Genomic DNA, 57,671 nt, shown 5'->3' with positions numbered 1-57,671 from the left:
TTCGGCATTAAGATGAAACTCTCGTTCACCCTTGTAAACCATTGGTGAAATGAACTTGACCTGGAACGATTTTTTTGGAAATTTACGGGTATGTGAGCCCCGATAGGCCAGCTTTATTTGATATTCATCTTGATTAAGGCGAAGGACTGCCGGGATCCATAGCTCTAAGTAGATGTTCTTGTTTAATTTTTCGAGCTGCTCGGGAATTGCAGTAATGTGAAAATGTGGGATAGAAAGATTATCAGTAGTGCTCATTCTGCCACCTCTTGTAAGTTGTATTTTACATAATATAGTATTAAGATTTCATGCAATATGTCACTCTAGTAGGGAAATGCTTGTTTTCTTTTCTAGCCCTCGCAATATATGTTCTAGCTCATAAACTAGTAGGACAAAGAAAAGAGGTGGTGGAATAATTGGAGCGATTAAATAAAGAGGAACTTAAACATGTTCTCGATTCGATTGAACCAGAGTTACAAATTTATATGAGTAATAATCCGAAAAAATCGAAATCAGATTGTTGTTGTACGACAACGTCCACGACAACGTCCACATCATCAAAGTGTTGTAAGAGAGGGCCTAGAGGGAAGAAGGGGCATAAAGGAAAGAGAGGAGCAACCGGAGCAACAGGAGTAGCAGGAGCAGCTGGAGCAACGGGAGCAGCAGGAGCAACAGGGGCAACCGGAGCAGCTGGAGCAACAGGTGTTGCAGGAGCAGCAGGAGCAACGGGAGCAGCTGGAGCAACGGGAGCAGCAGGAGCAACAGGGGCAATAGGAGTAACTGGAGCAACAGGTGTTGCAGGAGCAGCAGGAGCAACAGGTGTTGCAGGAGCAGCAGGAGCAACCGGAGTAACTGGACCGACTGGAGCAACTGGTGCAGCTGGAGCAACGGGAGCTACAGGAGTAACTGGAGCAGCAGGAGCAACGGGAGTAGCAGGAGCAGCAGGAGCAACAGGAGCAACCGGAGCAACAGGTGACACAGGAGCGACCGGAGCGACGGGGCCAGCAGGTGGACCACAGGGACCAACTGGAGCAACCGGACCAACCGGAGCAGCAGGAGCAACCGGAGCTGTTGGAGGAACCGGAGCAGCAGGAGCAACCGGAGCAACAGGAGCAGCAGGAGCGACTGGAGGAACCGGAGCAACTGGAGCAACGGGTGCAACCGGAGCAGCAGGAGCGACTGGAGGAACCGGAGCAGCAGGAGGAACCGGAGCAACTGGAGCAACTGGTGCAATAGGGGTAACTGGAGCGACTGGAGGAACAGGAGCAGTTGGAGCAACCGGAGTAACAGGAGTAGCCGGAGCAACCGGTGCAACTGGTGCAATAGGAGTAACTGGAGCGACTGGAGCGACTGGAGTAACAGGAGCAACTGGAGCAGCAGGAGCGACTGGAGGAACAGGAGCAACTGGTTGGAGCAACCGGAGCAACCGGAGCGACTGGAGCAAGAGGAGCAACCGGAGCGACACCGACTAATTTTACAAAAATTCTTAATTTTGGTGGAAATAATGCAGGATTTCAACGTTTAGCAGGGTCGCCTGGAGCGCTTTCCAATATGGTGCCTTATGTCGATGCTGCGAATGGAAGCGTAGTTGCTTTTTCTGGAGCAATAGCTGTAAACAACTTACCTGCTGGAGTGTATCTTTTCCAAGTATGTTTTGATGTTATTAATACTGCAGGGGCACCGTTAGCAGCTAACATCATATCTACAATTACTCTTACAACTACGGCTTCGCTTACTGGAACCATAGTCTTCTCAATTAGACCTACAGATGTAGGAGCTCAACCCGTGCGTCTTTCCAATGGTGCTGCCTATGCAGTCACACCAAATGCCACAGTAACATGGACTAGTAATATAGCTGGTAACCCTGTCATAAGAAATGATGCAATTTCAGTATACCTAAATATGAACGTTACACAAAATGCCGTTTACTCTGTGTATATTTCTTCTGCTGTTTAAATAGAGAAGGACTGTCCTAGGCGGTCTGGATCGGGTATTATCACTTATGGTCAACAACCTAAAAAAGGTTATCTGTGTAGATTACCTTGCGTTGTTGACCATGAGTGATTTTCATGTCAGAAAACATATGAATATTACTCTCCGGTCAATCTCATTTCTCCAACCCCACAGTAAATCCAATAGTTGCCCACAAGGGGCAGATTTGAGATAATGCTCATATTGAAATTAGATGAGAATGGGAGTGACATCTTTGGACAAGCAACAACAAACGAAACAAACTTTAGCCTTTATTGGATCTTACGCCGATGCGAAGAATCCGGGGGTTTATACGGCACAATTTGATGCAAAAACAGGTAGCTTAGCGCTTACCCATAACGTAACGGGTCTCCAAAATCCAACCTTTCTAGCTGTCGATGCTGCAAATTGGCGATTATACGTACTAGGTGAAGGTGTTGGTACGGAAGGTCAGAAATGTGGAGCAGCTAGTGCCTACACCATACAGTCAGAAACGGGTGAATTAACACTACTTAATCAAGAAAACACGCTGCCTGCGACAACATGCCACATCCAGCTAGACAACATGAATCAAGTTGTAATGGTTACGAGCTATCATGGTGGCATGGTTGGCTTATCTCCAATTTTAGCCAATGGCCAGCTTGGGACTTCCGCGGACATTCAACAGCATCATGGTGCGAGCCTACTTCCCGTACAGGATCGGCCGCGAGCGCATTCCGTTTTCGTTGATCGTGCAAATCGTTTCATAGGTGCATGTGATTTAGGCCTTGATAAAATTATCCTATACAAACTCGATCTCGCCGCTAAGCGTCTCATTCCACATGGCGAAGTGTCTGTCACGCCTGGTTCGGGGCCGCGCCATTTTGCCTTCCACCCGTCCTACAAGTACGGGTATGTGATTAATGAGCTCGGTTCCACGGTTACAGCATTCAGCTATGATGAGGAACAAGGTAAACTAACAGAAATCCAGACGATTCCAACCCTACCAGCCTCCTACGATGGCGAAAATGGGTGCGCAGACATCCACGTCTCACCTGACGGACGCTACCTTTATGGTTCCAATCGCGGACACGATAGCATCGTAGTTTATGCCATTGACAATCAAACAGGAAAGCTCTCCGTTGTGGAACATGCACCAACCCTAGGGAAGCACCCACGAAATTTTGGGATTTCGCCTGATGGACGTTTTGTCCTAGTCGCGAATAAAGATTCTGACAATATCGTTAGCTTTGCGCGCGATGAGACGACTGGGAAACTAGTCCCAACTGGCAGTGTACTTGAGATGTCTCAGCCTGTATGCATCAAGTTCCTACCGGTACAATGACACCTTTTACAGAGAGAGTTCTCGAAATCATTCGATCCATTCCCGAAGGAAGAGTGATGACGTATGGCCAAATTGCGCGGCAAGCCGGAAGTCCAAGAGCAGCTCGGCAAGTTGTGCGGATTCTGCATGCCATGAGCAAAAAGTTCCGTCTCCCCTGGCACAGAGTCCTCAATGTTCGTGGAGAAATCGCGATCCAAGATGATGAGGGTGCGCAGCTGCAGCGGTTTTTGCTAGTATCTGAGGGTATCCATGTTACGGACGAGTTGACAGTATCTCTTGCGGAATATCAAGTTCAATCGGAAGCAGAATGAAGTAGCATGATCTAGGCTTCGTCTAGTATACTTTAAAACAAATAATATGACATTGGTCGTGAAGCACACGCCGTTTTTATCATGGTAACTGAGGAATAGGTCCTTTCAGTTATAGTGATGAGAGCGGCGTTTTGTTTTGGGTCCACTTAAGGAGAGATGGCTAATGAAATTTGAACAAGCATTCGCAGCATTTATGGCACAACAAATTGCAGATGACACAAACCCCCGTAGAAGGGAACGATTAGAACGAGGTTTAGGCCATGCGGAGATGGAGTTTCTTCGGTCCATTTGGTATCCAAAGGTCGGCAACTTCAACGATCTGTATCCCCAATGGGAGGTTCGTGACTTCGCGAACGGCTATCGTTATTTGGATTTTGCCTATATGCCTAGAGATGTAAAAGCCGCAATTGAAATTCAAGGTTACAGTTCACATGCGCGAGATCTTGAAGTTTGGCGATTCAAAGATTTGTGCATCCGTCATGCACACCTCGCATTAGATGGGTGGTTAGTTCTCCCTCTTGCCTACCCTTCGATAGTTGAAGCACCGAAACAATGCCAACAGTTGATTCTTTCTCTTATTGGCAAGTTTATGGCCACCGATGTTCTACCGACACTCTCTTGGCTGGAAAGTGAAATCATTCGTTTCGCTCGCAGAACAATCCGTCCATTTACAGCTCCAGAACTATCTGTGCATCTCAAAGTAAGTAAAAGACACGCTAGAACTTTGTTGCATGTGTTATGTGATAAGCAACTTTTGGTTGTAGCGAGTGGTAATGAACGTGCACGCAGCTATCAACTCCACTTATAGCGTATGAGAGGGAACGTAGATTCACTATATGACGCATTAGCTGCTAAAAGTGATCCCAAGGGGAACGAGGAAGCCCTATTCTAGTGGAATATGGCCAAATCCAGACGAAAATGTAGAAATAGCGCACCCACGTTCCTCTCACGTCTGGAATCAACCCCCAAATGCACAATTAACGCACCCACGTTCCCTCCCCGAGAGAGGGGAGGGATGTCGGGGGCAGTCGCTCTCTCCACCACACAGGAAAATTCTATATCCTCCCTGAAAGCGTTTGCGATACAATGTGAGCATGGAGGTGTACGTTCATGAAAACCATGCTATACAAACTTACGCTGAAGAAGCGCATGTGGGTGTCGTTCGTTCTGCTGATTGCCATCTCGATCGCGGCGACAGGGGGACTGTCTTACTATATAAGTGCGCGCGTCATAGAGCGGAACACGTTCCAGCTCAGCCAGGATAATCTAAACACCTCTGCACGTGTGTTGGATGAGAAAGCAAAGCAGATTCTCGTGTCGGTGTTGAATATTATGATTTCGCAGCCATTTGTCCAGATGTCGAAGGATTCTGCCGCTGGCAAGAAAGATGGCTACTACGGTCACATGACAGCGATGAACTCGGCGTTCACGCAAGCGAAGCTGGCAGAGCCGTCGATCGAATCGATTTTTATTGCGACGCCGATTGGAGAATTCTATTCTGCCAGTTACTATCGGAATCAAGGCTACTCTTTCTATGATTCGCCGCTGTACGAGAAGGCGCAACTAACCAAAGAGCCATTCTGGGTCGAAGGGCATGAAGATCTTCTTTTTCAAGGGAAAGATCGCGTTATTTCGTTAGTTATGAAATCGATCAGTGATAGTCCAAACATGTATTTTGTTGTGAATTTGAACGAGAAGGCGATCCAAGGCATACTGTCCGACCGGCACACCGAGAAGGAAGATCAGAATTTGTTCCTTGTGAATCGGAATGCTGCAAGCGTGCTATTGAATCAGCCGAATTTACCCAAGAGCTATGACAAATATTTCCTTGAGAAACATATTGGGACGAGCTTGAGGGGCCATTTCGAGGTTGGGATTACGGAGCAATACGACCTAATTAACTATGCGACCCTGCAATTCAATCCGGACTGGCTGCTGCTCAGCGTCCAATCGAGATCTGATCTGCTCAAGGATTTGAGCTGGATTCAATGGGCGACCGGCATCATTATGCTCGTCTGCATCATTATGGCGGTACTGGTGTCGAATGTGCTTTCGGCGATTTTGCTGAAGCCGCTGTATCATCTGCAAATGCTGATGAGTAAGGTAGGACGCAATGATCTGTCAGTTCGATTCCAGAGCCATTATCAAGATGAGGTCAGTCAGGTTGGTCATAAATTTAACAGCATGCTGCTGGAAATCAATGAACTCATCGACGAAGTGAAGGACGCTGAACGAGAGAAACGAAAGTCCGAAGCCAAGGCGTTGCAGGCACAGATTTCACCGCATTTTTTATATAACACACTTAATACGATCATTTGGAAAATGGAAACGGGCGAATTGGATAACTCCAAGTCGATGGTCATCGCCTTATCACAGCTCTTTCAATTAGGCCTCAATCATGGCGAAGAATGGACGACGGTGGAGAAAGAACTACTTCATGTGCGGCAGTATTTGACGATACAACAGCTTTGCTATGAGGAGCTTTTTGACTTTGAAATTGTGGTAAGCAGTGATACCAGCCAAACACTTCCCATTATGAAAATCATGCTCCAACCCTTGGTTGAGAATAGTTTACTTCACGGGTTTGAGCATATGGAATCTGGCGGCAAGATTCGTATTGAACTTACATCCGATCATCTACAAATGCATATTGTTGTTGAAGATAACGGTTCCGGCATGGATGCAGATAAGCTGCAACTGAGCCTGAATCATCCTAACACAGAGAAGAAAGGCTATGCGCTGCGGAATGTCTTCAACCGCTTGCAGCTGTACTATGGTGGCGAGGCAACGATGGTTCTCACGAGTGAGCCTTTTGAAGCGACAAAGGTGTATATAACGATTCCGATCAAGGGGGAAGTCTAACATGAGTAGGTCTGATATAACACTTTGTGTCATTGATGATATAAGAAGTGTCGTTCGAGGGATCGCTGATTTGATCCAAATCGACACACATGGTGTGCAGGTAGTAGGGACAGCAGGCAATGGAGAGGACGGCTTGCAGATGGTCTTAGAGCTCAGGCCAGATATCGTCTTAACGGATATTCGAATGCCGCGAATGGATGGTTTGGAGATGACGAAGGCAATCACAGCGGTGATGCCCAATTGCAAAGTAATCCTGCTCAGCGGCTATACCGATTTCGAATATGCGCAGCAGGCGCTTCGTTTAGGTGCGTTCGATTTTATAGCGAAGCCGTTCTTGAAAACAGCGATTGAAGCGGTTGTGCAGAAAGCGAAAGAGCAAATTGAGCTGGATCGTGTCCATTTTGCCAAACAAAGCGAAATGGAACGTCAAATTAAGGAAAGCATGCCGCTGCTGCGCCAAGAATATTTGCATCTGTTGCTGCGTTACAACGCCAATGAAGCGAGGCTGAAGGAACGTTGGGACTATTTGAAGCTCGATCTAAATCGGGAGCGCCTCGTCATTATGTGTATTGAAATCGATGGTTTTGCGAAGCAAGTGGATACCCATGGCATTCATGACGTTGAACTGGCTCGTTTCGCAGTCAAAAACATCCTCGAAGAAACACTCGCTTCTGCCACGAAATCCATTGTATTCCGGGAGCAATTGAGCGGCTTCATTTGTCTGCTGAATGTGCCAACTCACATGGATATCGTTACGCTGGCTGAACAGTGTCGCGAGCATATGCTGAACTACTCACGCTACACGATCTCTATCGGTGTCGGACTTGAGGCCAGAACGATTCACGAGCTGCCCCAATCTTATCAGCAGGCAACGGAAGCCTTGTCCCACAATTTCTATACAGGCGGGAATAGTGTTTTCTTCTATGAAGACATTCAGCATCATGCTGCTACACGTTCTAGACATAGTGCCGAGCAAGAAAAAGAATTGTTCAATTACTTACGTATGGGCAATAAAGAGAGAGCGCTGCCTCTTCTGCAGAGCATTGTACATAGCTATTCGGGGGTACAACCTAGCGATGTGATGAATGTGTGCTATGAGCTAGGGCTGCTTATGTATCGCATTTTCGCTGAGAAGATTACGATGCCAAGTGGGATGGATGAGCTGACAGCGAAGCTGGATCTTCTGAAAAAGGGAGAGCGCTTGACGCTGCGCGAGTTAAATGAATTGCTCAATCAATTGGTTTCAGCAGGTTGCGACGCTTTGCACAAGCAGCGTGAGCTGGAAGCGGATTCGGTCATCGCCCAGGCGATTCAGTATATGAGAGAGAATTTGGACAAGAATGTAACGGTCACTGATTTAGCGAAGCATGTGTATTTGAGCGGCAGTTATTTTGCGAATCTGTTCAAAAAGGTGACAGGGACGACGCTCATCAACTACATGAACGGACTGCGAATCGAGAAGGCGAAGGAGATGCTCCTTGAGGATAAGCAGGTGCAAGAAGTTGCGATTCATCTGGGTTACGAGGATCGATCCTACTTCACAGACGTGTTCAAGAGACATGTCGGGATGACACCGACGGAGTTCAAGCAAATCTATAAACCGTCCTAATACAATCATATTTTCCTAGTGAATAGTGGTTTTACCCTCCTCACAGCTAGAGTGAATTCGCTTACACTTTAGAAGTAAACACATGGGAAAAGAAAAGGGAGGCCAACCATTTATGCGTAAGAAACCGTTTCATCTCGCTGCATCCGCAGCTCTGCTAGTCACCTTATCTGCTTGCGGGAGCGGCCATACAGCGGATACATCTGCAAGCCCAGCAGCTACAGCTGCAGCAACAGCAGCGGCAAGTTCCGCAGCGCCAGCAGCAGCCACCGGCCCCAAAACAAAGCTAACTTACTGGACGAACGACCGTGGTGCATCGGATCATATCAAAGCGGAGATCGCGAAGTATAATGCCGAGAATAAGGACAATATCGAAGTCGAAGTCACGATTATGGCTGACAACTATGAGCAATCTTTAGATGTCGCTTTCGCTAGTAATCAAGCACCGGACATTATCAAGACATCAGGCTCTAATTTTGCCCCGTTCATCAAGAAAGGCTACCTAGAACCATTAGACACCTACATGACCCCTGAATTCAAAACCCGTTTCAAGAACCTCATCATCGACGACGGGAACCGTGTGGAGAATAAAATTTACTCTTTGCCGAACTATGGTATCACTTGGCGCCTTATCTATAACGTCGATCTTTTCCAAAAAGCGGGTATTACTGCACCGCCGAAAACGATCAATGAAATGGTCGAGACAGCCAAGAAGCTTACCGTTGCTGGGAAGGATATTGGTGCGTATGGCTTCGCAGGTAACTTCAAAAATAACGGCGGCTTTGGCCGTTCCGCTTCTCCGATTGTCGCGCTAAGTACAGGGATCTTGGATGGCTTTAACTTCAAAACAGGCAAGTTCGACTTTGCCAGTCAAATCCCAATGCTCGAGGCTCTGCGCAAAATGAAGCAGGATGGCAGTATGATTCCTGGCTTTGAATTACTTGATATCGACCCGCTCCGTGCACAATTTGCGGAAGGTAAAATCGGCATGTACATCAATCATGCGAGTGAGCCAGGTGTATACAAGAACCAATTTCCTGCCAAAATCAAATGGAGTGCGGCCCCGCTTCCTACGGTAGATGGCACAATCAATGGCGCTTCGCCATTCTCAAATGCGACGGTATGGCTCGCGATGAGTGCGAAATCGGCGAACAAAGCGAAGGCGTGGAAATTCATCGAAACGATGTACGGTCCGGAAGTGTTGAAAACATACCAAGAGGATAGTGTAGGGATCTCCGCTGTACCAGATGTGCTGGCTGTTGCGAAAAAACCAGGATTCGCCAATATGGACTTGTTCCTACCTAACAAATATGACGCCTTATTCCCAGTTGTCCCAGCAGTGACGCCAGAAGGTAAAAATTTGGGCGATGAAGCCTTGCGATACATCCTAGAGGGCGGCGATGTGAATAAAATAACGACAGATTTGTCAACACGCTATAACACCGCTCTAGATAAAGCGAGACAAACAGGTACGACCAAGAATCAACCCATGCCCGACTTTGATGCCAAAAATCTACAAGGCAGTCTAGTTAAATAAGATCACGCTAGGAGAGGAAGCTATCCGCCTGAAACCGTGTGTTTGAAGCGGGTAGCTCTTTTTCTCAAGTAGAAAGGAGCCTTGCAATGATGAAACGTAAGCATGCGCTTGCCCCTTATATCCTTACATTTCCGAGTCTTTTTCTGACTTTGGTGCTTAGCATTTACCCGTTAGGGTGGGCCATGCGCTATATGTTTTACAGCTATCCTGGCTATGGGGCTAAGACCTTCAATGGCTTAGATAATTTCAGAAGACTGTATGAGGACGAGACTTATTGGCAATCGGTTATCAATACCTTGGTGTATGCTGGGGGCAAAATCATTCTAACCTTACCCATCGCCTTAGTGCTCGCCGTGATACTTAACGGGGCATTGCGTGGACGACATCTGTTTCGTGCGATTTATTTTCTACCAACGGTCATTAGTACAGCTGTCATGTCTGTCGTCTTCTACGTTATTTTCAATTCGTATAATGGGATTCTCAATCAATATCTTGTGAAATACGGTATTATCCATTCGAATATCGATTGGCTGGGAACGAAGTTCGCCATGCTCACGATGATCATCATCGCCGTTTGGGGTGCCATCGGGAATTACATGCTGCTGTTCCTCGCCGGATTGCAAAATATACCGCAGGACGTCTACGAAAGTGCCGCCATTGACGGGGCAAATGGTTGGAAGAAATTTATTTACATCACTGTCCCTATGTTAGGCCCTGTGCTGCAAATGATCGTACTACTCGCCATAACAGCAGCCTTAAAAGGCTATGAGAGCATCATGGTGTTGACTGAAGGCGGGCCTATTGGCAAAACAGAAGTCATGTATCTTTACGTGTATAAGCTCTTCTTCCCCGTATCGTCGGCAGGCGGTGCTGTTCAGCAGCAAATCGGTTACGGCAGTGCAGTTGGTTTCGTATCCGCGCTGATTGTTGGCGTTGTAACGTTAGGTTATTTCTACTTATCTAAACGTTTGAATCAGATTAACGAATAGGAGATGAGGCTTACATGCAGACGGTTCCAACTCGTATAACGAATAACAAAACAACCTCGCTACCCTCCTATATCTCACTGTTCATTGCGAAACTAACGGGTAAGCTCATTCTATGGGCATTTCTGATTCTAATCGTGGTGTTCACCTTATTTCCGGTCATCATGGCTGTGCTTGGTTCTTTCAAAACAAATGCAGAAGTAACCACAGGTGCAACGTTCTGGCCATCCGTCTGGCAATTTTCCAACTATGCGAAAGCCTGGAAGGGTGCGAATTTCGCCCATTTTACGATGAATAGTTTGTTCGTTAGTATTGCAACCACGATAGGTAGTCTACTTGTAGCTTCGTTAGCTGCTTATGCCGTGGATCGACAGGAATTTACGGGTAAAAAAGTCTATGTGGCGCTGCTCGCGTCCACGATGTTCATCTCGATCGGCGCTGTTGTACTGCGCCCGCAATTCGAATTGATGGTGCATTTGAATCTGCACAAGTCCTTATGGGGCGTTGTGATCATCTTGATCAGTGGTCATGCAGCAACCTTCTTTACGCTCATTGGTTTCTTTAAAGGGATCCCGCGAGATCTAGATGAGGCAGCGAAGATTGACGGCTGCAGCGTTTATGGCATTTACTGGCGGATTATCCTGCCGCTATTGGCGCCTGGGCTAGGCGTTGCCGGGTTATTCGTTTTCCGCAATGCGTGGAACGAATACATTTTGCCTTTGGTATTCACGATGACGAAACCAGCGCTTCAAACGTTGACTGTAGGGTTAGCCAGCTTGCGCTATGGCACCTCAGCCGCTGCGGAGACGCACATTATGCTCGCTGGCGCCTGTATGTCGATTTTGCCGATACTCATCGTGTATATCCTTGCGAACAAATCATTCATTAGTGTCACAGCGGGTTCTGTCAAAGGATAATTCGTGTGAGTAAAGGAGATCATGATGCAATTTTATCTGACCAATGCGGAGCTGCGTGAAGCGGCAGGGACGTTTAAAGCGTATTTTCCTCTACGTGTGGAACACATTTTGGAGCAAGCCGACCATTCTTGTGCGGGACAGTTCAAGCTTCCTTATACGATGGCTGCAGGGGAGTGGATCGATCACGGTTTGCGTCCGGATTGGTTGTACAATCCTACGGAGGACCTGGAGTATACATGGATTCTTAATCGACATTGGCATCTGCGCGACTTGGGAATTGCGTATATATTAACAGGGGATGAACGGTATGTGGAGGCTTATAAGCGGCATATCACGAGTTGGATCGAGCAGAATCCCAAGCCAACCTCGCTAACATACGAGAAGATGGTGTATTTCCAACGGCCTGGTCCATGGCGGTTACTCGAAGTGGGATTGCGTGTGCAATCCTGGGTCTGGGGATATATGTTGATGAGCCATAGTGCGCTGCTGGATGGAGATTTTGAAAGAAAGTGGAGAGACAGCTTGGCCGAACAAGCGACGTTTCTGTCGAGGTATCTGGGAGAAACCTCGATCAATCATGCCACCATGCATATGCAAGGGTTGTTCATGGTTGGCACGTTCCTTGCCGATCATGCGGAGGCGCCATATTTCCGCCAGCTTGCCCAAGAGCGGCTTATGCTTTGTCTGCACGATCAGATTCGTGCGGATGGGATTCAAAATGAGCTGACACCGCATTATCATACGGCCAGCTTGGATATGTTTGGAACGCCATTTCTACTGGCGAAGCAGACGGGGCATCCTTTTCCAAACAGCTATCTGGAAAAGTTGAAATCGATGGTGGCTTTTAGCGTAGCGACGATACGGCCAGATGGTAAGGCTGTCGCGCTATCTGATTCGGATAGCGGTGCGCATGTGCGAGCGAAAGTCGGCTTTATAGGCGCAATTTGTGAGGATGAAGCCATCTGCCAGCAAGGCGAGATCAGTGAGGGGCTGCTCTGGCTGTTAGGAAGCGAGAAGTTCGTGTATTGGACGGAGCGGATGGGAGGAATGGAGAAGGAAATTCGGTCAACCGTTGCCTTCCCTGATTCGGGCTATTATGTGATGCAAGATGCGCAGCAGTATGTGTTCTTTGACGCAGCACCGCTAGGCGGAGCACATGGTCATGCGGATGCTTTGCATTTTGAATGGATGCATGGAGGGCGCTTAATCTTTGGAGATTCAGGCAGATACACGTACCAAGAAGGCGAATGGCGGCGGTATTTCAAAGGAACTTCGGCACACAACACGATTACGGTCGATGGACAGGATCAAACGCCGTACCTATCGACGCAGCAATGGGGAGAGCCGGAAGCGACTGTTGAGCTACATCGTTGGTTGTCTTGCGAGGCCTATGATTTCATTGATGCTTCGCATCATGGCTATGCGCGATTGAGCGAGCCAGTTGCGCATCGAAGATGGCTATTGATGGGGAAATCGCTGCCATTCCTCCTTGTCGTGGATGAGTTGGATGGCGTAGGTACGCATGTGATCGAGCAAATGTTTCATTTGTCCGATGAAGCTAGGGTGATGGATTGGAGCTATGGGATTGATGAGGGGGTGGAAGCGTCGATTTCATACGGTGAGGAGCTTGGGAAGACATCGGGTTGCCGGATGTACTGGGCTGGGAGTGCAGGGGCTCAGGCGTCTCTTGCGACGAAAGAGGGGTGGAGATCCGACCATTATGGCTCAAAGAAAGTAATCCCGGTCTTAGCGTACCGTCAATCTTTTACGCAAAGAGCGGTTATCGCTACGTTATGTTTACCTGAGTGTGAGTCGAATGAAAGTGAGGCGTGGCAGTTAGCGCTTTTGAAGGTTAATGAGGTGGCAGGTTCTACGGAGATTCAGATTCTGTTAAAAGGATCCGTCGATAGTCAGGTAGCCATAATGGTGAATCAGCGAGGTGTTTCGATAGAGGAGAATTGAGAAATAAGGGATGTGAATGAGAGGAGGGGATGAATAGCGAAAGTGTTGTAAGCGCTTACGATTTATTATGGCTCGCTCATTTGAAGGAGGACGTTAGATGCGAATACCGTGGAGTTTAGGCAAAATGAATCTAAGGATCGTCTTGATGTTATTCACTTCGTTAGTGATAAGTACACTGTTTGCAGTGACAAACAACGCACAGGCAGACACGAGTCGGGAGCAGATTTCATTGAATGGGGTGTGGGACTTTTATCCGAATGGCGGAGCAACCCGCTACGATATTACGGTCCCTTCCTATTGGGATACATCTGCTGGCTTTGGGTACCCAACATCATGGAATACACTGAACTATGGGGTATATAAAAGGAATTTCACGGTGCCCTCATCAATGACAGGGAAGGAAATCTTCCTAGACCTCGAGAATATCGGCCCGCTGTCCAAAGTGTTCGTTAACGGCACACAACTAGCGACAGAAACAGACGGTTACTTGATGACGAGATTGCCGTATAAGCTGGATATCACACCTCTCGCTATTGTTGGGGGGACGAATACGTTAGAAGTACGTGTGTGGGGTTACTATGCGCTGCCAGCCGATGCCAAGGATGCAAGTGGAAAATCCCTATATCCCATTGGTGTGGACAATCAGAGTTGGGGTCAAGGTCGCGGAATCAACGATGACGTAGCGTTAGTGGCGTATCCCAAAGTATTTGTTTCAGATACATTCGTCATCACCGATTTGAAAAATAACACGTCACCTTCCGACGACGAAATAACGGTGAAAACGACGGTGACGAACGCGACAGCGATCAGCCAAACGGTCACGGTCACAAATAGCGCTCAGCTCGTTGGCGGTAGTACAGAGAAAACTTTCTCTGACCAAACCGTGACGGTGGCAGCCAATAGTTCGCAAACCGTGACATGGTCCGCTGTACCTTGGACGAATGCGAAATATTGGTGGACGCACGACCCTAAGCTGTACAATTTGAACACGAGTCTTACTCAAAGTGCGGTCACGATCGACAGCTTAGTAACACGATTTGGATTTAGACAATTTGCTGTAAACACGAATTACTATCAGCTCAATGGTATTAAAACGAATCTCCGCGGAGATGCGCTGCAGTTCAACTGGGCAACGGGTAGTGGACACGGGGCAGCATATAGCTCATCGCAATCGTATGCGAATGCGAGCATTGCCGAGGTTAAACTAACCATGGATGAATGGAAAACCACCTACAATGTTGCGCGAACGCACATTCACGGAGGGATCAAGCAAGTATACGACTATGCGGATGAAATCGGCTTACTTCTCATTGATGAGACGCCTTACTGGCAGTATCACAGTGTGCATAGTTATACAACTGATGCAATGGATCACATTACGAAATGGGTTAAACAATGGGTGAATGCGAGGAAGAATCATGCAAGTATTGTGATCTGGAGCGGAGGTAATGAAAATTGGAGTTCAACGAGCAACAATACGACAATTCTGCATCCAACCATTGCAGCGGCAATCACATCGATTGATACATCGAAACCAATTATTCAGGATGACTTTACAACGGCAGATCAAGAGAATCATCACTATACGGGCGGTTACCAAATAGGCTGGTTGAACAATAGCACGATGTATGGACTGTACACGAATAACAGTACGAAACCCAAAGGTGAAGGGGAAGCATACACACCTTCGGGTGGGTGGCCGACACTCAATGCGAATGGGACGTATAACGCAACGTTGGCGAAAGATATTTTGAACGATAATGTCGTTTCACAAGCCGTTTGGCACCGTGCGGCTGATCGGATGACAAGAGCGATGAGATATGCGGGCTTTGCAGACATTCGCTATTATGCCAATTGGATCTATGCTTATGAAGTGACGGAGGATACCTTGTATCCGACGTGGTCAGATATGACGACACCAGGATTGAAGCCGGTCGCGATTAATCGACCTGTGTTTAACGCGTATGATTCAGCGAAACCAGCCTTTATCAAATCAGATTCGTATGAGTACACCCATAATACGTACTCACCTGTTGCTGCTTTTGATAAGGATGGGGATAAGAATAATTTGATCGGGGCTTCACCTCTTATATTTTCGGGAGGTACGGCTACAACTCGAACAATTATTGTGTATAACGATGAGCAGCAGGACGGAACTAGCGTGGATGTGAATTGGGAAGCGGGATATTTGAATCCTGGGAATGGCACCTATACGAGTTTCCAAACGGGTACATTTAATGTCTCGGTACCGTATGGCAACAAAGTGGAGCAAGCGATTTCGTTTACGCCGCCTACAGGTGTTTCAGCGCAATGGCTGCAATTGAAATTAACGGCGAAGAAGGGCACGATCACGAAGTTCCAAGAAACGAATCGGCTTGGCGCATTGGGGAGCATCCCAGCTGCGAAGATGGATGTACCAGCTAGCATCAATGTTGGTGTTAAGAATGTGACGAACAGTTTTCAAAAGCACAAATTGAAGATCATCAATAAAGGCGGCGGTTTAAGCACAAATTGGACGGTTAGTGGTCAAGGCGATTGGCTTGGGCTTACACAATCCTCAGGAAATTTGCGAGGGGAGCGGGAGATCTATTTTACGATTAATACGGTAGGTTTGGCGCCTAATTCAAGTTACTCCAAGACTTTAACGTTCAGTGAAGCAGGTGGTACATCGGATACGGTTACGATTAGTTTTCAAACAGATGGTAATCCGGGTACGACAAGCACCAGTTCAGTCACACTTCTGAGTGACGATTTCGAATCTGGCTCAGCAGCAGGGTGGTCGACAACAGGTGGAACGTGGGGTGTCATCACAGATGGTACGAAGGTATACACCCAGTCGAATACCACGGTTGGTGGAGCTACTGCTTTTATTGGTGACAGTACTTGGCAGCATTACAGCGTCTCAGCGAGGCTCAAAGCGGATGCCTTCGATGCAGGGAATTACGCGGGGATTGGAGTTGTTGCACGGTATGTGGATAGTAGTAATTATTACGCATTCATGTACTACAAGCTGACGAATACACTGAAAATCACGAAGCTGGCTGCCGGTGTCGCAAGTGATGTTGTGACGATGCCTTATACACTCAACACAGGCACTTGGTATGACTTCAAAGCTGTTGTCAACGGGGCCACACTGGAGTTATGGGTGAATGGGACGAAGCAGTTGACGGGGACGGATACAACGCTTACTTCAGGCAAAATCGGAATGTACGCTCATCGGGCAAATGCCAAATTTGATAATGTGAGCGTGGCGCCTATTTTCGGTGATGATTATGAGTCAGGATCAGCCTCAAGCTGGGCAACAACTGGAGGCACATGGAGCGTTGTGACGGATGGTACGAAGGTATTTAACCAGTCGAACAATGCGGCTGTTAGTATCAATGCGTATTCCGGACTGAGTACTTGGCAGAATTATACGGTTGCCGCAAAAGTCAAAGCTGACAGCTTCGATGCCGGCAATCTAGCTGGACTTGGTCTTATCGCACGACGTGTGGATGCGAACAATTACTATACATTTATGTACTATAAGTCCACGAATAGTCTGAAGATCCTCGAAGTCGTCGGCGGTACGCCTACCGACCTCGTCACCGTGCCATTCACGTTCACCTTGGGGGCCTGGTATGACTTCAAAGCTGTGGTAAATGGCAGCACGCTAGAATTCTGGGTGAACGGAACGAAACTGCTGACAACGACGGATACGAGTTTCACCTCGGGGCAAATTGGTCTTTATTCGCATCGGGCGAGCAGCAAATTTGATAATGTGAGTATTTACTAAAAGTAGCTAGGAGAGCCGCTTCTTCCCTTTTGCGGGGTAGGAGGGGCTCTTTTTCGCCCAAAAATCTGAAAACATCACGCAAAGAGTTACAAAGTTTCCAAACCGAGAATAGACTACTGTAATACAAGGCCATACGGACAGGAGGCATGTTATGAGTGACAGAACCCTTTATCTATTCGATGGCATCAATAAGACCTCTGTAAAACTGATTGTTGAGCAAATTATGAAACTTAATCAATTTGATGACGACAAAGATAAGAAGGAAAAGGATTATAAACGCCTGCCGATCGACCTGATCATAAATAGTAACGGAGGCAGTGTATACGATGGCTTTGGTCTTATTAATGTGATTGAGAACAGTAAAACACCCGTTCACACCTATGTGTACGGACTAGCGGCAAGTATGAGTTTGCTGATCGCAGTTAGCGGGCACAAAAGGCACGCAGGTCGACTGAGTACCTTTATGTATCACTCCGTTTCCACACATATTGATGGTCATTTGGAGCATTTGAAGAATCGAGTGGATGAAACGCAGAGGCTGCAGAACATCTATGATGAATGTATTTTGTCCAAAACGAATCTGCAAGCGGAGGAGCTCGCTCGTGTGAAGGAACATCAACGGAACTGGTACATGAGTCCAGAAGAGGCGTTAACCTATGGCATCATTGATACGATCATTTAGGCAAAGTGGGAGAGAAGCCCAAGGGATTCTCTTTTTTCTTTGTTTTTTCTGGGCATTTGGTGTTTAATTGAGAGATAGAGACATGGGGCGGCAACAACTGCTTCCGAATGAAAAGGAGAACCCTACTGTGTACAAAATTGTATTTTTTGATATTGATGGTACGTTAATTAATGAGGACAAGCAGGTGCCAGAGAGCACCGTTAAGGCGATTCACGATCTGAAAAAGAGCGGGATCGAACCCGTTATTGCAACCGGACGAGCACCTTATTTCATCAAGCCACTTGCGGAGTTACTTGGCATTGATTCCTATGTGTGCTTGAATGGCGGATATGCCGTCTACAAAGGCGAGCCTCTCTACCACCGCGTAATCGCTAAGAGTGCGATCGAAGCTCTAGTTGAGCTAGCTGCTGCTCATCAGCATTCACTCGTATTCGAGGGTCAGCATGCATTTGCAACAGATACACAGGATCACCCATTTGTACATAGCTCTGTATCCTCGTTAAAAGTTGATTTGCCAAGTTATGATCCGCATTTCTGGAAATCGAACGATATTTATCAAATTTTCCTGCACTGTGAAGCCAAAGATGAACATTTGTACGAGGGGTTGCTTTCAGATTTTAAGCTCATTCGTTGGCACGAACATGCGATGGATGTGTTGCCTGCAGGTGGTTCTAAGGCACAAGGCATAGCGGCGATGCTAGAGTTGGTCGGTTTGAAGCCGGAAGATGCGGTAGCTTTTGGTGATGGTTTGAATGATATGGAGATGCTTTCTTATGTCGGCTTCGGCATCGCCATGGGCAATTCGCATAAGGATTTATTGCCATACGCTGATCATGTGACTACACATGTGGATGAAGAAGGCGTACGAAACGGTCTTATCACAGCAGGACTACTTTAAGTCATTTTAAGAAAGAACGCTAATAAATAGGGTGAATAGGATGAAAATTGCTTTTTTTGATTCAGGTCTAGGTGGAATCACAGTTCTGAACGAAGCCATGAAGCGAATGCCTCAGGAAGATTTCGTTTATTTTGCCGATACCGCGCATGTTCCCTATGGTATGAAGTCGAAAGATGAGGTTCTAACCTTCGTCAAGCAATCCGTTGATACCATAATTCAACAAGAAGTTAAGGCGCTTGTCATCGCCTGTAATACAGCAACAAGTATCGCGATCGCAGAGTTACGGAGAATCCACCAGATTCCTATTATTGGAATGGAGCCAGCTGTTAAGCCAGCCGTAGAGATGAATCGTTCTTCTGGCAAAAGGGTGCTCGTATTCGCCACAAAGCTTACACTTCAGGAAGCAAAATATAGAGAACTCGTATCCCGCATCGATGATATGGGAATGGTAGATTCCGTACCGCTTCCAGAGTTGGTCCAATTTTGTGAAAATCTCATGATGGATGGTCCGCAGATCGTTGATTATTTTAAGACCAAATTAGCTCCATTTGATCTGAGTACTTTTGGTACGGTTGTACTTGGCTGTACACATTATCCATTTTATCGTGGGATTTTGAGTCAAATCCTACCGAACCACATTCAAATTGTAGATGGAAGTATAGGGACTGTGAATCACTTAATGCAAGTGTTGCAGGACAGCAGCCAACTCCAGGGTACGGGGAACGGACATGTGAAATGGATGTGCTCCAGCTTAGATGACGCCTACATAAAGAAGATGGAAAAGGCGCTTGCCTTCCTTCAAACGGTAAAATAAAAAGAAGCAGTTCATAACTAGAACTTCTAGTTACGAACTGCTTTTTCTTATTAGGAGCTATATGCGAATCTCTAGAAGCTCGTAGCTTATAATGCCCATGGGTGCATTCACACTAATGACATCGCCTACCGATTTATTCATGAGCGAGATGCCAAGCGGACTTTCATACGAAATTTTATTTTCGTTGACATTAGCTTCTTGAGAACCAACAATCTTGTACTCGATTTTTTCGGCGAATTCCACGTCATTCAATATGACGGTTGAGCCAACTTGTACCTTGGAAGTACCCGTGTTCTTCACAACTTTGGCCTTCTTGAGCATCCGTTCAATCGTGAGAACGCGTGTTTCCATGAAAGACTGGTCGTTCTTGGCAGAATGATATTCGCTGTTTTCCTTAAGGTCACCGTAGGAGATAGCCAATTTGATACGTTCTGCTAATTCCTTACGCTTCACTGTTTTCAATTCTTCAAGTTCAAGCTCTAAACTGCGTAAACCCTCAGGGGTCAAAATGATTTCATCATTGGACAAAAGTAAAGCACCTCGTTTCATTCGATATTAGCTATACTACTAAAGTCTATGAGACAAGTAAAGCAATCGGCATAAGGAATTATTTGTGATGATCCCAATTAGGAAGATTTATGCTGCATGGATTTGCGAATGGAAGCCCCAAACATTTTAAGGATTGTTTGTCTCGGGAGGATCCGTGCGAGTAGTGCAATGAAGGCATTATTGCCTCCATCAAGGACGAAAGATGAACGTTTGCCAAGTGCTTTTAGTTCATCTAATTTGGCTTTGGATCGGGCTACTAGAATGAGCGGATGTCCTTTGGCAGCTAATTTACGAGCAAAGGCTTCACCTATTCCCGAGGATGCACCTGTAATTAAAACAGTAGCTGACATATGAAAATTCCTCCCGCAATTTTATATTATAACCAAATAAAGGTGAGAATACCTTTTAATTGATAGACAACAAATTCGTCAGCTACTATACTAACATAACGTGGCAGTGATTTCTGCGTTATTTGTCGAAATTTTATCGCAATTTTTTTGCGCAGAATTGTAATGTCCAGCATACAAAATGAGAAAGTGTGACAACTTCATGAGAATAAACAGAAGAGTTATTTATATCACTTTTATAATTGTTATTTTGTTATTAATTACGAACAATAGCTCCTATTATTGGTATGCAAAATCCATCTTAACGCAGGAAATGTCAGAGCAAATGGCAACGACAGCGAATCAAATTCGAACGTCGATTGAACAGTCAGAAGCGGGAGCATTCTTTGTGGAAGATATGATTGGGGAACAATTACGATCGGCCGCTATCTTTGCCAAAACGAAGCTGGATCCCGATATCGACAAGGTAACGAATGAACAACTTGTTCCCCTTGCTGCTGAAGCAGGTGTCGATGGATTTTCACTCATGAAGCGCAGCGGAATCGGCGATGATATCATGGTTGGTAAATCCTCTGATCCCAATGAACTTACGCTCACAAGCACAATTACGTTTGGGTATTGGTTTACCGCTTTTGACCAATTGATGAAATATCACAATGTTACGATACCTGAAGGGCAAAAACTTCCTAATTTCTGGGCGGGAATTTATGAAGTGCCTGCTTCAGGCACGAGCGATGTTAGTAAATTTGGCTATTATTACGACGGGGAAGCGAATTATATTATTTGTGTGTTTGTAAATGCAGGTAAAATTAAGAAGTTCAAGGATATTATTGGTGCGGATACGATTGTCAAAAAAACACTGACATCCAATCCGGATATTATAGAAATTTCCGGATTAAACGGGATCACATTCGGTACGAAGCCGAAGGAATATACGAGACCGAATGGCATTATGTATGTTTCCATGTATGACCGTCCTGTGCTTTTCGGTACACATAACATCATTCAAGTGAATGATTTCACGAATTTCAAACGTGCTATACAGGACGAAAAGCCAGTGAGTGTGGTTGAAAGCTATAAGGGAAAACCGATTCTAAAGACATTTGTGTATGTGCCAATTAAAGAGAGAGTAACGGATGTTCAGCGAGAAATCCCTTATGTGATAACCATTGTTTCGGACTACCAGTCCATACAGAAGACGTTAAATGACCAACTTATTCGTGTAGCTCTGATCATTGTTCTATTTACCGTATTCAGTTGTCTTCTTGTATTTCTTGTATTCCGATTCAATACGAAGTCGCGTGAAACAGCCGTTCAGTCGACACAAGAAATGTATATTCAAAATGTAGACCTTATGTTTGCAACGATTCGTAGTCAGCGACATGATTTCCTGAATCATGTTCAAACCCTCTATGCCTTATTGACCAATGGGGAAAAAGAGGATCAAATGCGCTATATGGAGGAATTAATTGAGGAAATTAATGAAGTCAATGATATTATTCGAATTGGACAGCCAGCTATCGCTGCATTAATCCAATCGAAAATAACACTTGCAATGCGCACCAAAGTATCTTTCAGTTATGAATTCATAGGTCTGGATGGATTATCCCTTGGTGTGAAATCGGTTGATCTCGTGAAAATTATCGGGAATCTCATTGATAATGCCTTTGATGAAGCGAATAAATTCCCAGCAGAAGAGCGAGAGGTTTCTGTAAAAGGTTGGAAAGAATCGAACGCTGTGAAGATTTCAGTCAAGAATCGGGTGAATCCATCTTTTCATCTGGAAGACGACACGGATTTGTTCGCGATCGGCTATAGCACCAAATTAGAAGGTGGACATCAAGGGCTCGGTTTGCCAGTAGTTAAGGAACGTGTTGAGTACTATCGAGGAACGATTGAAGTTACATTGGAGGAAGGCTTTATTTGTTTTCAGCTATCGATTCCCATGCAATAGCAGAAATGAGAAAAATCGCGATTTGGTCAGCCGAATCAGCGATTTTTTTTGGTCTTATTTTGTAAATGAATAAGGCAGATATGGCAACACATAGTTCCAAAATGGAAGTACAAGACAGACAACGAGTAAAACCCAACGGAATACAGTTTCACTCGCGGAGCCGGTGTCGATTGCAATCCATTTGGGGAGCAGTCGGATTTTGAGCGTGATCGGCCAGAAGAGTTGGACACCACGATCATTCAGTAGGTCGATTAAGGAATGGGAAGCGTACGCAAGGATGAATACCCAGAAATATAAAGGCGGCAGAGGTAAGCATATCATCGCGAGCAGCGCCATAAAAAGCAAAGAATGCGTCAATGTTCGATGTTTGATTTTTAAAACATGAAGCAAGGCAGACAAAGGAAAGAGAACCTTGGCCATGGTGGAACCTGGTTTATCTACATCGGCTAAGGTACCTGCCAAACAACCGAGTAATAAAGAACCTGCAGCATCCCATGTGAAGAAACTGATGTCGCCTTGAATAAGTACGATTTCGGCTGCAATCATTCCAGCGACACTGTGTGTTTTTTGTAGCATAATAAGCGCCTTCCTATCTATAAGTTCATATAACTTTATACTATTCGAGTTATACATGGAAATTAAGGGTATCGCAATACAAAAGAGATATTGTCGTATTTCACCTATATAAATGTCTGAATACACCTTACAAACAAGAGGATGGATATTCTACAATAAGTCATAAAGATGCAATAAATAAGGAAGCGCATCTCACACGACAGCTCGTGTATCTAGGAGGAGAAACCTATGAGTTTCATTCGAATTTCAGCTTTGCTTTGTGAATACCAAGTTAATCCAATCGGATTGGATACGGCTCAACCACGCTTTACTTGGCAGCTTGAAGCTGATACTAACGCTACCGTGCAATCAGCATATCAGATTCAGGTAAGCATGTATCCTAGTGATTTTGAACCAGCGAGCTTGGTTTGGGATACGGCCCGTATCGCTTCAGATCAATCTGTGCTTGTTGCCTATGCTGGCCTTGAGCTGCAGCCGCGGACTCGGTATTACTGTCGAGTGAAGGTATGGAACCAATCCGGTTTGGCTTCGCCATGGAGTGAAATCGCTTACTGGGAAATGGGACAGCTTCAAGTATCTGATTGGCAAGCGGCATGGATTACGCCAGATCCTTCACATATAGACCCGGATGCGGAAGAAGCCTATTATCTTCGGAAAACCTTCCAAGTAAACGGGCAGATTCGCAAGGCGACGATTTATGCGACAAGCCACGGTGTATATGAACTGGAGCTTGATGGTACGAGAGTTGGCGATTGGGAGTTGACGCCAGGCTGGACCAGCTACAAGCACCGTCTGCAGGTTCAGAGCTACGATGTTACGAGCAGTCTGATCTCAGGGAAGCAACACACGATTGGCGCTGCGTTAGCGAATGGGTGGTTCAAAGGCAACCTCGCGTGGAAGCATCAGCGGAATGTTTTTGGAAGCGTACGGGCACTGCTCATGCAAATGCATATCGTTTATGAGGACGGTACCGAAGAGATTATCGTCAGCGATTCCTCCTGGCGAGCATCGCTTGGGCCAGTCCGCATGTCAGAGCTATATCATGGCGAAATCTACGATGCGGGGTTAGAGCTTTCGGGTTGGAGTCTGCCAAGTTATGATGACCAAGATTGGGTTCCGAGTGTTGAACTCGATTATGGCAAGGAAACATTGGTGATGCAAGAGAATGAACCCTCCCGTGTGACGGAACTGTTGCAGCCTGTCGCTGTGATTGAAACCCCGTCAGGGGAAACTGTGCTTGATTTTGGTCAAAATATGGTAGGAAAAGTACAGATGCAATTAAATCTGCCCGTGGGTACACGCATTGAGCTGCTGCATGCAGAAGTGCTTGATGCACAAGGGAATTTCTATATTGGCAATCTGAGGTCAGCGAAGCAGTCGGTTACCTACGTGTGTAGTGGAAAAGGAGAAGAATCTTATGCACCGCATTTCTCCTTCCAAGGCTTCCGTTATGTCAAAGTTGTGGGATGGCCACAGGATGTTGTATTCGATGCTGCATGTTTTACAGGGCAGGTTATCCACACCGATATGGTAGCGAAGGGAACGTTTGAATGCTCGCATGCACTTTTGAATCAGCTGCAGCGAAATATTGTTTGGGGGCAGCGAGGTAATTTCCTCGATGTGCCTACCGATTGTCCGCAGCGCGATGAAAGGTTAGGCTGGACGGGGGATGCTCAGGTGTTCATTCGAACAGCAGCCTTTAATTATGATGTAGCACTCTTTTTCAGCAAATGGTTACGAGATTTGAAAGCGGATCAACGTGAGGATGGAGGCGTTCCCTTCGTCATCCCGCATGTGCTTTTTGAGAAAGATCATTCTTCTGCAGCTTGGGGAGATGCGGCGGTGATTTGCCCGTGGACACTTTATCAGGTTTATGGGGATCAACGCGTCCTAGAAGAACAGTATGACAGTATGAAAGGTTGGATTAACTATATCCGTCAGCAAGGCGAGAACGAATACTTGTGGCAAACCGGCTTCCACTTCGGTGATTGGCTCGGACTGGACGCCAAAGAGGGCAGTTATGTCGGGGCAACGCCCAAAGATCTAATCGCAACTTGCTTCTATGCGTATTCGACTTCGCTTTTTGTCAAAACAGCAGAAGTTCTAGGACGCGAAGCGGATGTCGTTGAATACACAGCGCTCTATGAGAATATTGTTGAAGCATTTACAGCGGAGTTTGTGACACCAAGTGGAAGATTAGCAGGACATACACAAACTGCGCATGTGCTTCCGTTGATGTTCGGACTTGTTCAGGGAAGCACACGGGAACGCTTAGCGGCGACCCTTGCTCAGTATGTCAAAGAGCAAAATTACCATCTCACGACAGGCTTCGTCGGCACACCATATCTATGTCATGTACTTACAGAGAATGGCTATCATGATGTGGCAGTCAAGCTTGTTATGCAAGAGGATTATCCTTCCTGGTTGTACACGATTCATAAAGGGGCTACCACGATTTGGGAACACTGGGATGGTATTAAACCGGATGGTACGTTCTGGAGTGATGATATGAATTCCTATAATCACTACGCATATGGTGCAATTGGCGATTGGTTGTATCGGAAAGTAGCTGGTTTGGATTCCGACGACCGGCAGCCAGGGTACAAACGGATGAGCTTCCGACCTCGGACGGATTCGGGTCTTACGTATGCCAAAGCATCCCTCATCACGAATTATGGGGAGGTTCGCAGTGAATGGTCCGTTGAAGAATCGGGGGACATTCGTTATACGTTCCAGCTCCCGCCAAACACTAGCGGAGAGGTCATCTTAGCTGGATCGACTCTCTCGGAAGTGACATGCGATGGTCAAAAGTTAGAGTCCATCTCGGGTATTCAAGGGGCTAGGGAAGATGAAGGCAATGTAAGAATTGAGCTTGGCTCAGGAGTCTATCGATTTCAAGTACAGCGTACAAACTCCCTATCTTTGTCATTCTAAGTTTATCGAGTATAATAGACGTAACAAAGGTTCTTAGAGGGAGAGTTACAGATGGCTGTCATCAACGCAATGGAAACCGTGGTTAAGCAGTTGTTCGAAGAATTCCGGAAGAACTATGAATTGAAGTGTGATTGTTTAACGTGCCAAGATGATATATTGGCAATCGCGCTGAACAAGCTTCCACCACGTTATACTTCCAGTGACAAGGGACATCTATTTGTAAAAGGTGAATTCACGAATCAACAGTTGCGCTCTGACGTCATGCGAGAATTAATGGAAGCATCAAGCATTGTTGAACATCATCAGCATCATCGCGAGTAAATGCAAGTTAGGACTACGCCGCTATCTCCGTTCAGACGGAGGTGGCGGCGTTTTTGATTTGGGGTGAATACGCGGCACAGTAACCCTACATCACAGCTGAGACTCACTCACTATCTCAACATAGTTCTTACGCACTATCATGCGCGAACCAGCGCCACAAACCCATTTATCGTGCCTCCCTGAATGCAAACAAAATTACATAATATAGAAAAAAAAGAGGTAAGAGATGCAAAAAAAAATGCGCTGTTTTTTCACGCACTTCAAGCTAAGATAGAAATAGGAATTTCCAAATAAATGAAAATTAGGAGGGGTTCATGTGAAATCAGAGCAATTTAATGGCATTTTTGATTCGGTGTTAACGGATGTTGTACAACAATCTTATGGCAATATATGCTTGCCCTCCGATGAACAAATCCAACAATCGATGAAGAAAATGATGTCGATGCTAGAAGAAAACCCGAAATGGTTGTTGCACAATGAATGATCGCGATAATTTGAAAGCCATCTCCAATGACACGCTTGTTGATGCCTATATAAATGCAAGCCGGATGAAGCTGAGTAAGGAATTTCTCATGTTTTTACTTTTAGAAATTCAAGCTAGACAGATTAGTTTATTCCGAGAAAATAGTTTAGAAAGCACAAGCTAATGTTCATCCCAAGTGGTGAGTTTAAAAAAAGGTATGAATCCTTTACAATGTAACGGACAGGAAACTCCTGACGTTGCATGGTAGGGGATTTTTTGTTTTCGCTAAAGGGAGGGCATTCATGCATATACTTCAGAAGTTGATTCCAACAACACATTGGTTCCGCAACCAACGCATTCGATATAAAATCATACTTATTTATTTCCCGCTCATCTTCGTGCCCTTGTTTGTGCTGGGTTTCGTTTCGAACCAAGTCTACACGAATGCAATCGTCAAAAAAACAATCAAAAACGTGTCGGACAACTCTTCCCTCATCATTACCCGCATCACAGGCATATTAACGAACGTGGAAAGTTGCGCAAATATGTTAACCATCAATCTTAATAAGGTGATCGTAGAAGATCCCCAATCCTTAGCTGCACCAGAAACTAGCCTGCAAATGTACACGCAAATCACGAATCAGCTGAGCTTTGCCTTGCTTGTTTTCCCTGATGTGCAGTCAGCGGCATTCATTGATACGAATAATCGAGTCTATGGCTCGAATGTACTCATGGAGCGGAATCGGGAGTGGATACCCACAAGTCCCATGCTCAAACAAATTGATGCATCGAGCGGGAATAACATTTGGTTCCCCATGCAGCGCAGGGATTATTTAACGAATGGCTCCCAAGAAACGGTGATGACGTTAGGCAAGCGGGTTGTAAACATCTATACAGGACAGAAGCTTGGCCAGCTTGTGCTCAATATCAAGGAAAGCTCCTTATCCGCAATTTATCAGAAAATCGGTTCGATCCAAGATGGCAGCTACTTTATTGTGGATAATGAAGGTGTTGTTACCTCTTCGCAGCATCCAGAGGAAGTCCTCCAAGAAGTGGCGAATCCCGAGATGAAGCGTTGGATCACATCAAGTAAGCATGTGTCCGAACCGACTTCTTTCGAATATGAGAAAACACTCGTTGTCAGCTCCGATGTACCTAGCTTTGGTTGGAAATTAATTTCGATGGCGCCTCTTGCATCCTTAACGGCAGATACACACAAAATTACGTTGCTTATCGTGCTGCTGGGTATTGTTTGCCTCTTTTTTGCCCTTCTTGGCGCAGGAATGCTCTCCCAATTGATTGCCAAGCCCATAATGGGGCTCACGAAATACATGAAGAGGGTTAAGGAAGGCAGCTTAGACATTGAGTTCCAAGTAAATTCAGAAGATGAAATCGGGATGCTGTCTTCTGGTTTTAATGCGATGATTCGGCGGATTCAAGAGCTTCTGACCAACATAAATTGGGAGCAAAAGAAGAAGCGGGAATACGAACTTGCCCTGATTCAAGCGCAGATTAAGCCGCATTTCCTCTATAATACGTTGGATGTCATCTATACCTTGTCAGAAATGGGACGAACCCGCGATGTGCAGCGGACGACGAAAGCACTGGCTGATTTCTATCGCGCTGCGCTTAGTAAAGGCCGCGAAACCATCACGATTGAAGAAGAAATTCGCAACGTGAAAGACTATTTAGCTATTCAACGGATCCGCTATTCCGATGTATTTACCTATGAATTTGATATTCATAACGATGTGCTAAGCGGTCAAATTCCGAAACTCACCATACAGCCGCTTATCGAAAACGCGATTTATCACGGGCTCAAAACGAAAGGAAGTCTTGGACTTCTCAAGGTAACAGGCGAAATTGTTGATGCCAAAATAAAAATCATTGTCGCCGATGATGGTGTGGGTATGGATTCAGATCGGCTCGAGGCAATCGTGAAAAAGACCGAATCTCCGCAAGAGGCTGTGGGATATGGCTTCAAGAATGTGAATGACCGTATCCAATTGTACTATGGAGATGAATATGGCTTACAAATTACAAGTGAACAAGGACAAGGCACGGAAGTTACACTATGGTTGCCTTTTCAAAGTGACGAGGAGTAGATGAGCATGCAGAAAATAGTGATCGTCGATGATGAATCGATTTTCCGAGAATATTTGCGTTCAGCATTAGACTGGGAGGCCTATGGCTTTGAACTTTGTGCCGAAGCGAAGAACGGGATCGAAGCCCTCGAACAAGTTCAATTGCATCAGCCTGATATAGCACTTGTAGATATAACCATGCCTTTCATGGATGGTTTGACCCTTACTGAGCAATTGAAGGAGCACTATCCAGCAACGAGCGTGGTTCTCATCACAGGACATAATGAATTTGATTATGCACGCAAGGCGCTGAAACTCGGCGTGGAGGATTATATCCTCAAGCCGTTCTCCAAGGATGAACTCATCTTGACGCTACTTAAGCTGCAGAAGGAGCATGAGAAAGCACGGGAAGAACGATCCACCCTCAAGGAAAATCAACAATTGATGAAAGAAAGCTACTTGAACCATTTGCTTAGCAGTGACTATCATCATTCTCCAGAGGAAACAACTCAGAAGCTCCAACAACTCGGGGAGTCTTTCGCCTCCTCCTTGTTTGTGGTTGCGTGCATTGAGATTGACCATATGGATGTCAAGTGGAATCAAGTGAGCGATCGCTTACTGTGGAAATATGCGGTTACGAACATTCTCAATGAAGCGTTAGAGGAGACGGGGCATCACCTTATTTTCAACGGGGCAGAAGGGCGGATTATTTGTCTAGTCGAGCATCAAGGGGGGAAGGAACTCGAGGTGCCTGCGTTAGAGGGATATGAGAAGCTCATTTTTCTGATCAAAAAGTACCTGAAATTCACGATCACCATCGGTGTTGGTCGGAGTCAGTCTGGCTACGGCGGAATTCGAACTTCTTACCTAGAAGCGTTAGAGGCTTTACAAAACAAATTCGTCTTAGGAAATGATCGCGTCATTGCGTACGGTTCCAGTGTGCTTGATTCTGGTAAGCAGGCGCTCTACCCGACGGAAGTCAACGAGGAGCTTCTCGTACTCTTGCGCATGCATAATACGGAGAAAGTAGAAGATAAGCTGGAAGAAGTTTTCCAATCCATTCGGGAGCAGCGCTTGTCTTTGGAGTATACCTATGTGATATCCATGGGACTTATCTCAGTTTGTTTATCCTATGTCACGGAGATGGGGCATCCCATCGAGGATTGCTTTGGCGAAGTCTTTTACCCTTATAGTGAAATCAAGCGGTTGGGTTCAATCGAGAGCACATCGATATGGATCAAGGAGCTATTCGCTAAGGCGATTCAATATACCAACAAGCACAAGAAGACGAGATCCTCGAAAATTGCCCAATCAGCCAAAGAGTACATCGAGGGGCAATATATGGATTCGGAGCTCCAATTGGATCAGATTGCCCAGCAGGTGTTCATTAACCCAAGCTATTTGCGGGCGATATTTAAGAAGGAAATCGGCATGACTGTAACGGATTATGTGACACATGTTCGTATGCATAAAGCGAAGGAATTACTTGGCAGGGGAAACATTCGATTGGCGGATATTGCGGAGCAGATTGGGGTCAATGACCCTAGTTATTTTAGCAAAAGCTTCAAGAAATTCTTCGGCTATTCGCCAAGTGAGTATGAGAATAATCGCATATAACGACTGCACACAAATGTGCGGATTTTACAAGAAGCCCTCAGTTATTCCATTATCACTGTGGGTTTTTGCCTCTATACTGAGGATGTAAAGAGGAGAAACGCACAAGAATTATTGGGAGGTCTACACATGAAAAAGATGGCAGTTACTCTCGTAAGCTTACTCGCGGCGACTAGCCTAGCAGCTTGCGGTTCCACAGAAACACCGAAAGAAACAACCAGCGCGGCCCCGGCGGCAACAGCTGCAGCTACGACAGCTCCGGCTAAGGCGGATGCAAAGCCAGTCAAACTTAGAATTTATGCCCAATATGCAGATGAAGATACGAAAACACCTTATGACTATGCGGTAGCTGAATTGAAAAAGGAAATGCCTAACGTAGAGCTTGAGCTGGATATCCAAGCACAAGATGATGGACAGAAGTTAAAGACGTATGCAGCGACGGGGAATCTTCCAGACATTTTCCAAGCAGGTCTAGACATTATCGACACGTTCAAAAAATCCAATAACATCCTGATGTTGGATGAGTATGTAACGAAGTTTGGCTTCAAGGACAAAATGCAGCCGAGCGCAATGAACACGCTGGTGACGGATGATGGACACACATATGCATTCCCGTATGCAGGGAACGAAGTAGCCCTGTTGTACTACAACAAAGATTTGTTCCAACAAAACGGCGTGAAAGTACCAACAACGTATGATGAAATGATGACAGCTGTTAAAACGTTCAATGCAAAAGGTGTGACACCGCTTTCCATTTTTGCCAAAGAGAAATGGCCTTGCGTAGCGCTGTATGACATGTTCGTAACACGAGCTGATCCAGGCGGTATTAACAAGTTGGATAAAGGTACGGCGAAAGCAGAAGACGCGGCGTACAAAACAGCTGCTGATAAAATTATCGAGCTTGTGAAAGCAGGCATGTTGCCAAAAGGCGCAACCAACTTGAACTATGACCAAGCCGCGGCACTTTACCATGAAGGTAAAGCAGCCATGTTCATCAACGGTCAATGGGAAATTGAGGCCGCAACCAAAGCGCTTGGTGACAAAGCCGGCTACATGTACTTGCCAGCAGCGGATGCAGCAGCCTATGAAAAAGGTAAAACAGCATTCAGTGGCAGCGGTGGTCCAGGTGGATATGCGGTATCCGCAAACACAAAGGATAAAGAGCTAGCAGCGAAAGTTGCCTCATTCATTTCCTTGAAATATGCTGAGTACAAGTTCACGAACCGCAGCAACCCGATCGTAGCTACCAAAGTGGATAAGCCGATTGTGAAGCAGTTCCCTCCAATGATGGATCAACTTTCCAAGGATATACCGAAAATCACAAGCACAACCGCTTTCTCATGGGGCTTGTCCAATCCGAAGTTCAAAGCAGCACTTGAAGATGCAACTCAAAACCTAATGACAGGTAATTATACGTCTGATCAATTCGTCAAAGATTTGAATAAAGCAGCAGTAACAGCCAAATAAATGTGATTCTATGACAAGGAGACTCACCCTGGAATGCTCAAACCCAGAGTGAGTCTTCTACTCTACAAGGGAAGTGATGACATGCGCAAATTCATGGGAAATAAAGTAGCGATTATGCTGTTCACGCTGCCGGCTCTCCTTTTGTATACAGTGATCGTGTTTTATCCGATTTTACAAACCTTTTACCGCAGTACCTTCGAATGGGATGGATTGAGTGAAGGCACGTTTATCTTTCTAGATAACTACACGCGATTGTTTCAAGATAGTATTTTCTATACGTCCCTCTATAACGGTCTTGTGTTTGCAGGCATCTTAGCCGTTGTGCAAATTGGGATCGGGTCTGTACTCGCTTTTGCCGTAGCAGAGGGTTTCAAAGGGAGTAAGCTTCTACGCATTTCCTACTTCATTCCGGTTGTACTTTCAATTACCGTCGTCTGTCAACTCTGGTTGGCGATGTATAACAGTGAGTATGGGTTGATCAACAAAGTGTTTGAAGCGCTGGGCATCTCCTATCGTCAAGACTGGCTGACGAACAGCAAAACAGCGATCTTCGCGATTGCCTTCGTAAATGCTTGGCAGTACATGGGCTACCAGTTCGCGCTGCTTCTTGCGGCTGTGAAGTCTGTACCTGAACAGTACTTAGAGGCTGCCCGTATCGACGGCGCTTCCAAATTCAAAGCACATATGAAGATTACGATTCCGATGCTGGCTGAGACGTACAAATTTTGCTTAGTCCTCGCAATTACAGGTGGGTTGAACGCTTTTGCTAACATGTTTATCATGACAGGCGGCGGGCCAGGTAACTCCACCTACACGTTGACGTACCTGATGTACCGTTCTGCTTTCCGTGTTGGCGAATTCGGTTATGGCAGTGCGGCAGCAGCATTCCTTGTCATTGAATGTTTGATTGTAACGTTAGCGATTAACAAACTTATCGCACGTGAACGTATTACCTTTTAAAGGAGGATGTTTAAGATGAACGGCTTACTCAAATTACGCAAAAAAAATCCGCTCCTTGGCATCCTATTATGGGTGTATGCGGGATTGTCGGTGTATCCGTTATTGTGGATGATCTTTTATTCACTGAAAAATAATAATGAAATTTTCGTTACGAATCCTTTCGGAATTCCAACGCATTTTCGCTTCGAAAATTATGTGGATGCTTGGTCCAAATTTAATGTACCGCAGTACTTTAGCAACAGCTTGCTCGTGGCAGCCTGCACCGTTGTAGGGACGATTGTCCTCTCTGTAACGTTTTCCTATGCGGTAGCTCGCATGCAATGGCGTTTCAAGGAAGTCGCAAGAATCTATGTAGTCATCGGGATGTTCATTCCTGTACAAGTCATCATGATCCCATTGGCTATTCTTGTTCGTGATTTCCACTTAGCTAACACGTATGGTGCACTTATCGTTCCTTATATTGCATTTAATATTTCGTTCTCCAGTATGGTGTTCTATGGTTTCTTTCGTTCAATCCCGGTTGAGCTTGAAGAATCCGCTTGCATGGATGGGGCTAGCATCTATCGGACGTTTTACACCATTATTTTACCTATTATCAAGCCGGCAATGGCAACGATGGTCATTTTCGTTTTCTTATCCTCGTGGAATGAATTCACGATGGCCCTCATTTTAATTACCAAAGAATCGCTGAAAACCTTACCGCTTGGATTACTCTTCTTCCAAGGTCAGTTTACGACAAACTGGGGCGCGATGGGGGCAGCAATGACGATTGCCAGCTTGCCAACGGTACTCGTTTATGTCCTCTTCAGTGAGCAAGTTGAGAAGGCGATGACCGTAGGGTCAGCTGTGAAAGGCTAAATATGTAAAAAAAGATGAAATGACCCCTTTTTGGGGTCATTTTTTGCATGAAAAGTGCTCATTTAACCATATATCAATTCCCCTTATAAGTCTCATAAGATGAATCTAATTGACCTATGATGCGCACTATGATAGTTTTCAATGGAGAGTAAAAATAGTGCGAATTATAGCAAAGCTTATCAATACATGCTGATGAGGTGGATTTTGTTGGAACTTCAAGTCTTAAACAGTCCTTTTAACCAAGAGCAAGTTGAATTGCTCAACCGCGTCCTACCAACGTTAACGGATACTCAACGTATTTGGCTGAGTGGCTATCTAACAGCTCAACAGGGTTCGACAAATTCCGTGGCTGCACCAGTTACTACCGTGCCAACGGCTGTAGCTAGTCAACCTGTTATTTCCAAAGAAGTAACAGTACTATTCGGATCCCAAACAGGTAATTCTCATGGATTAGCTAAAAAGCTAGCGAAGAAGCTAGAAGAGCAATCGTTCCAAGTCACGCTTTCTTCCATGAGTGATTTCAAACCGAACAATTTGAAAAAGGTTCAAAACCTTCTTATGATCGTTAGTACGCATGGCGAAGGCGATCCACCGGATAATGCGATTTCATTCTACGAATTCCTTCATAGCAAAAGAGCACCTCAATTAGAAGAACTTCGTTATTCTGTTCTTTCCTTGGGTGATACGTCGTATGAATTCTTCTGTCAAACAGGTAAAGATTTTGATAAACGTTTGCAGGAGCTTGGTGCCAAATCATTAACTGAGCGTGTTGATTGTGATGTTGACTTTGATGAGCCGGCTGCAGCTTGGGTTTCTGGTGTGCTGGGTGCTTTAAATGCGGCATCAGCTACAGCTTCCGTTGGTGGTGCAGCAGTATCGACTGGGCATGCAGCTTCCGGAGAGTCGGAATACTCCAGAACGAACCCGTTCCAAGCGGAAGTGCTTGAGAACTTGAACTTAAATGGCCGCGGCTCCGATCGTGAAACTCGCCATGTGGAAATCTCCTTAGAGGGTTCCAATCTGCAATATGAGCCAGGAGACAGCTTGGGTGTATTCCCAGAGAATCATCCGCGTCTAGTTACTGAATTGATTCAAGCTATGGATTGGAATGCAAGTACGCCTGTTGCTGTCAACAAAAATGGGGAAGAGCGTCCGTTGCAAGAAGCGCTTACTCGTTACTATGAAATCACTACATTGACGAAGCCTTTGTTAGAGCAAGTTGCAAAGCTTTCTTCTAACGAGAAGCTTCAAGCACTTGTTGCTGCTGGCAATGAAGCTGAGTTGAAATCGTACATCGCTGGCCGCGATTTATTAGATTTAGTGCAAGACTTCTCCCTACAAGGTGTGTCTGCTAGTCAATTCGTAGCCGTGCTTCGTAAACTGCCTGCTCGTTTGTATTCCATTGCTAGCTCATCCAAAGCTTCACCAGATGAAGTGCACATCACTGTACGTGCGGTTCGCTATGAAGCGAATGGCCGTAATCGTTATGGTGTTTGTTCCGTTCACTTGGCAGAGCGTGCACAGTCAGGTGCAGCGTTGCCGGTTTATATTCAGAGCAACCCGAATTTCAAGCTTCCTGAGAACCCAGAAACGCCAATTATTATGATTGGACCTGGTACTGGTGTAGCGCCATTCCGTTCGTTCCTTGCAGAGAGAGAAGAGACGGGTGCAGATGGTAAAACGTGGTTATTCTATGGAGATCAACACTTCGCTACAGATTTCTTGTACCAAGTTGAATGGCAGCGTTGGTTGAAAGACGGCGTTCTAACGAAACTAGACGTAGCGTTCTCTCGTGATACGGATCAAAAAGTATACGTGCAGAACCGTATGTTGGAGAAAAGTCGCGAGCTGTATCAATGGCTGCAAGAAGGCGCTGTTGTCTATATTTGCGGAGACGAGAAGAAGATGGCACACGATGTGAATGCTGCGCTGCTCACGATTCTTGAGCAAGAAGGCGGATTAAATAACGAAGAAGCCGTGCAATATTTGGCTAATATGCAACAGCAAAAACGTTATCAACGGGATGTTTATTAAAACGGGATCCCCGCGATCGCGAGAGGAGAAAGCTCAAGATGTCAGAAAATAATTTACTATCGAAGAATAGTGCTCCGCATAGTGATGTTGAACAAATTAAAATCCGCAGTAATTATTTACGCGGAAGTCTAGAAGAAACGCTTGAAAATCGCATCACCGGTTCCATCCCTGAGGATGACAACCGTTTGATGAAATTCCACGGCAGCTACATGCAAGACGATCGTGACTTGCGTAATGAACGTGCGAAGCAGAAGCTTGAGCCTGCCTATCAGTTCATGCTGCGCGTACGTGCTGCAGGCGGTATCGTAACCTCTGACCAATGGTTGATGATGGATCGTGTTGCTCAGAAATATGCGAATGGCACCATTCGTCTTACAACACGTCAATCCTTTCAATTGCATGGCGTGATCAAATGGAACATGAAGAAAACGATTCAAGAAGTTAACGCATCTATGCTAAGCACGCTTGCTGCATGTGGCGACGTGAATCGTAACGTGATGTGTAACCCGAACCCCTACCAATCCGAAATTCACGGCGAGGTATATGAGTGGGCGAATCGCATCTCAAACCACTTGGATCCACGTACGAGAGCGTATCATGAGATTTGGTTAGACGGCGAGAAAATCGTCGATAGCCGCGACGCAGAAGAGCAAGAGCCGATTTACGGACCTGTGTATTTGCCACGTAAGTTCAAAATCGGTATCGCAGTCCCACCATCCAACGATGTAGATGTATATTCACAAGATCTTGGTTACATCGCGGTTATTGAAGATGGCCGTTTGGTGGGCTTTAACGTATCCGTCGGTGGCGGTATGGGGATGTCTCACGGAGATGTCAAAACGTATCCGCAAGTTGGTCAAGTGATCGGCTTCATTAAGCCGGAGCAGGCTGTTGATCTAGCTGAGAAAACAGTCATGATCCAACGCGATTACGGGGATCGTTCCGTTCGTAAGCATGCTCGTTTCAAATACACAATCGATGATCGCGGTATTGAGTGGTTCGTGAATGAACTACAAACGCGTCTAGGTTGGAACCTTGAGCCAGCTCGCGCCTTCCATTTCGAATCCAACGGAGATCGTTATGGTTGGGTGAAGGGCAGCAATGGCAAATGGCATTTCACAATGTTCATTCAGAATGGCCGCGTGATGGATGATGGAGACTACCGTCTGATGACAGGTCTTCGTGAAATTGCAAAGATTCACACGGGTGATTTCCGCCTAACGTCGAATCAGAACTTGATCATCGGCAACGTCAGCGCTCAGAAAAAGAAGAAAATCGAAGAACTGATCAAAGATCACGGCATTACGGATGGTCTTCACTATTCAGCATTGCGTAGAAACTCGATGGCGTGTGTTGCGTTCCCAACTTGCGGACTTGCAATGGCGGAATCGGAACGTTACCTACCGTCTTTGATTACGAAAGTCGAGTCCATTCTTGAAGGTGTAGGCTTACGTGAGCAGGAAATTACGATTCGGATGACAGGTTGCCCGAATGGTTGCGCACGACCAATGCTTGCTGAACTTGCGTTCATCGGTAAGGCTGCAGGCAAGTACAACATGTACCTTGGTGGCGGATTTGCAGGAAACCGCTTGAATAAATTGTACAAAGAGAACATCGGTGAATCTGAGATTCTGGATTCCTTGCAAACGATCATTCCTCATTATGCCAAAGAGCGTCAGCATGAAGAACACTTCGGTGACTTCGTTATCCGCGCTGGCTACGTGAAAGAAGTTCGTTCAGGTCAAGATTTCCACGCTTAAAATGAAAAGAGCAGTTCGAGTCGTTCGAGACTTGAACTGCTTTTTTTACCTCAATCAGCAATCTAATGCGAAATAGATGGAAAATCCCCATCTATTTCCTTGCATTTCTAACCTAAAAGGAAGATAACTGGAAAAACTCCAGCTATTTTCGGTCATTTCTTGCGAAATTTGCAGAAACCCGATAATTATCTGGAGTTTTTCCATCTACATGTAGAATACAACCGATTTACTTGAATTTAGCTGTATGTTTTCAAGTTAAAGCTAAGAGCCTTGAGATCGGAATTTACACCTGTTCCCGTTCTCAGCGACTCTTTCTCTCACTTATCTCCTCACTGTGCCCCCTTGCTCACCCAAAACGTCACATTATCCCCAGCCAAGCCCTTGGTTCCTGCTTTTGGTTCCTGTCTCGTTACGATACCTTTGGCCTGGGTGCTTGTTTCAATGACAAAGTTGTAGTGAAGTCCTGCAGCTAGCGCGAGCTGTTCCGCATCCGCTTGTGTCTTGCCTACCAGATTAGGTACTTCAGTTTCCTCGGAAGCTTCATTCATACTCGTTAGCTTAGCATTTGGCGTGGCACTTGGGCTTACGGTTGCTATTGGTGTACTTGTTGGCGTAGGAGAGATGATGACGACGGTTTGAACAACCTTTGGCTCTGGCCACAGATACCATACAGAGATAATCCCTATCACGAGAGCTGAAACGGAACCTAGCGCAATCAATTTAGCTGAACGAGTAGATCGGGTATGGCTCTCATATTGAGCAGTTGGCAGTACTTCTGTTGTCTCCTCAGAGATCAGCTCATCTTGTTTTATACTTTTGTTGTTAGAGTTGTTAGGGACAGAAGGAGGTAAACTCCGCAGTCCGAATACGAGTGAGGATAGCGAAGATTGCCCATGACATATAAATTTGATGAGGCGAATCAAAGCTAATTTTTGCTCTGTCGTCGCACTTGGAATAGAAGCACGCTCCAGACTCGTATGCATAACCTCGAATGTGTCGGAAATCGTTTCGCTCCCCGTAAGCAACTGAATCATTAAGCGGCAAAGGCCAACGGCTCCTTGCTCTTGATGTTCATCTACCTCCCAATAGTTGATGACGGAAAGTTTATTCTGATCGGTTAACCATAAATTATCTGGACGTACGGAAAAGCCTGTAATCTTGTCTTCCATTGCATCTAACAAGGAAACTCCTAGGTCGCTAATAATCGCGACAACAGCGGCATAGGTCCATTTGCGTTTGAACATGGTATGGGCAAACAGCGAACCACTTTTGGCTTGTAAAATAATGGTGACGGCATCCTGGGCGATAGATGTATCCAACATGTGATGAAATCCATCGTGAATAAACGCGGCTTTATCCTGAAGTGAGCTTATGTAATCGACACCGAGTTGATTGTGACGAAGCGCTTTACGATACAGTAATACTTTGCGAGTCAGAAATACATCATCACCATAATGGAGAGTTCCATGAGGGAAAGAGACGATTTGTGTACTTGGCACGTATCGTGTACCTATTCGATCGGGCATGGAATAACCATCCTCTCTGGCGTGTATGATTGGTTTACCCTTTATTATAAAGGATTCGAAGGCAGATAGGAATTTAGGAGTACTCGTTATAAAAAATCACATAATTAAGTGAAAAATTTGTGGAATTTTATCAAAATAGTTCGAATTGCCTGTATTTTGATAGGATTCGTTGTAAGATGGGTCCATAAATTAAGTTTCGTGTCAGTATAGTTGACGCAAATGGAGGCGTGGATCAGGATGAAAGATAACCGAATGGGTACTAACTTGACTTCACCGTTGTTTAAGCATGCAATTTACTTATTGAATAAACTTAGGTACCCGCATAAATTTTTCCTTATAGGTTGTGTATTCATAATTCCGATTACACTGTTAGCCGAACAATTATTAGCTGGGACAACGCAAAATATGCGTGGAGCTAAACGCGAAATGTCAGGGATATCTGTTCAACGTGAATTGGGTGAATTGTTGATCCGATTGGATCAATTCGGACAAGGTTTACCTTCGACGGACGGTGTTCAACCACCTGAGAAGACAGATTTGAAACAAGTGCAAGTACAAATTGATCGTACCATGTCGTGGTTGAAAGCGGAAGTGGAGCATGCCAATACATCATTGCTGGAAGAGAAATTTGTTTCAGCTATCTTGGAGCAGTGGCAATCAATTACTTCGAGTATAGATGGGTTAAGTCAGAAGTACTATGAACTTCAACATGAGCAAATGGAACAACAGGTGATCCAACTCATACATACGGTTGAACAGCAGGCAAAACTGGATTTGGATCCTGAGGAAAGCACGAGTGCCCTCATAGACTTTACTGTACATCTTTTTCCTGCATTTTGGAACAATCTTGAGAAAATTGAGCGAAAAGGCATCGAAGTTGCTGCTCGTCGGTCTATCAAAAACCCGGAGGAACAAGAGGAACTAATCCATCTAAGTGGTGAAGGACAGTCTATTTTAACAGAGATTCAATCGGTTGGTGAACAGTTGCATAAGCTAAATCCTGAGACTGCCTCCATGAGTCTTGCCTTGCATGAAAAGAGTGTATCGTCTGCGCTTGTAACATTCGGAGCATTGAATGAGAAGCTAGTCAATACGGGTGTTATTCAAATTACGGCGAAAGAATTCGCGGCTACATCACGTACATCCAAAGAGGCAGCAATTGCTCTGTATACGTACCAGATTAGCTTGTTAACCGAATTACTCCAACAACGTGTGGATGCTTATACGAAAAGTTTAGTGTTTGACGCACTTATTGTACTGGGAGTACTGCTTCTAGCTGCGTATTTGTTTATGGCTTTTTATATATCTGTGAAAAAGGGGATTGACGAGCTAGCTCGAGCTTCACAGCTGCTTGTTGAAGGGGATATGACAGTCCGTGTCCAATCCCACTCTAAGGATGAATTTAGCAGCGTGGTAAACGCTTTTAATCACATTGCAGATAGCTTTACAGATGTTATTCGCCAGAGTCGACTTGTCGTTCAGCGAGCATTCGACTCGTCCAAGCAACTTCAAGCGAATGTGAAGGATACCTCCGCTGATTCGAAGGCTATTCAGTCCATCATGACCGATATGTCACAAGGCTCGGAGGTCTTGATGAAAGGCTCAGAGGAAACCTCATTTGCGATGAACGAGGTGGCTGCCGGGGTTCAGCGCATTGCAGAAACATCCTCATTCGTCGCTGAAGCGGCCAACGAAGCTGCGCTCGAAGCAAGACAAGGCTTTGAAGATATGAACCTAGCTGTACATCAAATGACTTCAATCAAAATGAAAGTATTTGAAACGGCAACCACGATCTCGGAGCTTGTTGATTTATGCACGCAGATTGATCGAATGCTTGATGTGATCACAGATATTTCCGGGCAAACTCGGCTTCTGGCTTTGAATGCTTCCATTGAAGCGGCGAGAGCAGGTGATCAGGGTAGGGGTTTCCAGGTGGTCGCTACAGAGGTAAGGAAGTTAGCTGATCAATCAAGCGAATCTGCCAAGAACATTGTTCAGTTGATTGCGAAAGTGAAGAGCAGCTCTAAATCTGTCGTAGAGAAAGCGCAATTGGAGATTGCCGAAGTAGAGAAGGGGGGCATGCTAATCGCAAAGGTAGGCATCGTATTTGAATCGATCTTGCACGCTGTTGATCAGGTAGCGGAACAAATTCAGGAGGTCTCAGCCGCTTCTGAGCAAATATCCGCGAGTACACAGCAAGTATCCGCCTCGATGGAGGATAGTGTTCAGATTTCACGGAAAGCAACTTCTTACACACATGATGTTACCTTGTCTCTACAGAAACAAGCAGCCTCGACCATGGAAGTCGAGCGCTCCTCAACAACATTGAATCACATTTCCGAGGAGCTATTACACGCATTAACTCATTTTCAGCTTGATTAATACGTATGGCATAAACCTTTCATTGCTGACTACCACAGCAATGAAAGGTTTTATTTTACTAGGATTATTCTATGCGTAAGCGGTTCTAAATGATATGATAGAGAAACCATGTTTTGACAAATTAAACCAAAATGAGGAGGAAGTATGTTGAAAAAGGTCGCAATTTTGGGTGGCGGTGTTGCTGGATTGAGTGCTGCTCATGAGCTGATCGTACGAGGATATGATGTGTCTGTTTACGAGTTTAAGAGTATTCCAGGCGGAAAAGCGAGAAGTATGCCATATGTTGGTAGTGGGAAGGGTGGACGAAGGGATTTGCCGGGAGAACACGGCTTTCGTTTATTCCCACGCTTTTATCGACATGTCATTGATACGTTGAAACGAATTCCTTACGAAAATAAAACCGTTTACGATAACTTAATGGAAGTAACGCGATTAGATATCGCTACCCATACAGCACCACTGCAGCCTCTCCCTGCCAAAATCGTAGTTAACAAAGATAATATAGCATTAGCGAAGGATCTGATAAGTCATAAACTTGGGCTTACGAAAGAAGATTTAGAGCAATATGGTAGGAAGCTTTGGCAAGTCATGACGAGTTGTGAAGAGCGCATTCGCGAGGAATATGAAACGATCGATTGGTGGGATTTCATAGAAGCAGAGAAGCAATCTCCTGCATTCCAGAATATATTTGCAGGTTTCACCAAAACGTTGGTTGCCTGTCAATCCAAAGTCGCAAGTACGCAAACTGTAGGGCCTGTAGCAGCTCAGATGACGCTGAATCTGTCTACGCCAGGAACGAGCTTCGTGCGTCTCTTGAATGGGCCAACGAATGATAAATGGATATACCCTTGGTTGACGTTTCTTCAGGGGCGAGGCGTGGACTATCATTTAAATGCCAAAGTTGAGCGTATTCATTGTGTTGACGGGATTATCCGCAGTGCGGAGATTACGGAGAACGGGGAAACGATCCATATTGAAGCGGATTACTATATTGCTGCGTTCCCTGTTGAAGTGATGGGGCCTCTAATTACAGAGGCTATGCTCGAGGCGGATCCAACGCTCCAAGGGGTTCAGAGGCTTGTGGATTCGGTCGCTTGGATGAACGGCATTCAATATTATTTGAAAGAAGACGTCCCCGTAACACATGGACATGTGATTTACTTGGATGCTCCATGGTCATTGACTTCCATCTCCCAGAAACAATTTTGGCCAGATGTGAATTTAAGTGAATATGGTGATGGCAGCGTCAGAGGAGTTCTCTCCATTGATATTTCTGATTGGGATGCACCTGGTATTCTTTATGGTAAACCGGCGACCCATTGTACACCAGAAGAAATTAAGGAAGAAGTCTGGGCTCAGATGAAGCAAAGTCTGAATGTAGATGGTGCGGTTATTTTGAGGGACGAGAATCTTCATTCCTGGTTTTTGGATAGTGACATTCAATATGATGAAGTGGCACAAGCTTGCACGAATGAAGCCCTTCTGTTCATTAATCGTGTCGGTACGTGGGAAGATCGGCCAGAAGCTTTCACTGGCATTCCGAATCTCTTCTTAGCGTCAGATTATGTGCGTACAAACACGAATCTAGCGACGATGGAAGGGGCTAATGAAGCAGCGAGACGAGCGGTTAATGCCCTGCTGAAACAAGATGAATCAACAGAGATGCCATGTGAAATATGGGACATGTATAAATTCGAGATGGGGAATATCGATGTGTTAAAAGTTTTTCGACAGAAGGACAAGAAGCGCTTCGACAAAGGACTTCCTTGGAATGGCAAAGTTCTAAATTTTAAGTTCTGACAGGCGATTTTGTGAGGGGGTATTAGGGTTGATTTTTCCGGATTTTGAGTTCATCAGACCCATCCACCAGGATGAACGGACGGTCCTATATCGTGCGGTTCATAAGCAGTCTATGGAGAAAGTAATGATTAAGACACTTCGTTCTGATTTTCCGATTTCCTCGGATATTGCCAGACTTAAGCGCGAGTATGAGATTGGGAAGATGCTGGATATTCCCTGTGTGCTTAAACCATTATCCCTTCCGAAATTCCAGAATAATTTTGCTTTGATTTTAGAAGACTTTGATGGCGAAGCATTAGCCAATTTATTCCCGGTCTTCAGAAAGTCCATTCAGGATTTCTTAGCAGCTGCCATTCAAATCGTCAAGATGGTTGGGGATGTTCATAAAAGGTATGTTATTCATAAAGATATCAATCCAAGCAATATTTTCGTGAATTGGGAAAAGCAAATCATGAAACTGGGTGATTTCAGCATCTCATCTTTTACAAGAGAGCGGCAAGAGATGCTGGATCCTTTGATGCTAGAGGGAACGCTTCAATATATGTCCCCAGAGCAAACAGGGCGAATGAATCGGATCATCGATTATCGGACGGATTACTATTCGTTAGGAGTTACGTTCTATGAAATGTTGACGGGGAGATTACCTTTCCAAACGGAAGATCCGGTGGAATTAATTCACGGGCATTTAGCAGTGACTCCTCCACCTCCCGATCAATTAGTGAACGGTATTCCTAAACCAATTTCTGATATGATCATGAAGCTGCTTTCCAAGAATGCCGAGGATCGCTATCAAAGTGCGTATGGTATCCTGCAGGATCTCGAATATTGCTTAGTGAAAATCAACGCTGGAGAGGATATTGGGGAATTTACAGTAGGGATGTATGATATGACGGATCGATTTCAGATTCCGCAAGGCTTATATGGGCGAGACAAAGAGATCGATAAACTGCTGCATGTGTATGAGCAGGCCGTTCATGGCTCATTGGAAGCGGTTTGGGTAACAGGGGAGTCTGGATTTGGTAAGACGTTCCTAATTGCTGAAACGATGAAAATGATTATGAAGGACCGTGGGTGGTTCCTCTCAGGGCGATTCGAGCCGAATAAACAGCACGTATCCTATCACGCGCTCTCGCAAGCGCTGAGGGAATTAGTAAGACAGCTACTGACAGGTAAAAATAGGCAAATTGAAGAGTACCGTGACCGGTTGCTTAGTGTCTTAGGAACTAGCGGCAAAGTCATTATTGATCTTGTACCTGAGTTAGCTTTACTGATAGGCGAACAGCCGAATGCGAAGCAGCTTCCGCAAAAAGAAACGCAGAATCGCCTGCATTATTTGCTGCAACAATTTTTGTTGGTTTTTTCGGGGAAAGATCGACCGATCGTTCTATTCTTAGATGATCTGCAGTGGGCAGATACGGCATCCTTACAATTTTTGGATCTGCTTTTGAACAATACACAAATGAAATATTTCATGTTTATTGGTTCATATCGCGGTGAGTATGATACGAATTGGTTGTCTTCTATGCATGTTCAACTACTCGATAAGCTGCCGCAGCACCTTGTGTTGGATCGAATCGTGTTAAAAGCGTTGAAGCTAGAGGATGTTCAAACCTTGGTTGCGGAGTCCTTGATTTCGGATGAGGAGCACGTTACGGAGCTGGCTGTGCTTATTTTGCAGAAGACTGGAGGCAATCCATTCTTCGTCAAACAATTTCTGACGGCCTTGCATGAGCAAGATTTACTCTCGTTTAATTATAAGGAAAATCGTTGGATCTGGGATATGAACGAGATTCAAAAACTGCGAATTACAGACAATCTGATGTTTCTTCTTGCTGAAAAATTAGACCGTATGCCACCGAATACGCAAAATATCTTGCGCTTAGCTGCTTGTTTGGGCGTTTCTTTTGACTTGGAAGCATTGGGTATTATAATGGGAAAATCCTTCATCGACGCTTTGCAAGAGTTGGAACTGACGATACAGAATGGTTTGATTATCCCCGTAGGAACAGATTATAAATTCTATAACGATGCACAAGGTGAAGCGGCTGCGAGAGATATTCGGTTTATGTTTGTCCATGATTCCATTCAAGAAGCTGTATATGGCTCCATTGAGGAATTGAAGCTGCCTGGGATGCATCTGAGCATCGCTCGGATGCTGCTGAAGGAACTGGCGAATGATGAGATAGAGAAGCGTCTGCTTGAAATTGTTAATCATATGAATTTAGGTTCAGCACTGCTCAGTATGGATCATGAATTAATGCAATTACTTGAATTTAATTATAATGCGGGACGCAAAGCGAAATCCTCGAATGCGTATCGTTCGGCTATCCAATATTTTAATAAGGCATTAGAAGTGATGGATCAGATTGAGGGATTTGAGCAGAAAGAATTAGGTTTTGCGATTCGCTTGGAGAAGTCGGAATGCCTCTATTTGAGTGGTCAAGCGGAGGAGGCAGAAACCCTCTATGAGCAATTGCTGTTAGGACCATTATCCAACGAGCAGAAGCTAGAGGTCTATAATCTGCAAGTCGTCTTGCACACGAATATTGGCAAGCATCATCAGAGTATCAAGGTTGGATTAAAGGCATTAGCAGAGCATGGCATCCGATTGTCTGTTGCACCGTCTAACATGTATATCTTAATGACGTATATAAATGTGAGAGGTTTGATCGGGCGAAGAAGTACGCTGGAGCTGTATGATTTACCAATTATGGAAGATAAGTTTCGGATGAAACTAATTGATTTAATGATGAGTGTCGCGGTGTCTGCCTATTTCGTAAATACGAATTTATTCGTTCCTTTTATGTTAATTATGACAAAGCTTGCTTTGAAGTATGGGAATACGCCTTCGATGGCGTATGTGTATGGTGCTTATGGCCTGATTCTTGGGTCAGGCTTTGGAGATTACCAGAGGGGCTATCAATATGGTCAACTTGGCGAGCGGATGAACGCAAGGTTTCAATCTCACCAATATCGGAGTAAAAGTTATTTCTCATTGGGATTGTTCATTTCTCCTTGGGTGAAATCGTTACGCATTTGTCTGGAACACTTGAAAGAGTCATTTCGATGCGGCATTGAAGATGGCGACCTTGTGTTTGCCGGGTATGCGCTAACCTATCAGATGCTTATGAAGGATTTTCAGGGAGCTGTACTCGCGGAAGTTAAAGAAGATTTGGCCAAAAACTATCGCATTTTGGAACAGACGAATCATCATGATACCCTGCTTATGCTTGAGATGCTGCGAATGCTGACCTTGAATTTGGAAGGGATGTCGGTGAATCCGATCCTTTTCGGCAATCATCAGGAAGAGGAAGAACAATTCGTTAGTAAGCTTAAAGTTCACCCAAATCAGGTTATTATCCATGTATATTCGGTAAAAAAAATGATGCTGTACTATTTGTTCGGTTATTTTGAAGATGCAGTAAAGACAGGGAAGTCGACAGAGTTATATCAAGCTGCATCTTTTGGTTTATTTCATATACCTGAAAATTACTTCTATTATGTCCTCTCCATTGCAGCGGCATTTCCTGAGCTTCCAAGTGATGAACAGAGATGGCTTGCTAGGCGAGTTAAGAAAATGCTCAGAAAGATGGATAAGTGGGCTGCTCATTGCCCTGAGAACTATTCGCACTTAACATTGCTCATGCATGCAGAGTGGAATCGTGTGAGGGGGTTTGGGCAATTAGCGGAGCAAGGATATGAATCGGCCATACGACAAGCGCGTGAGCAAGGATTTATTCAACATGAAGCCATGGCTTGCGAGATAGCGGGGAAATATTACAAGCAAAGTGGCCGCGAAAAATTCGCAAAAACGTATTTCGTTGATGCTTACTTTGGTTATGTGAATTGGGGGGCAAAAGCGAAGGCGGATGATCTAAGGCTTAGATATCCGGCTTACTTTACAGGTCGTGCGGAGTCGCCTGATTGGGCAACAACCAAAATCAGTGATTATTCCTTACAAGCCATTGATTTTAAAACAATTATGAATACGTCGCGCTCCCTCTCAAGTGAAGTGAATCTAGAGCAACTGATCAAACGATTGATGGAGATTGTTACGTATTCTTCCGGTGCAGAGCGTAGTATTCTTGTTTTGAAAGATAAGGATCGCTTGTACGTTGAAGCGGAGATGCTTGCGAGCTCAGGGAAGGATTCCTGTAGGGTGAGCTCTGTTTTGCTCGAAACACGTGATAATGTTCCGCAATCCGTGATCCAGTATGTTGCGCGTATGAAAGAGGGGATCGTGTTAGATGATGCGGAGAAATCAACGCTTTTCTCATACGATCCTTACATAAGACAAGCGGAAAGTAAATCCATCTTCTGTGAACCGATTCTACATCAAGGTAATCTAATTGGTGTCTTTTATTTGGAAAACAATTTAATTCGCAATGCCTTTACATCAGATCGCTTGGATGTGATCAAGTTACTATCCGCTCAAGCTGCGATATCCATTGAGAATGCTAGATTATACAATGATCTGGAGTCCAAAGTAAAAGAACGTACAAATGAGTTAATCTTGATGGAGACTTCGCGGCGCGATCTTTTATCGAACATTTCACACGATCTAGGGACGCCACTCACATCGATCCAAGGTTATGTAGAAGCGATTCTAGATGATGTCATTCAAGAACCAGAAGAACAGAAGAAATATTTGAGCGTCGTGCATATGCGTATCGTTGGTATTCAACGTTTAATTACGGATTTATATCAACTGAGCCGACTTGAAACGAAGCAGTTCCATTTCCAACTGGCCTCAACGTCTTGTATGACGATGATTCGTCAGCTTTTTGACAAATATGAATTGGATACTCAAAATGCTGGAATTGCCTACACGTTAAACATGGCGCAGATGAATGGGCAGGACATGCTGACTGTGGATGTGGATCGAATTGAGCAGGTGTATGCCAACATTATTTACAATGCGATTAAATTTTCGACCAAGGGATGTTCCATTCATGTTCAAGCCGAGATAAGGGACCAGCCACGTGAACTTGTTATTCGGGTATCCGACACAGGAGTTGGGATTAGTGAGGAGGATCTACCTCATATTTTCGAACGGTTCTATAAGGTATCCAAATCAAGAAGCAACTCGGGCGGAAGCGGCTTAGGGCTCGCAATAGCCAAGGAAATCGTGCAATATCATGGTGGGCAAATTTGGGCGGAAAGCCGATTAGGTCAGGGCTGCAGCATTTCATTCTCACTTCCTTTACATCGCATATAAGTGCTCTAAACCGTACATCTTACTAAGAGGTGTGCGGTTTTTCTCATGGAAAGGAGTGTCTATACCAAAGGTGTTTCCAATGCTATTGAATTAGAGTTGTGATATACTTCTGTAGATATTAGTCATCGAAGGAGTTTACACACATATGCAATCATTTATTCAGTATAATCCAACACGATTATGGTTTGGCGTAGGTCAGATCAAACAATTGCAACAAGAGCTAGGAAATACCGGGAAACGCGTGCTGCTAGTTTATGGTGGAGGTAGTATCCGGGAAAATGGTGTATACGATGCTGTGATGAAGCAGCTTCTAGATAGGCAAGCCATTGTAGTTGAAATGTCGGGTGTTGAACCTAACCCCAGGTTGACAACAGTGAATAAAGGTATTGAGCTATGCCGAGTGAATCAAATCGATCTGATCCTTGCTGTTGGTGGGGGGAGTGTCATTGATTGTGCTAAAGCCATTTCGATAGGTGTTTATTACGATGGGGATGTTTGGGACATCATTACGAGGAAAGTTGAACCGCAGGAGGCTCTGCCTCTGGGGACCGTATTAACACTAGCCGCGACAGGCTCGGAGATGAATAACATCTCGGTTATTACCAATTGGGATCGAAATGAGAAGCGCGGTTGGAGCAGTCCATTAGCTTATCCGGCTTTTTCTATTTTGGACCCTGCTTATACCACATCCGTTCCATTAGATCAGACGGTTTATGGCATTGTAGATATGATGTCACATGTGCTTGAACAATATTTCCACCGAACCGAGCATGCCCCGATGATGGATCGTTTCATGGAAGCTGTCTTGCTGACCGTTATGGAGGCTGCGCCGAAGCTATTATCGAATCTGGAAGATATCGAGCATCGTGCGACGATTATGTATGCAGGAACTACCGCATTTAATGGTTTGCTGTCTTGTGGGACAGATGGAGGCGATTGGGCGTCTCATCAAATTGAGCATGGTTTATCCGCCGTTTACGATATTCCTCACGGAGGAGGACTTGCTATTGTATTCCCGAATTGGATGATGCATTGTGCAGAAGATGATCCTTCGCGGATGAAGAAATTGGCCATATCGGTTTTCGGGATCGATGACACGGGAAAAACGGATCACGAAGTGGCTCTAGAAGGAATTCAAGCCTTGCGTCAATTCTGGGATTCACTCGGAGCGCCGAGCCAGCTCGGCTATTATGGTATTGATGATCAGCGCATCGAAGAATTAGTGCACAAATCATTTATGAAATCTACGATTGGTCAATATAAAGTCATGACTAGAGACACTGTCAGAGATATCTTGTTAAGGTCATTAGCATGAAATACTACGTATATGTATTAGCTGGCGCTTGCAGCTTTGGGTTGTTGTCAACATTCGTAAAGAAGGCTTACGAGTCTGGTTTTCATGTGGGTGAGGTGGTTGGCTCACAAATCTTTTTTGGACTCATCATGATGTGGATCATGGCTTTCGTAACGGCCAAATCAGCTAAACAAGGATCAGCAGAAGCCCAAACGTTTCGTGTTTCACCTCGTAATGCCCTCCTGCTCATGTTAGTAGGAACAAGCTCAGGCTTAACCGGGATATTTTATTATGCAGCATTGCAATACGTTTCCGCATCATTTGCCATACTTTTATTATTTCAATTTACATGGATTGGTATCGTCCTAGAAGCTATTATGGATCGAAAACGTCCCAGCAAAGATAAACTCATCGCACTTATTTTCTTATTTATCGGCATTATTATGGCAAGTGGTTATCTAAAAGGAAATCTCGAAGCACCCTCGTGGCTTGGAGTAGGGTTAGGATTGCTATCTGCATTGACGTACGCGGTGTTTATTGCCATGAGCGGTAAGGTTGCTAAGCAAATTGCGCCAATCACGCGAGGTGCTGTGATGCAAACAGGCTCCTTTATCATCGTCATGCTGATCTTCCCGCCTCATTTCTTGTGGAATGGCTCCCTGCATGAATCACTATTGCCATGGGCATTACTGCTAGCCTTGTTCGGTGTCGTAATACCCCCATTGTTCTTTGCCATCGGTGTACCGCGTATTGGCGGTGGAATGGCCACGATCATGAGCGCAGCGGAGCTGCCGACGGCTGTCATTATGTCCTTCATCGTACTCCACGAATCTGTGAGTGGACTGCAGTGGTTAGGTGTAATTGTGACGATGTTAGGCATAGCGTTGCCAGAGTTATTGAAACGAAGACAACGTGCCCATCGTCTTCAAACCGAATGATACAAGTGGATCTCCAAGTAAGCAGGAGATCCACTTTTTTTGCACAAAAAAAGGCCTATAGGCCTTTAACATGAAAGCTATACAATCGCAAGCTGTTTCACTTCAAACTTAACTGTTGTTAAATGAGTGAGCTCAGGGAGCGAGAAATACTCAGCTAATCGACGAAGGCGCATGTAAATTGTTCGTAAAATAACAGAATCCAATTCGGTAATCATTGCTCGATTCGCGATATAGTCGGTCATACTCATTTTGATTAGAAAAGGACTGTTTCTTAAATCTGTATATTTCTTAGGTTGAAGCGGGTTGCCCAAGTTAGTCAAATATTTGGTTTGCTTCAAAGCGGATTGAAAACGTTCGACACAGGTTTTGGAAACGGGTATGTACCTTTTGCCGCCCATAGCGTCAGACACAGTAAGTATTTGCTTTTTTTCATCTAAGGAATTACTTTTCAAATAAACAATTTCGTGCGGAGCGACACCCTCGATAAGTAGACGAATAATAATAGCATCTTGCGGATTGATACATTGTGTCTCGATAAATTGGATTTTCTCTAGAGTAAGAATACGAAATCAACATCCCTTCAAGTTTGAACTTAATTTTCTGCAAATTACATTTGGTTTTCAGAAATAAGCAACTATACATGATATGAGATGTGCGGATGGAATATGCCTAGAACTTTGTTATGAGGTAACTATAGCTGAAAATGAAGGATGGAACAATGAGGGAAAAGCCCTAAATAATGTTAGTCTAAATTCGACAAATTCATCGAGTGCCACATTATTTCGAGCTACAGAAAAGGGGGGAGGGCTATGGATTTTCGTTGATAGGGAAAGGATCAGAGCTGGTAGGTGGGACATGTGTGACTACGGATGTCACATTGCTGCGATAATGGTTTTAAGTTCCTTCGTAAATTCTTTGCAAGGCAGTGAAAGATGTCGGCTCTTAAGGCGCAAGGTTCGGAAGGAAACCCCAAAATCTATACCAGTGACTTCTATTGCAACAATGCTCCCTGTTTCTAAATAAGGGTCATACCGCATCCCTGTCTCCGTATAGAAGCCAATCGCGATTCCTTCAGAAATAATCCGTTTAGCTGCTTCTGAATTCCCTAGCTTAAAAAGAATATTAGGCTCGCCATGCTTTTTAAATATGTTCATTAAGTAATCAGAGGAAATCAAAAGAGGCTCTTGAAGGAGTTCTTCAATAGTGATGCTTTTTCGGTGCGCTAAAGGGGATTTTTTACCCACATAGGCCATAATTCGGCAGTCCATCAAATGTTCCGAGATCAGCTGCGTGTTGGGGCTTTGATAATTTCTTGCGACAGCAATGAGTCCCAAATCGACTTGTCCACTTAGAACCTCTTGGATAATCTGTGGATAATTCAATTCCATCATGATTAGATCAACATCCGTGTGCTTATCTTTGAAAACAGCCAGCGTTGGAGGCAAAACACTCAAACAAAGACTTGGCACAGAGGCAATGGAGAGAGAGCCTGAAAGTTGATTGAATTGAAACCCTGCTGTTTCACGAAGTTCTTCTACTTTATTCATGATCTCTATAGCTTTGCTAATAATTAATTTCCCGTCTTCCGTAGGAGTGGCTCCGGTGCGCGAACGGACGAAAAGCTTCACGCCGAGCTCTTCCTCTAAGCTGACAATCGCTTGAGAGATGTTCGGCTGGGATACGTGAAGCTTTTCCGCTGCTAAAGAAATGGAACCTGTTTGATTAATTTCAATAATATAAATGAGTTGTTCAATTCGCATAGTTCACCTATTCTGCATGTCAGTTAACGTAACTATATCCGAATTGGTAGAGATGAACAATATGAGAGAAGGACTATTTTAAGAGATGCCATATTCAACTTGACTGAGGCTCTGTTCCCGTTGTTGCCCGTTATACACGATGCGAGAAAGTAAAATGCTGATTTCATATAATGCGAATAAGGGAATAGCTACCATAAGATGAGAGATTAGATCAGGAGGAGAGATGAGACTAGCTGTAATAATAAGAATCAAATAAGCGTATCTGCGTACTTTGTGAAGTAATTTAGGATTCAGCAGCTTCAGTTTCGTGAGGAACATAACGACAATCGGAAGTTCGAAGGCTAAAGACAACGGAATAATAATATTGAGCATAAAGCTGAAATATTGAGCAACACCGTAGGTTTGAGTTAATCCAAGGTTTTCGGTAACGCTCAAAGTGAATTTGATACACATCGGGAACACAACGAAGTAACCGAAAGCTAAACCAATCATGAAACATAAAAACGTATAGGGAATGTACCGCAGTGTGGCGACTTGCTCTTCTTTAGTAAGTCCTTTTTTAACGAAAGCCCATATTTGATAAAGGATAAAAGGAAGCGTTAACGTGAGAGAGACGGCGAATGCGATCAACATATAAATACGAAGGCTATCCATCGGTGAGAAGACATGCCAAGTAATATCGGATGCTGTAGAGCTGTGTTTGAGGTAAAGGAGAATTTGCTGGGCGAAAATGAAACCAATAATTAACGTAAGGATCATGGCAATAAGGATACGAATAATGCGTGTGCGCAGTTCTGTTAGATGCTCGACCAGTGACATCATTTCTTTGATTTGCATAGGAGTCCTCCAGTCTAATGGGGATGTAAGTGTTAGGAACCGGCTAGCATTCGTCTTAATTCTACCGTATGAAAGCCGTCAGTTAGCTTTGTGTGTATATCCATAATCGTTTGTATATCCTCGAATGAATATTTACGAACGCCTCCCTTGCTTCTGTCTGGAAAAATAAGCTTGCGGTCCTCATAGTAGCGAATTTGCCTTTCTGTTAACCCTGTCAGTTCACTTACGATACCAATTTGAATTACCTTCTTCTTTGTCATCATCAGCCTATCCCTCCAGTTAAATGTAAGGTTAACTAACTTATAAGTGACATTAATTAATGAAACTCTATCATTATCTGGAAAATCTATCAAATAAGCGTTGGTTATCTTAGTATAACTAAAATTTATGTAATGTTATCTTACATAAAATAATGACTATTCCTTCTCTCGCTGTTACGTTTAAGTAGCGGATAGCCAAACTCAAACACGAGGAGATGGATGTATGGAGAAGACACCGATCCAGGAAGATCAAATTACACGCAGACAATTTCTGACAACAGTCGGCAAACTAGGAGGGTCAGCTGCAATATTCAGTGTGATGGGTACTTTAGGACTACTCTCCCCTGAAACGATGAAAGCAGCAGATTATACACCGCCGTCGGGCAGGGATCTTACATCAACAAACCGCAATGGGAAGAAAGTGATCATCTTAGGTGGAGGGATTGCCGGAATGACGGCAGCCTATGAGTTAGGGAATGCAGGTTATCAGTGCACCATCCTAGAAGCGAGAGCACGCTCAGGTGGACGAGCATGGACGGTGCGCAGAGGTACGACGGTAACGGAGATCGGTGGCGTAAAGCAAGTAGCCCGCTTCGATAATGGCATGTATTTCAATGCAGGGCCAATGCGAATTCCTCAATTTCATGTGACACTGGATTATGCCCGTAAATTCGGAGTTGCCATAGAACCTTTTAACAATGTGAATGAGAGCGGGTACTACTATAACGAAAATGTAGGCGAGTTGTCAGGAGTGAAAATTCCTAAGCGGCAAGCAAAAGCCGATGTGCGTGGTTATGTCGCAGAAATGCTGGCTAAAGCTGTTAATCAGAAAGCGTTAGATCTACCTTTGACAACAGAAGAGAAAACGAAGCTTGTTGCGTATTTGAAAAGCGAAGGGGATTTGAATGCGGATCTGTTCTATAAAGGTTCAAGCAGAGCTGGATATGTGGAAGAGCCGGGGGGTAAATTTGACGCAGGTGTTCGTAGGGATCCATTTAGCTTGAAAGCGATTATTAATTCTGGTTTTGGTCAATTTCTCAGCAGTGAGTATGGCTATGATCAGCAAATGATGATGTTCCACCCTGTAGGCGGGATGGATATGATTGCGAAGGCGTTCGAGAAACGCGTAGGCGATAAAATTCAATTCAATGCGGAAGTTCAGGAGATTAAGCAGTCTTCCGATGGCGTTAAGATTTTGTATAAGGACTTGCTTAGCGGAGCAAATAAAGAGATTGCTGGCGATTTCTGTATCTGTACCATCCCGCTTCCTGTCCTCAAGAACATTAAAGCAGACTTTTCTCCCGAAATGTCAACCGCAATAGCGAAGATTAGCTATGCTGCAGCAGGCAAAATTGGCCTTCAATTCAAGCGTCGCTTCTGGGAAGAAGATGAGATGATTTATGGTGGAAGCTCATTAACGAATATGGATATTGCCAATATCTATTACCCGCCGACCGACTATTTTTCTAAAAAAGGAATTCTATTAGGCTATTATTCATTTGGAGGAAACGCAGATAAACTAGGTAGTATGTCACTTGCAGCTCGTGAGGAATATGCATTAAGCCAAGGCGCAAAGATTCATCCGCAGTACCACAAGGAGTTCGAAGCATCTTTCTCTGTGGATTGGAAGAAAATTAAATATAATCAAGGCGGCTGGGCCTCCTATACGGCAGACGATCGTAAGAACTACTATCCAACCCTATGCCAACCCGATGGTCGAATTTATTTGGCAGGAGAGCATATCAGTTATATTACTGCATGGCAGGCCGGGGCTATTGAGTCTGCGCGGAAAGTCGTTACTGAAATTCATGAGCGAGTAATGAAAGAGTAGAGGAGAAGGAGTGAATCATGATGAATATCACGAAAAAGTGGAAGACGATCGTAGCAGCTACCGTTGGTTCATGCCTGATTTGCGTAAGTGCTTATGCGGCTGGGACAGAGAAATCAAGTAAATATAATGCAGAGCCGATTAACGAAGTTGAATTTTATGGTAATCCTGCTTCTTCCATTGCTGCGGGTGTGTCGGTCCCTGCGGGAGCATCCTATTTATTTACGAGTGGAACGGTGCCGCCGGTTATTAACAAAGAAGGCAAGACCGTATATGAGCGTTACGGGGATACGAAAACACAGGGGATTGGCATTCTAAAAGCCATTGAAACGCAATTAAAAGATAAAGGTCTCACACTTGCAGATGTTGCCTATCTTCGTGTCTATGTGACACCAGATGCAGCCAAAGAAGGCAAATTCGATTATCAAGGTTGGTTTGACGCATATGCGCAATTTTTTGGTACAGAAGCTAATCCTGTGAAGCCAGCACGTTCCACGGTTGGGATTGCAAGCCTCGTTAGCTCGGATTGGCTAATTGAAATTGAAGCTGTTGCTGTGTATCCAAAGCGCCATAACCAAGACTAATGAAACGGAGATGATGTGCCTATGCTGCAAAATATTGGATTACCTGGACTCATGTTAATTTTAGTCGTTGTATTGGTATTGTTTGGACCGTCTAAGCTGCCTGAACTTGGTCGAGCTGTAGGTCGTACCCTGCATGAATTTAAAAATTCAGCTAGGGAGCTCGTAGGTGAAGGGAAAGAATCCCCTGAACACTTGGAAGCTCCGGACAAACGTGTAGAAAAGGTCAACGTATAATCAGGCTAGGATAAACAGATCTTGTTTATTTTCTCTCAGGAGAAAATGGCAGGATCTGTTTTTTTTTTTTGTGTGCGTGCATCTATCTAAACAAAACACAGGAATTCCTAGAATTTGTACAATTGTTTTGTACAAGAATATGATAGAGTGTGCTCACGCTCATATTGTAAACGATTTCCAATAATCGGGAGGGATAGCTGTTGAAACTTAGCACTAGTGTTGATGTCACCAAAGAGCCCTTTCATCTAAATCATGAGAAATCAAGTCGAAAGCAGTATTGGGAGATTTATCATGCCCATTCATGTATGGAATTCCTTTATGTGTATGAGGGGGTAGGACGTGTGGAAGTGAACAAACGCTGGTACACCATTGAGCCAGGCAGCCTTTTGATTTTCCAACCATTTCAATTGCATCGTATTCAAATCCAAGGTCCCTTTGTTCGATCTATCCTGATGTTTGATCCGTACAGATTGGATACAGCGCTGCGCGCTTTTAGCGGGATTCGCACATGGTTTAATACGCTTTGGAAGCATGCGTTAACCCGTCATGTGATCCCTCAGCAACAGCATCTAGCTAAATTTTATGAGCATTTACATGGGAAAATAAGTCGTGTTTCGATGCATAAACAGCAAGAAGAATTTGTTCTATGCTTAATATCCATGCTTCAGCAGCTTGAGCCATTTGAAAGTGAAATTTGCGAGGCGCCAAAGGAGAAGATGAAGCTGAGCAGTAATCATACGGCTGGGCAGATCACAGAATGGATTGAAAAACATTACAAAGATAAATTTGATTTACAACGGATGTCGGAGGATTTGCATCTCTCCACCTTTTATTTATCTCATGTTTTTCGGCAGTCAACGGGGCGCACAATAACGGAATTTATTATATCTCGCAGATTAAGGGAAGCCTGTCTCTTGCTTGAAACCACGTCGAAATCGGCTAGTTATATCGCTCAGGAGGTGGGCTTTCAGAATGTCTCTTACTTTTCACGTGTGTTTAAAAACATCCTTGGAACGACACCGAAGTCGTATCGCATGCAGGTATAAAAGACAGCAACACAGTGCAAGTTCTGAGCAATAGCGGGAAACATGTTCAGGCGATGATCTCTTATAATTCTATTTGTAAGCGCTATCTAATGGGAACTGAGGAGGAATAATAATGAGAAAGCTTTTCAAGGCATGGGAAGGTAAGATAGGAATTGTGGCCATATTCTCATCAGTTGTGCTACTACTTGCAATTCCTACAGTGGCAGGAGCAGCGACAACCACATTAAGCCCATCTGATGATTCCTATGTGCATGAAGGTAACCCGACAAGCAATTATGGAACAGCCACTTCGTTGTATGTGAAAAATGACCCAGGTGCTTCTCGGTATACGTATCTCAAATACAGTCTCTCAGGCCTTTCGGGTGTAACGAGTGCGAAGCTCCGGATTTATGGCAGCGCAT

Annotated in this window: 45 protein-coding genes and 1 pseudogene (2 of these 46 cut by a window edge); 37 read left to right on the top strand and 9 right to left on the bottom strand. The window is 44.8% G+C overall.

Annotated features, from left to right (window positions below):
- Window positions 1-255, bottom strand: the start of a protein-coding gene (locus ASL11_RS04235) for a CotH kinase family protein (RefSeq protein WP_056610078.1). Its footprint begins 855 nt before the window's first position; only the first 255 of its 1,110 coding nucleotides appear in the window; its start codon is at window positions 253-255; its stop codon lies off the left edge, out of view.
- A 158-nt stretch (window positions 256-413) separates the two neighbouring features.
- On the opposite strand from ASL11_RS04235, the gene ASL11_RS37330 reads away from it, so the two are divergent.
- The 15 genes from ASL11_RS37330 to murI all read left to right on the top strand — a co-directional run bounded on the left by ASL11_RS37330 (window position 414) and on the right by murI (window position 19,642).
- Window positions 414-1,469 (top strand): hypothetical protein, encoded by a 1,056-nt coding sequence (locus ASL11_RS37330; RefSeq protein WP_327205084.1) that lies wholly within the window; start codon window positions 414-416, stop codon window positions 1,467-1,469.
- Window positions 1,470-1,548: 79 nt separating this feature from the next.
- Window positions 1,549-1,953, top strand: a complete 405-nt coding sequence (locus ASL11_RS37325) for a hypothetical protein (RefSeq protein WP_157256817.1) — start codon at window positions 1,549-1,551, stop codon at window positions 1,951-1,953.
- 250 nt (window positions 1,954-2,203) lie between these two features.
- Entirely contained in the window at window positions 2,204-3,292 is a 1,089-nt protein-coding gene (locus ASL11_RS04220; protein WP_235550368.1) for a lactonase family protein, read from the top strand.
- Entirely contained in the window at window positions 3,289-3,603 is a 315-nt protein-coding gene (locus tag ASL11_RS04215; RefSeq protein WP_056610182.1) for an MGMT family protein, read from the top strand. Before ASL11_RS04220 ends, ASL11_RS04215 begins: the two co-directional genes overlap by 4 nt.
- 163 nt (window positions 3,604-3,766) lie before the next feature.
- Window positions 3,767-4,411 (top strand): hypothetical protein, encoded by a 645-nt coding sequence (locus ASL11_RS04210; RefSeq protein WP_056610073.1) that lies wholly within the window; start codon window positions 3,767-3,769, stop codon window positions 4,409-4,411.
- Window positions 4,412-4,713: 302 nt separating this feature from the next.
- Entirely contained in the window at window positions 4,714-6,465 is a 1,752-nt protein-coding gene (locus tag ASL11_RS04205; protein WP_063795470.1) for a sensor histidine kinase, read from the top strand.
- Window position 6,466: 1 nt separating this feature from the next.
- Window positions 6,467-8,074, top strand: coding sequence for a response regulator (locus tag ASL11_RS04200; protein ID WP_056610070.1), 1,608 nt, complete (start codon window positions 6,467-6,469; stop codon window positions 8,072-8,074).
- A gap of 112 nt (window positions 8,075-8,186) precedes the next feature.
- Entirely contained in the window at window positions 8,187-9,608 is a 1,422-nt protein-coding gene (locus tag ASL11_RS04195; protein ID WP_056610063.1) for an ABC transporter substrate-binding protein, read from the top strand.
- Between the two features lie 86 nt (window positions 9,609-9,694).
- Window positions 9,695-10,597, top strand: coding sequence for a carbohydrate ABC transporter permease (locus ASL11_RS04190; RefSeq protein WP_056610057.1), 903 nt, complete (start codon window positions 9,695-9,697; stop codon window positions 10,595-10,597).
- Window positions 10,598-10,611: 14 nt separating this feature from the next.
- A complete protein-coding gene (locus ASL11_RS04185) occupies window positions 10,612-11,511 on the top strand; it encodes a carbohydrate ABC transporter permease (RefSeq protein WP_082595241.1) in 900 nt (299 codons plus the stop codon).
- Between the two features lie 21 nt (window positions 11,512-11,532).
- Window positions 11,533-13,473 (top strand): alginate lyase family protein, encoded by a 1,941-nt coding sequence (locus ASL11_RS04180; protein ID WP_082595240.1) that lies wholly within the window; start codon window positions 11,533-11,535, stop codon window positions 13,471-13,473.
- Window positions 13,474-13,570: 97 nt separating this feature from the next.
- Window positions 13,571-17,248, top strand: a complete 3,678-nt coding sequence (locus ASL11_RS04175; RefSeq protein ID WP_056610049.1) for a family 16 glycoside hydrolase — start codon at window positions 13,571-13,573, stop codon at window positions 17,246-17,248.
- A 151-nt stretch (window positions 17,249-17,399) separates the two neighbouring features.
- Entirely contained in the window at window positions 17,400-17,930 is a 531-nt protein-coding gene (locus ASL11_RS04170) for an ATP-dependent Clp protease proteolytic subunit (protein WP_056610039.1), read from the top strand.
- An 82-nt stretch (window positions 17,931-18,012) separates the two neighbouring features.
- Entirely contained in the window at window positions 18,013-18,828 is an 816-nt protein-coding gene (locus ASL11_RS04165) for a Cof-type HAD-IIB family hydrolase (protein ID WP_056610036.1), read from the top strand.
- 40 nt (window positions 18,829-18,868) lie between these two features.
- Window positions 18,869-19,642, top strand: coding sequence for a glutamate racemase (murI, locus tag ASL11_RS04160; RefSeq protein ID WP_056610034.1), 774 nt, complete (start codon window positions 18,869-18,871; stop codon window positions 19,640-19,642).
- A 57-nt stretch (window positions 19,643-19,699) separates the two neighbouring features.
- On the opposite strand, the gene greA is transcribed toward murI, so the two are convergent.
- Together greA and ASL11_RS37320 are read right to left on the bottom strand one after the other, a co-directional pair.
- Window positions 19,700-20,170 (bottom strand): transcription elongation factor GreA, encoded by a 471-nt coding sequence (gene greA, locus ASL11_RS04155; protein ID WP_056610031.1) that lies wholly within the window; start codon window positions 20,168-20,170, stop codon window positions 19,700-19,702.
- A 239-nt stretch (window positions 20,171-20,409) separates the two neighbouring features.
- Window positions 20,410-20,541, bottom strand: a pseudogene (locus ASL11_RS37320) (SDR family NAD(P)-dependent oxidoreductase); the annotation flags it as partial.
- A 199-nt stretch (window positions 20,542-20,740) separates the two neighbouring features.
- Here ASL11_RS37320 and ASL11_RS04145 point away from each other — a divergent pair.
- Window positions 20,741-22,492 (top strand): sensor histidine kinase, encoded by a 1,752-nt coding sequence (locus ASL11_RS04145; RefSeq protein WP_056610020.1) that lies wholly within the window; start codon window positions 20,741-20,743, stop codon window positions 22,490-22,492.
- Window positions 22,493-22,546: 54 nt separating this feature from the next.
- Here the strand turns inward: ASL11_RS04145 and ASL11_RS04140 are convergent, their stop codons facing one another.
- Window positions 22,547-23,068: a metal-dependent hydrolase gene (locus ASL11_RS04140; RefSeq protein WP_056610018.1), complete on the bottom strand. Its 522-nt coding sequence runs from the start codon at window positions 23,066-23,068 to the stop codon at window positions 22,547-22,549.
- A gap of 228 nt (window positions 23,069-23,296) precedes the next feature.
- On the opposite strand from ASL11_RS04140, the gene ASL11_RS04135 reads away from it, so the two are divergent.
- From ASL11_RS04135 to cysI, 11 genes are all read left to right on the top strand, one after another.
- The gene (locus ASL11_RS04135; protein WP_056610016.1) at window positions 23,297-26,002 is read left to right on the top strand and encodes an alpha-L-rhamnosidase; all 2,706 of its coding nucleotides are present in this window, start codon (window positions 23,297-23,299) and stop codon (window positions 26,000-26,002) included.
- A gap of 51 nt (window positions 26,003-26,053) precedes the next feature.
- A complete protein-coding gene (locus tag ASL11_RS04130; RefSeq protein WP_056610014.1) occupies window positions 26,054-26,323 on the top strand; it encodes a late competence development ComFB family protein in 270 nt (89 codons plus the stop codon).
- 316 nt (window positions 26,324-26,639) lie between these two features.
- The gene (locus tag ASL11_RS36280) at window positions 26,640-26,807 is read left to right on the top strand and encodes a hypothetical protein (RefSeq protein WP_157256816.1); all 168 of its coding nucleotides are present in this window, start codon (window positions 26,640-26,642) and stop codon (window positions 26,805-26,807) included.
- Window positions 26,800-26,970, top strand: a complete 171-nt coding sequence (gene sda, locus ASL11_RS35590; RefSeq protein ID WP_082595238.1) for a sporulation histidine kinase inhibitor Sda — start codon at window positions 26,800-26,802, stop codon at window positions 26,968-26,970. The genes ASL11_RS36280 and sda overlap by 8 nt, the downstream gene beginning before the upstream one ends.
- Before the next feature lie 118 nt (window positions 26,971-27,088).
- A complete protein-coding gene (locus tag ASL11_RS04125; RefSeq protein ID WP_056610010.1) occupies window positions 27,089-28,891 on the top strand; it encodes a cache domain-containing sensor histidine kinase in 1,803 nt (600 codons plus the stop codon).
- A gap of 6 nt (window positions 28,892-28,897) precedes the next feature.
- On the top strand, window positions 28,898-30,487 hold the full coding sequence (locus tag ASL11_RS04120) for a response regulator (protein WP_056609997.1): 1,590 nt from the start codon (window positions 28,898-28,900) through the stop codon (window positions 30,485-30,487).
- Between the two features lie 126 nt (window positions 30,488-30,613).
- A complete protein-coding gene (locus tag ASL11_RS04115) occupies window positions 30,614-31,951 on the top strand; it encodes an ABC transporter substrate-binding protein (RefSeq protein ID WP_056609994.1) in 1,338 nt (445 codons plus the stop codon).
- A gap of 33 nt (window positions 31,952-31,984) precedes the next feature.
- Window positions 31,985-32,911: a carbohydrate ABC transporter permease gene (locus tag ASL11_RS04110; protein ID WP_235550367.1), complete on the top strand. Its 927-nt coding sequence runs from the start codon at window positions 31,985-31,987 to the stop codon at window positions 32,909-32,911.
- Between the two features lie 15 nt (window positions 32,912-32,926).
- On the top strand, window positions 32,927-33,769 hold the full coding sequence (locus ASL11_RS04105; RefSeq protein WP_082595236.1) for a carbohydrate ABC transporter permease: 843 nt from the start codon (window positions 32,927-32,929) through the stop codon (window positions 33,767-33,769).
- Window positions 33,770-33,976: 207 nt separating this feature from the next.
- On the top strand, window positions 33,977-35,803 hold the full coding sequence (locus ASL11_RS04100; protein ID WP_056610169.1) for an assimilatory sulfite reductase (NADPH) flavoprotein subunit: 1,827 nt from the start codon (window positions 33,977-33,979) through the stop codon (window positions 35,801-35,803).
- Between the two features lie 38 nt (window positions 35,804-35,841).
- Window positions 35,842-37,563 (top strand): assimilatory sulfite reductase (NADPH) hemoprotein subunit, encoded by a 1,722-nt coding sequence (gene cysI / locus ASL11_RS04095; protein WP_056609990.1) that lies wholly within the window; start codon window positions 35,842-35,844, stop codon window positions 37,561-37,563.
- Between the two features lie 329 nt (window positions 37,564-37,892).
- Here cysI and ASL11_RS04090 read toward each other — a convergent pair whose 3' ends face one another.
- A complete protein-coding gene (locus ASL11_RS04090) occupies window positions 37,893-39,089 on the bottom strand; it encodes a Stk1 family PASTA domain-containing Ser/Thr kinase (RefSeq protein ID WP_056609988.1) in 1,197 nt (398 codons plus the stop codon).
- Between the two features lie 237 nt (window positions 39,090-39,326).
- Between ASL11_RS04090 and ASL11_RS04085 the strand changes: the two genes are divergently transcribed.
- The 5 genes from ASL11_RS04085 to ASL11_RS04065 all read left to right on the top strand — a co-directional run bounded on the left by ASL11_RS04085 (window position 39,327) and on the right by ASL11_RS04065 (window position 50,721).
- Window positions 39,327-41,471 carry a methyl-accepting chemotaxis protein gene (locus ASL11_RS04085; protein WP_056609987.1) on the top strand — a complete coding sequence of 715 codons (2,145 nt, stop codon included), beginning with the start codon at window positions 39,327-39,329 and terminating at the stop codon, window positions 41,469-41,471.
- A 144-nt stretch (window positions 41,472-41,615) separates the two neighbouring features.
- Window positions 41,616-43,271 carry a hydroxysqualene dehydroxylase gene (locus ASL11_RS04080; protein WP_056609985.1) on the top strand — a complete coding sequence of 552 codons (1,656 nt, stop codon included), beginning with the start codon at window positions 41,616-41,618 and terminating at the stop codon, window positions 43,269-43,271.
- Window positions 43,272-43,299: 28 nt separating this feature from the next.
- A complete protein-coding gene (locus tag ASL11_RS04075; protein WP_056609982.1) occupies window positions 43,300-48,489 on the top strand; it encodes an AAA family ATPase in 5,190 nt (1,729 codons plus the stop codon).
- 145 nt (window positions 48,490-48,634) lie between these two features.
- Window positions 48,635-49,804 (top strand): iron-containing alcohol dehydrogenase, encoded by a 1,170-nt coding sequence (locus tag ASL11_RS04070; protein ID WP_056609979.1) that lies wholly within the window; start codon window positions 48,635-48,637, stop codon window positions 49,802-49,804.
- On the top strand, window positions 49,801-50,721 hold the full coding sequence (locus ASL11_RS04065; protein ID WP_056609977.1) for an EamA family transporter: 921 nt from the start codon (window positions 49,801-49,803) through the stop codon (window positions 50,719-50,721). Before ASL11_RS04070 ends, ASL11_RS04065 begins: the two co-directional genes overlap by 4 nt.
- 77 nt (window positions 50,722-50,798) lie before the next feature.
- Here ASL11_RS04065 and ASL11_RS04060 read toward each other — a convergent pair whose 3' ends face one another.
- The 4 genes from ASL11_RS04060 to ASL11_RS04045 form a co-directional block, all read right to left on the bottom strand.
- On the bottom strand, window positions 50,799-51,173 hold the full coding sequence (locus ASL11_RS04060) for a hypothetical protein (RefSeq protein ID WP_056609972.1): 375 nt from the start codon (window positions 51,171-51,173) through the stop codon (window positions 50,799-50,801).
- 420 nt (window positions 51,174-51,593) lie between these two features.
- Window positions 51,594-52,481: a LysR family transcriptional regulator gene (locus ASL11_RS04055; protein WP_056609967.1), complete on the bottom strand. Its 888-nt coding sequence runs from the start codon at window positions 52,479-52,481 to the stop codon at window positions 51,594-51,596.
- A gap of 78 nt (window positions 52,482-52,559) precedes the next feature.
- Window positions 52,560-53,318, bottom strand: a complete 759-nt coding sequence (tatC, locus tag ASL11_RS04050) for a twin-arginine translocase subunit TatC (RefSeq protein ID WP_056609965.1) — start codon at window positions 53,316-53,318, stop codon at window positions 52,560-52,562.
- A gap of 32 nt (window positions 53,319-53,350) precedes the next feature.
- A complete protein-coding gene (locus ASL11_RS04045; protein ID WP_082595234.1) occupies window positions 53,351-53,581 on the bottom strand; it encodes a MerR family transcriptional regulator in 231 nt (76 codons plus the stop codon).
- Between the two features lie 220 nt (window positions 53,582-53,801).
- On the opposite strand from ASL11_RS04045, the gene ASL11_RS04040 reads away from it, so the two are divergent.
- From ASL11_RS04040 to ASL11_RS04020, 5 genes are all read left to right on the top strand, one after another.
- Complete coding sequence (locus ASL11_RS04040; RefSeq protein WP_056609963.1) at window positions 53,802-55,409, top strand: flavin monoamine oxidase family protein; 1,608 nt, start codon at window positions 53,802-53,804, stop codon at window positions 55,407-55,409.
- A gap of 17 nt (window positions 55,410-55,426) precedes the next feature.
- Window positions 55,427-55,990, top strand: a complete 564-nt coding sequence (locus ASL11_RS04035; protein ID WP_327205083.1) for a RidA family protein — start codon at window positions 55,427-55,429, stop codon at window positions 55,988-55,990.
- 21 nt (window positions 55,991-56,011) lie between these two features.
- A complete protein-coding gene (gene tatA / locus ASL11_RS04030; RefSeq protein ID WP_056609959.1) occupies window positions 56,012-56,224 on the top strand; it encodes a twin-arginine translocase TatA/TatE family subunit in 213 nt (70 codons plus the stop codon).
- Window positions 56,225-56,424: 200 nt separating this feature from the next.
- Window positions 56,425-57,270 (top strand): AraC family transcriptional regulator, encoded by an 846-nt coding sequence (locus ASL11_RS04025; protein ID WP_056609949.1) that lies wholly within the window; start codon window positions 56,425-56,427, stop codon window positions 57,268-57,270.
- Between the two features lie 112 nt (window positions 57,271-57,382).
- Window positions 57,383-57,671, top strand: the 5' end (the start) of a protein-coding gene (locus tag ASL11_RS04020; RefSeq protein ID WP_157256815.1) for a CBM96 family carbohydrate-binding protein. Its footprint extends 1,514 nt past the window's final position; 289 of the gene's 1,803 nt are visible here — the first part of the coding sequence; the start codon lies at window positions 57,383-57,385; its stop codon lies beyond the right edge, outside the window.

It is taken from the genome of Paenibacillus sp. Soil750 (assembly GCF_001428045.1).
GTDB lineage: Bacteria > Bacillota > Bacilli > Paenibacillales > NBRC-103111 > Paenibacillus_E > Paenibacillus_E allorhizoplanae.
This window is presented reverse-complemented; position numbering and strand designations above follow the sequence as displayed.

Bases quoted from the DNA above. Each gene is read 5' to 3' on its own strand.
- cysI (WP_056609990.1), top strand. From the start codon at position 35,842: ATGTCAGAAAATAATTTACTATCGAAGAATAGTGCTCCGCATAGTGAT.
- ASL11_RS04145 (WP_056610020.1), top strand. From the start codon at position 20,741: ATGAGAATAAACAGAAGAGTTATTTATATCACTTTTATAATTGTTATT.
- ASL11_RS04035 (WP_327205083.1), top strand. From the start codon at position 55,427: ATGATGAATATCACGAAAAAGTGGAAGACGATCGTAGCAGCTACCGTT.
- murI (WP_056610034.1), top strand. From the start codon at position 18,869: ATGAAAATTGCTTTTTTTGATTCAGGTCTAGGTGGAATCACAGTTCTG.
- ASL11_RS04105 (WP_082595236.1), top strand. From the start codon at position 32,927: ATGAACGGCTTACTCAAATTACGCAAAAAAAATCCGCTCCTTGGCATC.
- ASL11_RS04080 (WP_056609985.1), top strand. From the start codon at position 41,616: ATGTTGAAAAAGGTCGCAATTTTGGGTGGCGGTGTTGCTGGATTGAGT.
- tatA (WP_056609959.1), top strand. From the start codon at position 56,012: ATGCTGCAAAATATTGGATTACCTGGACTCATGTTAATTTTAGTCGTT.
- ASL11_RS04170 (WP_056610039.1), top strand. From the start codon at position 17,400: ATGAGTGACAGAACCCTTTATCTATTCGATGGCATCAATAAGACCTCT.
- ASL11_RS04210 (WP_056610073.1), top strand. From the start codon at position 3,767: ATGAAATTTGAACAAGCATTCGCAGCATTTATGGCACAACAAATTGCA.
- ASL11_RS04140 (WP_056610018.1), bottom strand. From the start codon at position 23,068: ATGCTACAAAAAACACACAGTGTCGCTGGAATGATTGCAGCCGAAATC.
- ASL11_RS04085 (WP_056609987.1), top strand. From the start codon at position 39,327: ATGAAAGATAACCGAATGGGTACTAACTTGACTTCACCGTTGTTTAAG.
- ASL11_RS04180 (WP_082595240.1), top strand. From the start codon at position 11,533: ATGATGCAATTTTATCTGACCAATGCGGAGCTGCGTGAAGCGGCAGGG.
- ASL11_RS04135 (WP_056610016.1), top strand. From the start codon at position 23,297: ATGAGTTTCATTCGAATTTCAGCTTTGCTTTGTGAATACCAAGTTAAT.
- ASL11_RS04110 (WP_235550367.1), top strand. From the start codon at position 31,985: ATGCTCAAACCCAGAGTGAGTCTTCTACTCTACAAGGGAAGTGATGAC.
- ASL11_RS04190 (WP_056610057.1), top strand. From the start codon at position 9,695: ATGATGAAACGTAAGCATGCGCTTGCCCCTTATATCCTTACATTTCCG.
- ASL11_RS04175 (WP_056610049.1), top strand. From the start codon at position 13,571: ATGCGAATACCGTGGAGTTTAGGCAAAATGAATCTAAGGATCGTCTTG.
- ASL11_RS04185 (WP_082595241.1), top strand. From the start codon at position 10,612: ATGCAGACGGTTCCAACTCGTATAACGAATAACAAAACAACCTCGCTA.
- ASL11_RS04195 (WP_056610063.1), top strand. From the start codon at position 8,187: ATGCGTAAGAAACCGTTTCATCTCGCTGCATCCGCAGCTCTGCTAGTC.
- ASL11_RS04055 (WP_056609967.1), bottom strand. From the start codon at position 52,481: ATGCGAATTGAACAACTCATTTATATTATTGAAATTAATCAAACAGGT.
- ASL11_RS04200 (WP_056610070.1), top strand. From the start codon at position 6,467: ATGAGTAGGTCTGATATAACACTTTGTGTCATTGATGATATAAGAAGT.
- ASL11_RS04130 (WP_056610014.1), top strand. From the start codon at position 26,054: ATGGCTGTCATCAACGCAATGGAAACCGTGGTTAAGCAGTTGTTCGAA.
- ASL11_RS04040 (WP_056609963.1), top strand. From the start codon at position 53,802: ATGGAGAAGACACCGATCCAGGAAGATCAAATTACACGCAGACAATTT.
- ASL11_RS37325 (WP_157256817.1), top strand. From the start codon at position 1,549: ATGGTGCCTTATGTCGATGCTGCGAATGGAAGCGTAGTTGCTTTTTCT.
- ASL11_RS04090 (WP_056609988.1), bottom strand. From the start codon at position 39,089: ATGCCCGATCGAATAGGTACACGATACGTGCCAAGTACACAAATCGTC.
- ASL11_RS04120 (WP_056609997.1), top strand. From the start codon at position 28,898: ATGCAGAAAATAGTGATCGTCGATGATGAATCGATTTTCCGAGAATAT.
- ASL11_RS04045 (WP_082595234.1), bottom strand. From the start codon at position 53,581: ATGATGACAAAGAAGAAGGTAATTCAAATTGGTATCGTAAGTGAACTG.
- ASL11_RS04165 (WP_056610036.1), top strand. From the start codon at position 18,013: ATGGGGCGGCAACAACTGCTTCCGAATGAAAAGGAGAACCCTACTGTG.
- sda (WP_082595238.1), top strand. From the start codon at position 26,800: ATGAATGATCGCGATAATTTGAAAGCCATCTCCAATGACACGCTTGTT.
- ASL11_RS04215 (WP_056610182.1), top strand. From the start codon at position 3,289: ATGACACCTTTTACAGAGAGAGTTCTCGAAATCATTCGATCCATTCCC.
- tatC (WP_056609965.1), bottom strand. From the start codon at position 53,318: ATGCAAATCAAAGAAATGATGTCACTGGTCGAGCATCTAACAGAACTG.
- ASL11_RS04125 (WP_056610010.1), top strand. From the start codon at position 27,089: ATGCATATACTTCAGAAGTTGATTCCAACAACACATTGGTTCCGCAAC.
- ASL11_RS04070 (WP_056609979.1), top strand. From the start codon at position 48,635: ATGCAATCATTTATTCAGTATAATCCAACACGATTATGGTTTGGCGTA.
- ASL11_RS04205 (WP_063795470.1), top strand. From the start codon at position 4,714: ATGAAAACCATGCTATACAAACTTACGCTGAAGAAGCGCATGTGGGTG.
- ASL11_RS04065 (WP_056609977.1), top strand. From the start codon at position 49,801: ATGAAATACTACGTATATGTATTAGCTGGCGCTTGCAGCTTTGGGTTG.
- ASL11_RS04115 (WP_056609994.1), top strand. From the start codon at position 30,614: ATGAAAAAGATGGCAGTTACTCTCGTAAGCTTACTCGCGGCGACTAGC.